This window comes from Nocardioides sp. J9 (genome assembly GCF_007829375.1).
Lineage (GTDB): Bacteria > Actinomycetota > Actinomycetes > Propionibacteriales > Nocardioidaceae > Nocardioides.
Map to the genome: position 1 here is coordinate 59,176 of NZ_VLJQ01000121.1, position 48,170 is coordinate 107,345.

At 70.5% G+C, this 48,170-nt stretch carries 47 protein-coding genes; 26 read left to right on the forward strand and 21 right to left on the reverse strand.

Going from position 1 to position 48,170, the window contains the following annotated elements; all coding sequences use genetic code 11:
* The first annotated feature begins 95 nt into the window (after positions 1-95).
* From L615_RS20525 to L615_RS20545, 5 genes are all read left to right on the forward strand, one after another.
* The gene (locus tag L615_RS20525) at positions 96-1,517 is read left to right on the forward strand and encodes an NAD(P)/FAD-dependent oxidoreductase (RefSeq protein WP_028655472.1); all 1,422 of its coding nucleotides are present in this window, start codon (positions 96-98) and stop codon (positions 1,515-1,517) included.
* Between the two features lie 188 nt (positions 1,518-1,705).
* Positions 1,706-1,897: a hypothetical protein gene (locus L615_RS20530; protein ID WP_145726315.1), complete on the forward strand. Its 192-nt coding sequence runs from the start codon at positions 1,706-1,708 to the stop codon at positions 1,895-1,897.
* 215 nt (positions 1,898-2,112) lie between these two features.
* Positions 2,113-2,433 carry a 2Fe-2S iron-sulfur cluster-binding protein gene (locus L615_RS20535; protein ID WP_028655470.1) on the forward strand — a complete coding sequence of 107 codons (321 nt, stop codon included), beginning with the start codon at positions 2,113-2,115 and terminating at the stop codon, positions 2,431-2,433.
* A gap of 115 nt (positions 2,434-2,548) precedes the next feature.
* Positions 2,549-3,949, forward strand: a complete 1,401-nt coding sequence (locus L615_RS20540; protein WP_145726316.1) for a cytochrome P450 — start codon at positions 2,549-2,551, stop codon at positions 3,947-3,949.
* A gap of 43 nt (positions 3,950-3,992) precedes the next feature.
* Positions 3,993-5,231 (forward strand): NAD(P)/FAD-dependent oxidoreductase, encoded by a 1,239-nt coding sequence (locus L615_RS20545; RefSeq protein ID WP_145726317.1) that lies wholly within the window; start codon positions 3,993-3,995, stop codon positions 5,229-5,231.
* Positions 5,232-5,259: 28 nt separating this feature from the next.
* Here L615_RS20545 and L615_RS20550 read toward each other — a convergent pair whose 3' ends face one another.
* Entirely contained in the window at positions 5,260-6,495 is a 1,236-nt protein-coding gene (locus tag L615_RS20550; protein WP_145726318.1) for a CdaR family transcriptional regulator, read from the reverse strand.
* Between the two features lie 354 nt (positions 6,496-6,849).
* Between L615_RS20550 and L615_RS20555 the strand changes: the two genes are divergently transcribed.
* From L615_RS20555 to L615_RS20605, 11 genes are all read left to right on the forward strand, one after another.
* Positions 6,850-7,593 (forward strand): ABC transporter permease, encoded by a 744-nt coding sequence (locus L615_RS20555; protein WP_315897797.1) that lies wholly within the window; start codon positions 6,850-6,852, stop codon positions 7,591-7,593.
* Between the two features lies 1 nt (position 7,594).
* Positions 7,595-8,446, forward strand: a complete 852-nt coding sequence (locus tag L615_RS20560) for an ABC transporter permease (protein ID WP_028655466.1) — start codon at positions 7,595-7,597, stop codon at positions 8,444-8,446.
* 7 nt (positions 8,447-8,453) lie between these two features.
* Positions 8,454-9,638: an MCE family protein gene (locus L615_RS20565; protein ID WP_145726319.1), complete on the forward strand. Its 1,185-nt coding sequence runs from the start codon at positions 8,454-8,456 to the stop codon at positions 9,636-9,638.
* Between the two features lie 14 nt (positions 9,639-9,652).
* On the forward strand, positions 9,653-10,693 hold the full coding sequence (locus L615_RS20570; protein ID WP_051485711.1) for an MCE family protein: 1,041 nt from the start codon (positions 9,653-9,655) through the stop codon (positions 10,691-10,693).
* The gene (locus tag L615_RS20575) at positions 10,690-11,694 is read left to right on the forward strand and encodes an MCE family protein (RefSeq protein ID WP_145726320.1); all 1,005 of its coding nucleotides are present in this window, start codon (positions 10,690-10,692) and stop codon (positions 11,692-11,694) included. Before L615_RS20570 ends, L615_RS20575 begins: the two co-directional genes overlap by 4 nt.
* Positions 11,695-11,702: 8 nt before the next feature.
* Positions 11,703-12,806 carry an MCE family protein gene (locus L615_RS20580; RefSeq protein ID WP_145726321.1) on the forward strand — a complete coding sequence of 368 codons (1,104 nt, stop codon included), beginning with the start codon at positions 11,703-11,705 and terminating at the stop codon, positions 12,804-12,806.
* A complete protein-coding gene (locus L615_RS20585; RefSeq protein ID WP_145726322.1) occupies positions 12,803-14,128 on the forward strand; it encodes an MlaD family protein in 1,326 nt (441 codons plus the stop codon). Before L615_RS20580 ends, L615_RS20585 begins: the two co-directional genes overlap by 4 nt.
* Complete coding sequence (locus L615_RS20590; RefSeq protein WP_145726323.1) at positions 14,128-15,468, forward strand: MCE family protein; 1,341 nt, start codon at positions 14,128-14,130, stop codon at positions 15,466-15,468. Before L615_RS20585 ends, L615_RS20590 begins: the two co-directional genes overlap by 1 nt.
* The gene (locus tag L615_RS20595; protein WP_028655464.1) at positions 15,465-15,968 is read left to right on the forward strand and encodes a hypothetical protein; all 504 of its coding nucleotides are present in this window, start codon (positions 15,465-15,467) and stop codon (positions 15,966-15,968) included. Before L615_RS20590 ends, L615_RS20595 begins: the two co-directional genes overlap by 4 nt.
* Positions 15,965-16,540 (forward strand): hypothetical protein, encoded by a 576-nt coding sequence (locus tag L615_RS20600; RefSeq protein WP_051485703.1) that lies wholly within the window; start codon positions 15,965-15,967, stop codon positions 16,538-16,540. The genes L615_RS20595 and L615_RS20600 overlap by 4 nt, the downstream gene beginning before the upstream one ends.
* Positions 16,541-16,701: 161 nt before the next feature.
* A complete protein-coding gene (locus L615_RS20605) occupies positions 16,702-18,453 on the forward strand; it encodes an FAD-dependent oxidoreductase (RefSeq protein ID WP_028655462.1) in 1,752 nt (583 codons plus the stop codon).
* Between the two features lie 206 nt (positions 18,454-18,659).
* Here L615_RS20605 and L615_RS20610 read toward each other — a convergent pair whose 3' ends face one another.
* Positions 18,660-20,198, reverse strand: a complete 1,539-nt coding sequence (locus L615_RS20610) for an aldehyde dehydrogenase family protein (protein ID WP_145726324.1) — start codon at positions 20,196-20,198, stop codon at positions 18,660-18,662.
* Positions 20,195-21,667, reverse strand: coding sequence for a long-chain fatty acid--CoA ligase (locus L615_RS20615; protein ID WP_145726325.1), 1,473 nt, complete (start codon positions 21,665-21,667; stop codon positions 20,195-20,197). Before L615_RS20615 ends, L615_RS20610 begins: the two co-directional genes overlap by 4 nt.
* A gap of 240 nt (positions 21,668-21,907) precedes the next feature.
* On the opposite strand from L615_RS20615, the gene L615_RS20620 reads away from it, so the two are divergent.
* Positions 21,908-23,905 carry a fatty acid desaturase gene (locus L615_RS20620; protein ID WP_145726326.1) on the forward strand — a complete coding sequence of 666 codons (1,998 nt, stop codon included), beginning with the start codon at positions 21,908-21,910 and terminating at the stop codon, positions 23,903-23,905.
* A 292-nt stretch (positions 23,906-24,197) separates the two neighbouring features.
* Here the strand turns inward: L615_RS20620 and L615_RS20625 are convergent, their stop codons facing one another.
* The 5 genes from L615_RS20625 to L615_RS20645 all read right to left on the reverse strand — a co-directional run bounded on the left by L615_RS20625 (position 24,198) and on the right by L615_RS20645 (position 28,078).
* The gene (locus L615_RS20625) at positions 24,198-24,563 is read right to left on the reverse strand and encodes a DUF1330 domain-containing protein (RefSeq protein WP_028655458.1); all 366 of its coding nucleotides are present in this window, start codon (positions 24,561-24,563) and stop codon (positions 24,198-24,200) included.
* A gap of 85 nt (positions 24,564-24,648) precedes the next feature.
* Positions 24,649-25,722 carry an NADH:flavin oxidoreductase gene (locus tag L615_RS20630; protein WP_145726327.1) on the reverse strand — a complete coding sequence of 358 codons (1,074 nt, stop codon included), beginning with the start codon at positions 25,720-25,722 and terminating at the stop codon, positions 24,649-24,651.
* Between the two features lie 48 nt (positions 25,723-25,770).
* On the reverse strand, positions 25,771-26,505 hold the full coding sequence (locus L615_RS20635; RefSeq protein ID WP_222430643.1) for an alpha/beta fold hydrolase: 735 nt from the start codon (positions 26,503-26,505) through the stop codon (positions 25,771-25,773).
* A 92-nt stretch (positions 26,506-26,597) separates the two neighbouring features.
* Positions 26,598-27,167, reverse strand: coding sequence for a DJ-1/PfpI family protein (locus L615_RS20640; protein WP_028655455.1), 570 nt, complete (start codon positions 27,165-27,167; stop codon positions 26,598-26,600).
* Between the two features lie 131 nt (positions 27,168-27,298).
* Positions 27,299-28,078 carry a GntR family transcriptional regulator gene (locus tag L615_RS20645; RefSeq protein ID WP_084255046.1) on the reverse strand — a complete coding sequence of 260 codons (780 nt, stop codon included), beginning with the start codon at positions 28,076-28,078 and terminating at the stop codon, positions 27,299-27,301.
* 182 nt (positions 28,079-28,260) lie between these two features.
* On the opposite strand from L615_RS20645, the gene L615_RS20650 reads away from it, so the two are divergent.
* From L615_RS20650 to L615_RS20680, 7 genes are all read left to right on the forward strand, one after another.
* Positions 28,261-29,538: an iron-containing alcohol dehydrogenase gene (locus tag L615_RS20650; RefSeq protein WP_261376797.1), complete on the forward strand. Its 1,278-nt coding sequence runs from the start codon at positions 28,261-28,263 to the stop codon at positions 29,536-29,538.
* Positions 29,535-31,013 carry an NAD-dependent succinate-semialdehyde dehydrogenase gene (locus L615_RS20655; RefSeq protein ID WP_145726330.1) on the forward strand — a complete coding sequence of 493 codons (1,479 nt, stop codon included), beginning with the start codon at positions 29,535-29,537 and terminating at the stop codon, positions 31,011-31,013. The genes L615_RS20650 and L615_RS20655 overlap by 4 nt, the downstream gene beginning before the upstream one ends.
* A gap of 101 nt (positions 31,014-31,114) precedes the next feature.
* Positions 31,115-32,521, forward strand: coding sequence for an extracellular solute-binding protein (locus tag L615_RS20660; protein ID WP_145726331.1), 1,407 nt, complete (start codon positions 31,115-31,117; stop codon positions 32,519-32,521).
* A gap of 6 nt (positions 32,522-32,527) precedes the next feature.
* Positions 32,528-33,466 (forward strand): carbohydrate ABC transporter permease, encoded by a 939-nt coding sequence (locus tag L615_RS20665; RefSeq protein ID WP_028655452.1) that lies wholly within the window; start codon positions 32,528-32,530, stop codon positions 33,464-33,466.
* A 57-nt stretch (positions 33,467-33,523) separates the two neighbouring features.
* Positions 33,524-34,345, forward strand: coding sequence for a carbohydrate ABC transporter permease (locus L615_RS20670; RefSeq protein ID WP_222430644.1), 822 nt, complete (start codon positions 33,524-33,526; stop codon positions 34,343-34,345).
* Positions 34,345-35,412: an ABC transporter ATP-binding protein gene (locus tag L615_RS20675; RefSeq protein WP_145726332.1), complete on the forward strand. Its 1,068-nt coding sequence runs from the start codon at positions 34,345-34,347 to the stop codon at positions 35,410-35,412. The genes L615_RS20670 and L615_RS20675 overlap by 1 nt, the downstream gene beginning before the upstream one ends.
* Positions 35,412-36,488, forward strand: coding sequence for an ABC transporter ATP-binding protein (locus L615_RS20680; RefSeq protein ID WP_145726333.1), 1,077 nt, complete (start codon positions 35,412-35,414; stop codon positions 36,486-36,488). The genes L615_RS20675 and L615_RS20680 overlap by 1 nt, the downstream gene beginning before the upstream one ends.
* A gap of 19 nt (positions 36,489-36,507) precedes the next feature.
* On the opposite strand, the gene L615_RS20685 is transcribed toward L615_RS20680, so the two are convergent.
* Positions 36,508-37,227 carry a hypothetical protein gene (locus tag L615_RS20685; RefSeq protein ID WP_145726334.1) on the reverse strand — a complete coding sequence of 240 codons (720 nt, stop codon included), beginning with the start codon at positions 37,225-37,227 and terminating at the stop codon, positions 36,508-36,510.
* 378 nt (positions 37,228-37,605) lie between these two features.
* Between L615_RS20685 and L615_RS20690 the strand changes: the two genes are divergently transcribed.
* On the forward strand, positions 37,606-38,436 hold the full coding sequence (locus L615_RS20690) for a mechanosensitive ion channel family protein (RefSeq protein WP_145726335.1): 831 nt from the start codon (positions 37,606-37,608) through the stop codon (positions 38,434-38,436).
* A 91-nt stretch (positions 38,437-38,527) separates the two neighbouring features.
* Here the strand turns inward: L615_RS20690 and L615_RS20695 are convergent, their stop codons facing one another.
* The 7 genes from L615_RS20695 to L615_RS20725 form a co-directional block, all read right to left on the reverse strand.
* A complete protein-coding gene (locus L615_RS20695; protein ID WP_028655445.1) occupies positions 38,528-38,713 on the reverse strand; it encodes a hypothetical protein in 186 nt (61 codons plus the stop codon).
* Positions 38,714-39,504: 791 nt separating this feature from the next.
* Positions 39,505-40,743 carry a site-specific integrase gene (locus L615_RS20700; protein ID WP_084255024.1) on the reverse strand — a complete coding sequence of 413 codons (1,239 nt, stop codon included), beginning with the start codon at positions 40,741-40,743 and terminating at the stop codon, positions 39,505-39,507.
* Positions 40,730-40,918, reverse strand: coding sequence for an AlpA family transcriptional regulator (locus L615_RS20705; RefSeq protein WP_028655352.1), 189 nt, complete (start codon positions 40,916-40,918; stop codon positions 40,730-40,732). The genes L615_RS20700 and L615_RS20705 overlap by 14 nt, the downstream gene beginning before the upstream one ends.
* Positions 40,919-40,952: 34 nt before the next feature.
* Entirely contained in the window at positions 40,953-42,263 is a 1,311-nt protein-coding gene (locus L615_RS20710) for a hypothetical protein (RefSeq protein ID WP_145726336.1), read from the reverse strand.
* A complete protein-coding gene (locus tag L615_RS20715; protein ID WP_028655354.1) occupies positions 42,263-42,562 on the reverse strand; it encodes a hypothetical protein in 300 nt (99 codons plus the stop codon). Before L615_RS20715 ends, L615_RS20710 begins: the two co-directional genes overlap by 1 nt.
* Positions 42,563-42,678: 116 nt before the next feature.
* Positions 42,679-43,215, reverse strand: coding sequence for a hypothetical protein (locus L615_RS20720; RefSeq protein ID WP_145726337.1), 537 nt, complete (start codon positions 43,213-43,215; stop codon positions 42,679-42,681).
* Positions 43,216-43,226: 11 nt separating this feature from the next.
* Positions 43,227-43,640: a single-stranded DNA-binding protein gene (locus L615_RS20725; protein ID WP_028655356.1), complete on the reverse strand. Its 414-nt coding sequence runs from the start codon at positions 43,638-43,640 to the stop codon at positions 43,227-43,229.
* Positions 43,641-43,859: 219 nt separating this feature from the next.
* On the opposite strand from L615_RS20725, the gene L615_RS20730 reads away from it, so the two are divergent.
* A complete protein-coding gene (locus tag L615_RS20730; RefSeq protein ID WP_183097481.1) occupies positions 43,860-44,189 on the forward strand; it encodes a hypothetical protein in 330 nt (109 codons plus the stop codon).
* Here L615_RS20730 and L615_RS20735 read toward each other — a convergent pair.
* The 5 genes from L615_RS20735 to L615_RS20755 form a co-directional block, all read right to left on the reverse strand.
* A complete protein-coding gene (locus L615_RS20735; protein WP_145726339.1) occupies positions 44,175-45,932 on the reverse strand; it encodes a TraM recognition domain-containing protein in 1,758 nt (585 codons plus the stop codon). The two genes, L615_RS20730 and L615_RS20735, sit on opposite strands and share 15 nt — an antisense overlap.
* Positions 45,929-46,393 (reverse strand): hypothetical protein, encoded by a 465-nt coding sequence (locus tag L615_RS20740; protein WP_028655357.1) that lies wholly within the window; start codon positions 46,391-46,393, stop codon positions 45,929-45,931. The genes L615_RS20735 and L615_RS20740 overlap by 4 nt, the downstream gene beginning before the upstream one ends.
* Complete coding sequence (locus L615_RS20745) at positions 46,390-46,830, reverse strand: hypothetical protein (protein ID WP_261376796.1); 441 nt, start codon at positions 46,828-46,830, stop codon at positions 46,390-46,392. Before L615_RS20745 ends, L615_RS20740 begins: the two co-directional genes overlap by 4 nt.
* Positions 46,831-47,033: 203 nt before the next feature.
* On the reverse strand, positions 47,034-47,654 hold the full coding sequence (locus L615_RS20750; protein ID WP_145724280.1) for a hypothetical protein: 621 nt from the start codon (positions 47,652-47,654) through the stop codon (positions 47,034-47,036).
* 23 nt (positions 47,655-47,677) lie between these two features.
* Positions 47,678-48,170 (reverse strand): hypothetical protein (locus L615_RS20755; RefSeq protein WP_222430443.1); only part of this gene is annotated, 493 nt, incomplete at its 5' end.

Consider the following 48,170-nt stretch of genomic DNA (forward strand, 5'->3'; position numbering starts at 1 on the left):
CCGTGGCTGCCGAACGGCCCGGTCCCGCTGCAGGTGCAGTGGCGCGCGGACGGTGACCCGGCGGCACCGCGGACCGGCGTCGACAGCCCCGTGGCATGAGCAGTGCGGTCGTGGTCGGCAGCGGCCCCAACGGGCTGGCCGCTGCCGCCGCGCTGAGTCGTCGCGGTGTGTCCGTCACGGTGCTGGAGGCGTCCGACGAGATCGGGGGAGGGACCCGGACCAGCGAGGGCATCCTCCCGGGGCTCCTGCACGACCACTGTGCCGCGATCCACCCCATGGCGGCCGGCTCGAAGTTCCTCCGCGACCTCGGCCTGGAGGAGCACGGCTTGGTCTGGAGGTTGCCGGAGGTCGACTGCGCGCACCCGCTGGACGGCGGCGGTGCCGGGGTGCTCCACCGCTCCGTCGAGGAGACGGCGCGAGGGCTGGGACCCGACGGGGAGGCGTGGCGACGGTTGTTCCGCCGTCCGGCGTCCTGGTACGACGAGCTGTCGGACGACATCCTCGGTCCGCTGGTCCGGGTGCCGCGGCACCCTGTGCGGCTGGCCCGCTTCGGGGCACCGACCCTCCTGCCGGCCACCGTGCTCGCGCGCCTCTTCCGGACGGAGGAGGGCCGGGCACTCTTCGCCGGGGTGGCGGCGCACGCGTTCCACCCGCTCGGCAGGCCGCTGAGCTCGGCGATCGGGATGGGGATCCTCACCGCCGGTCACGCCAACGGCTGGGCCGTGGCGGAGGGTGGCTCGCAGGCGATCACCCGGGCGATGGCTGCGGTGGTCCGGGCCAACGGCGGTCGGATCGAGACCGGTGTGCGCGTCACGTCGGCCGCCGAGCTCCCGGCGAGCGACGTCGTGCTCTACGACCTCGCCCCGGCAGCGGTCGCGGACATCCTCGGCAACCGGCTGCCTGCCCGGGTCGCGCGGGCCTACCGGAGGTTCCGCCACGGTCCGGCTGCCTTCAAGGTCGACTTCGCCGTGGAGGGCGGGGTGCCGTGGACCGCGGAGGCCGCGCGGAGGGCCGGCACCCTCCACCTCGGTGGGCCCCTGGCGGAGGTCGTGGCGAACGAGCGGGCCGTGCACCGGGGGCGCATGCCCGAGCGCCCCTTCGTCCTGGTCGGCCAGCAGTACCTCGCCGACCCCACCCGGTCGGTGGGCGACGTGCACCCGCTCTACACCTACGCACACGTCCCGCACGGCTACACCGGTGATGCGACGGAGGCCATCGTGCGACAGGTCGAGCGCTTCGCGCCGGGCTTCAGGGACCGGGTCGTCGGCCTGCAGGTGCGCTCGGCTGCGGCCTTCGCCGAGGACAACCCCAACTACGTCGGTGGTGACATCCTCACCGGCGCCAAGGACGTGCGCCAGCTCCTGCTGGGACCGCGCCCCGGCGTCCAGCCGTACGACGTCGGGGTGCCCGGGCACTTCATCTGCTCTGCCGCGACGCCCCCCGGCCCCGGCGCCCACGGCATGTGCGGCGCCCACGCCGCGGCCAGGGCACTCCGCTGGCTCGGCACGGAGGCCTGACCCGCGGGGTTGTCCCAGGGCACAACTCCCGCGCTGAATGCTGTGCGGCCGGCACAGGCCACGCGTCCAGCGTCCGACCTACCGTCCCGTGTGGCGACGGTCACACCGCTGAAGGCCTGGCCGTGTGACGGGGTCGACGGTCGCCGCACCCGGAACGTCCACCGAGACAGCCGAAGGGAAGCGAGCCGATGAAGGAAGCGCTCGAGGCACTTCTGCCGATGTACCTGTTCATGCTGCTGCCGATCTGGATCCCGCTGATCGCGGTGACGTTCGGCGCCGTCCTCGACGTCGTACGGCCGCGGCGGTCGGCGCCCCCCGGCCGGCGCGTCGCGGGCAAGCGGGCCCGGACCGCGTCCTACGGCCTCGCCACCGCGGAGTAGGTGGTCCGGTGCGGGGCCGGGGTGGCCAGGTGGGCCCCGTCGTTGTGACGGATGCCCGAGCGCACCGCGAACCCTTGTCCGCTCGCCCAAGAAGGCGGGCGTCCTCCCTTGTCACGCTGGGAGCACCCGGTGAGCAGGGTCACTGCCACCGGAAGGCACCGGCAGATCAACGGTGGCGGAGCAGCACMCCTGCCGCCGCGGTTAGGGGAGAGAAGATGGCAACGGTCACCTTTGTCGAGCACGACGGCACCTCGCACGACGTGGACATCGTCGAGGGCGAGTCGCTCATGGAGCTCGCGACCAGCAGTGCGGTCCCCGGCATCGAGGGGGACTGCGGCGGCGAGGCCGCCTGCGGCACGTGCCACATCATCGTCAGCGACGAGTGGGTCGGCACGACGGGCCTCCGCACGGACCGGGAGAGCCAGATGCTCGAGATGTCGCCCGAGTGCGTGACGAGCTCCCGGCTGGCCTGCCAGGTCGTCGCGTCCGGGGCCCTGGACGGGTTGCGCGTCCGCCTGCCCGAGTTCCAGATGTAGGTCCGCGCCACCGCAGTCCGGGCACCGCGGTCCCGGCCACCGATTGCACCGACGTCACCGACGTCACCGACACCAGCGAACGACCACCCGAACGACACCGAGGCGGCACACAGACATGACCACCACCGAGAGCGTGCTCGAGCGCGCGAAGGCCACCGTCCAGCGCAAGGTCCAGGCGACCGTGCCCGTCGACCGGCAGGTCCAGGCGGCGTACCTCGTCGACAAGGCCAAGCGCCTCGTCGGGATGGGCGACCAGGTCGTCTTCACCGAGCGCCCTGTCCCGGACGCTGCCGACGTGCCGCTGACCGAGCTCGACGTCAGCAACCCGTTCCTGTTCCGCCAGGGCAAGTGGCACTCGTACTTCAGGCGACTGCGCGACGAGGCCCCGGTGCACTACCTGGCCGACAGCCCCTTCGGCCCGTTCTGGTCGATCACCCGGTACGAGGACATCCGCGCCGTCGACCTGGACCCGGACACGTTCTCCGCGGAGCCCTTCATCATCCTCGGGCACGCCCCGATCAACGTCGAGATGTTCATCGCGATGGACCCGCCGAAGCACGACGTCCAGCGCAAGGCCGTCCAGGGCGTCGTGGCACCGCGCAACCTCAAGGAGATGGAGTCGCTCATCCGCGAGCGCGTCCAGGACGTGCTGGACAACCTCCCCACGGATCGTCCGTTCGACTGGGTGGAGCGGGTCTCCAAGGAGATCACCGCGCGGATGCTTGCGACGCTGCTCGACTTCCCCTACGAGGAGCGCCACAAGCTGCCGTACTGGTCGGACACGATGAGCGGCACCGCCGAGGCGACCGGCGGGACCACTGACCAGGACACCTTCTACGAGGCCGTCGGCGACATGGCCCGGAGCTTCATCGCGCTGTGGCACGACAAGGCCGCCCGCCGGGAGAAGGGGGAGACGGGCTTCGACCTGATCAGCCTGATGCAGTCCTCGGAGGACACCAAGGACCTCATCCACCGGCCGATGGAGTTCCTCGGCAACCTGACGCTGCTGATCGTCGGCGGCAACGACACCACCCGCAACTCGATGTCCGGCAGCGTCCTGGCCCTGCACCAGAATCCCGACCAGTTCGAGAAGCTCAAGGCGGACCCGTCGCTGATCCCCAACATGGTCTCGGAGACCATCCGCTGGCAGACGCCGCTCGCCTACATGCGCCGGGTCGCGAAGAAGGACGTCCACTTCGGTGGCCAGTTCATCCGCAAGGGCGACAAGGTCGTGATGTGGTACTGCTCGGGCAACCGCGACGAGCGCCAGTTCGAGAAGCCGGACGACTTCATCATCGACCGGCCGAACGCGCGCAACCACATGTCCTTCGGCTTCGGCGTCCACCGGTGCATGGGCAACCGGCTCGCGGAGATGCAGCTGCGCATCCTGTGGGAGGAGATCCTCGCCCGCTTCGACCGGATCGAGGTCCTCGACGAGCCCACCTACGTGCAGTCCAACTTCGTGAAGGGCTACGAGTCGATGAAGGTCCGGCTCACGCCGAAGGCGGCGAGCTGAACCACACCACCCAGCCCAGCCAGCAGCGGCGAGGAGAGGCACCATGACCAGCCCACGAGTGATCATCGTCGGGGCCAGCCACGCGAGCGCCCAGCTGTGCGCGAGCCTGCGGCAGGAGGGGTGGACGGGGGAGGTGCTCCTCGTCGGGGACGAGCCCTCCCTGCCGTACCAGCGACCACCGCTGTCCAAGACCTACCTCGCGGGCAGGACGAGCCTGGACGAGCTGTTGATCCGCAAGCCGGACTTCTACGACAAGCAGCAGGTCGACGTCCGGCACGGGCGGGTCACCAGCATCGACCCCGGCGCCCGGCAGGTCACGCTGGACGGTGGCGAGGCGCTCGCCTACGACAAGCTCGTCCTCTGCCTCGGGGCACGCCCGCGCCGGCTCGACCTCCCCGGTGCCGACCTCGCCGGCGTGCGCCACCTCCGCACGGCGGAGGACATCGAGGGCATCCGGGCGGACCTGCCCACCACGCGGCACGCCGTCATCATCGGGGCCGGCTACATCGGACTCGAGACTGCGGCCTCCCTCAGGCAGCTGGGCATCCCCGTGACGGTCGTCGAGGCAGCCGACCGGGTCCTGCAGCGGGTCACCGCCCCGGAGGTGTCCGCGTTCTACGACCGGGTCCACCGCGAGGAGGGCGTCGACCTCCGGGTGGGCACGGGCGTCGCCGCCCTGGAGGGCGAGGGCCGGGTCACCGGGGTCAGGCTGGCCGACGGCGAGCTCGTCGTCGCCGACCTCGTGGTCGTCGGCATCGGCGTCGTCCCGAACGTCGAGCTCGCGGCCGAGGCCGGGCTGCACGTCGACAACGGCATCGCCGTCGACGCCTGCGGGCGGACCAGCGCGCCCGACGTCTTCGCCGCTGGCGACTGCGCGAGCTTCCCCGACCGGCGCTACGGTCGTCGGCTCCGCCTCGAGTCGGTCCCCAACGCCGTCGAGCACGCCAAGAGCGTCGCCGCCGCCATCTGCGGCAGGGAGAAGGAGATCGCCGCACTGCCCTGGTTCTGGTCGGACCAGTACGACCTCAAGCTCCAGATCGCCGGCCTCAGCACGGGGCACGACGAGGTGGTGCTCCGCGGTGACCCGACGACGGCCCGCGACTTCGCCTGCTTCTACCTCTCCCGGGGTCGGATCATCGCCGCGGACTGCGTCAACCGGCCGCAGGAGTTCATGTTCAGCAAGCGGGCGATAGCAGACGGGCTCGCGCCCCAGCGGGAGCTGCTCGCCGATCCCCGGACGGACCTGAAGGCACTCCTGGCCCGGCCCGTCGCAGTCGGCTGACGCCGGCCGGGGGAGGAGCCCCCGCGACCTAGCTGCGGGGGGCCCTCTGGTGGAAGAGCACGTGGTGCCGCAGCGCCACCGCGAGGTCGGGGCTGACCTTCGTGACCGGCCGCCCGAGCAGCTCCTCGGCCTGGCCCAGGCGGTAGCGCACCGTGTTGCGGTGCACCACCAGCGTGCGCGCGGCCTCCTCGGCGCTGCCGCCGCAGGCGAGGAAGGCGACCACCGTCTCGCGGATGCGCTCGGTGGACTCGTCGTCGCCGAGCAGCGGGCCGAGCTGGCGCTCCATGAACCGGTCGACCTCGGGGCTGCAGCCGAGCAGCACCGGCAGCTCCACGTCGACGTACGTCGCGAGCCAGTTCCGGTCCGACGAGGTCACCTCCAGGGCTCCCATCGCCTCGGCGTGGCTCGAGGCGAAGCCCCGCAGGCCCTGCTCGGGGGAGCCGACACCGACCCGGATGCCGTCGTGGGCGGAGCCCGACGCGGCGTCGGCGAGGTCCGCCAGGTCGAGGGCGTCCCGCGTCGCCACCCACAACCACAGCTGGCGGCCACCGGGCTTGACCAGGAGCGGCTTGTTGCCGCCGACCACCCGGACCAGCTCGCTGGCCAGCGACTCGAGGCTGCCGGCGCGCTCGGGGTCGTCGACGGACAGGACGAAGGCGGTGTGGAAGACGGAGATGGGGTAGCCGCCGAGGGCGGCGGAGGCGGCGCGCGGGTCGGTCACCTCGCCGGAGAGGATCGCCTTGACCGACTCGTAGCGCTGTGCGGCGGCGCCGGCCAGCACCCGGTTCCGCTCGGCGTGGTAGATCTCGATCGACGCCCCGATCGACTTGTCCAGCCAGACCCCCGCGCGGTTCCAGAAGTAGACGAGCAGCTCGGCTCGGTCGACCTCGTCGGTGCTCAGCTTCGTCGTCACCTCGCGCACGTAGACCCAGACCTCCTGCTGGGCGACGCGGTAGAACTGGATCAGCGTCTCCGCCGGGATCTGCTGCTGGGCGACGATGCGCGCCAGCTCGGCGGCCGTGTCGACGAGGTGGAAGTGCTGCTCCGGCTGGGCGAAGTCGGCGAGGAAGGCCACCCAGTGGTCCCGCACGGCGGTCTGCAGGAGGTCCACGACGCCGTCGAAGCGGCGCGCGTCCGGCATCTCCCGGAGGATGCCCGCGGTCACCTGGTCGGACCACTCCTCGACCCGGGCGGGCTGGGCCTGCTCGGCGACGTAGGCCAGCAGCCAGGGCTCGATGCCGGAGGGCAGCACGTCGTTGCTCATGATCCTCACGGTAACCAATGCCGGCGCGTGTGGTTCGGGTGACCAAACCCGCGGCGAATTGTTGGACGAACGACCGAGAGTGTGACGGTCGCAACGAACTTAGATGGCCTGACGACGGCGTCGCGCGGACAGCGGTGCCCGATCCCAGCGTGATGCCAGGAGGCCTTCTGCGATGACTGCCGAGCACCGTGCGGCACAGCGCCGTGGTCGCCGGACACCGGACCTCGGCGGTGGCGCCGCGTGACGACCACCCAGGACCGGCCCGTCGAGGAGCGGCCGGCGCCGGCCGGCATGTCCGAGGAGTCGCGCCAGCTGGCCCGGGACGCCGTGCGCAGCACCCTGCCGTTCAAGGTGATGGGGACCTTCGGCGACTTCTACGGCTTCGTCGGGACCGTCTTCAAGCAGATGTTCACCCGCAAGTTCCACTTCCGGGAGTTCATCTCGCAGGCGTGGTTCATCACGACCGTGTCGTTCTGGCCGGCGATGCTGGTCTCGATCCCGTTCTGCGTCGTGATCATCTTCCAGGTCAACCAGCTGCTCATCCAGATCGGCGCGGTCGACCTCGCCGGTGCCGGCGCGGCCGTCGCGGTGGTCCGTGAGATCGGGCCCATCGTCAGCGTGCTGGTGGTCGCCGGTGCGGGCGCGACCGCGGTCTGCGCGGACCTGGGCTCCCGGAAGATCCGGGAGGAGATCGACGCCATGGTCACCCTGGGCATCGATCCGATCGAGCGCCTCGTGGTGCCGAGGGTGGTGGCGTCGATGCTGGTGGGGCTCGCGCTCAACGGCATGGTCACGATGGTCGGCCTGACGGGCGGCTACTTCTTCTCCGTGGTGCTGCAGGGTGCCACCCCCGGCCTCTACCTCTCCGACCTCACGCTCTTGGTGGGCCTGCCCGACTTCCTCGCCTCCGAGGCGAAGGCCCTCGTCTTCGGACTGCTCGCCGGGCTCACGGCCTGCTACCTGGGCCTCAACGCGAAGGGCGGGCCCAAGGGCGTGGGCGACGCGGTGAACCAGACCGTCGTCTTCTCCTTCATGCTGCTCTTCGCCGCGAACAGCGTGATCAGTGCCCTGTTCCTCCAGATCAAGCTGGGAGCCTGACGTGGCCAGTGACGCACCCGCCCGTGAGCCCGGCGCGCTCGCGCGCCAGGTGGCGAAGCCGGTCTCCTCGCTGCGGCGGCTCGGGGACCAGCTCAGCTTCCACGGCAACGCCTACGCGCACATGCCGCGCACGATCAAGCACTACCCGAAGGAGGTCGTGCGGCTGCTCGCGGAGGTCTCCCTCGGCTCCGGTGCGCTGGCCCTCATCGGCGGCACGGTGCTCGTCATCGGCTTCCTCACCACCGCGGCCGGGATCGAGGTCGGGCTCCAGGCCTACACGTCGTTCGACAACATCGGCGTCTCGACCCTCTCCGGGTTCTTCTCCGCCTACTTCAACACCCGCGAGGTCGCGCCGATCATCGCCGGCATCGCGCTGACCGCGACCGTCGGGGCCGGCTTCACCGCGCAGATCGGCGCGATGCGGGTCAGCGAGGAGATCGACGCCCTCGAGGTCATGGCCGTCCACCCGGTGCCCTTCCTCGTCACGACCCGGATCATCGCCGGGCTGATCGCCGTCGTCCCGCTCTTCGCGATCGCCCTGATGATGTGCTGGCTCGCGACGTACGTCGTGGTGACCGTCGGCTACGACCAGGCGCCGGGCACCTACCAGCACTACTTCGACACCTTCCTGATCCCGGAGGACCTCTTCCTCGCGATCGTCAAGGTCGTGCTGATGGCCCTCGCGATCGTCTCGATCTGTTGCTACCACGGCTTCCGCGCGGCCGGCGGCCCCGCGGGCGTCGGCAAGGCGGTCGGCTCGGCAGTTCGCTCCGCCCTCATCGTCACGATGTTCATCGACCTGATCTTCGCGATTGCCATCTGGGGCGGTCCGTCGGTCCACATCGCGGGGTGATCACCACATGACCGCCAAGCACGCACACCACGTCGACCGCCAGGTCGTCTACGGCTTCCTGTTCGTCGGGCTCGTCCTGGCCGTCATCGCCGGCACCATCGCGACCTACCGCGGGGCCTTCGACGACAACATCGCGGTGACGGTCGAGACCGACCGCGCCGGGCTCACGCTCGCCGCCGGCGCGCCCGTCAAGCTCCGCGGCGTCGAGGTCGGCTCCGTGGGGCAGATCGAGGGGGAGGGCGACCGGGTCCGCGTCGAGCTGCTCCTCGACACCGACGAGGCCGACCGCGTCCGGGCGGACGTCACCGCCCAGATCGTTCCCCCGACCGCGTTCGGCGCGAAGTACGTCCAGCTCACCGAGCCAGCCAGCAGCACGGCCGGACCCATCCGCGCAGGCGCAGTGCTCCGCGGCGACCGGGTGACGGTCGAGATCGACGAGGCGTTCGAGAACCTCACCGCCGTCCTCGAGGTCGCCCGCCCGGCGGAGGTCAACTCCGCGCTGACCGCGGTCGCGGGGGCCCTCGACGAGCGCGGCGAGCTGATCGGCGAGCTGATCTCGCAGACCGACGACTACCTGCGGTCCTTCAACCCCGCCCTGCGCACCCTCAGCCAGGACCTGGCGGTCGCCGACGACGTCGCCGACGTGTACGCCGCGGCCCGGCCCGACCTCGTCGCCTCGCTCACCCAGGCGGGGACCATCTCGGAGACCGCGGTCCGGCAGCAGGCGTCGCTGCGCGCGCTGAGCCGCAGCCTGACCGGCTTCAGCAACGAGGCCGACGTCCTGCTGCGCAGCTCTCGCGAGGGCCTGGTCACCAGCCTGACCCTGCTGCGGCCGGTCACGGGTGTGCTGGAGCGCTACTCGCCGGAGCTGCCGTGCCTGCTGCTGGGCCTCGCCAACGCCAACAAGCTCGCGGAGGCCGCCGTCGGCGGCACGAACCCCGGCGTCACGACCATCACCCGGCTGGTGCCGGGGCGCAAGGCCTACACCTACGAGGAGAACCTGCCGGTGCAGACCGACGACCGGGGCCCCGTGTGCCACGGCCTGCCCTACGTCGACGCCGAGGAGGCCCAGGTGCCGCCGCCGGCGTTCGGCACCGGCGCCAACCCGCACCACGGTCCCCAGCCCACCCCGGACGAGGCAGCGCTCACCACGCTCCTGGGGCTGCTCAAGGGTGCGGTGAACCTGCCATGAGCGAGAGGAGATCCGTGAGTCCCGAACGACGCCGCCAGCGCAACGACCTGCTGAAGTTCACGGCGTTCCTCGCCATGGCCGCCGTGTTCACGTTCTGGATCGCCGCTATCACCGGCGAGTACCGGGGCGGGGAGAAGGCGCTCTACCGCGCCAGCTTCGACGACGTGTCCGGCCTCTCCGTCGGTGACAAGGTCCGCATCGCCGGGGTCGACGTCGGGAAGGTCAAGGAGATCGACGTCCAGCCCGACAACACCGTGCTCGTCGGGTTCGACGTCACGGAGGGGCAGCAGCTCACCTCCGCCACCCGGGCCACGATCCAGTACCGCAACCTGATCGGCGACCGGATCCTGCAGCTCACCAGGGGCGCCGGTGCGAGGAAGGCAGAACCGCTGGCTCCCGGGGACACGATCCCCGCCAACCAGACGGCCTCGGCCCTCGACCTCGACACCCTGCTCAACGGCTTCAAGCCGCTCTTCGCGGGGCTCAACCCCACCCAGGTCAACGAGCTGTCCAATCAGCTGGTCCGTGTGCTGCAGGGCCAGCAGTCGTCCGTCGCCACCCTCGTGCGGCAGGTCGGGTCCTTCACCACCACCATCGGCAACCGCGAGCAGCTCATCGGCGAGGTCATCGGGAACCTCAACAGCGTGCTCGGCACCGTCGACGCGCGCCGGGACACCGTCGGGCTGCTGCTCGACCGCCTCGACGTGCTGCTGACCTCGCTCGACAAGCAGGACACGCAGGTCCTCGACGCCGCGGCGCGGATCGACCGGTTCGCCCGCACGACGTCGAACCTGGTGGCTGACGCCCGGTCGGACGTGCGTACGGACCTGCGCGCGCTCGCTGTCGCCGCCAGGGGAGTCAACAGCGAGAAGGAGACCCTGGAGGCGGTCCTGCAGAAGCTGCCCACCCACTACCGGACGCTGGCCAACACGTCGTCGTACGGCAACTTCTTCAACTTCTTCCTCTGCGGGGTGCGGGTCCAGACCGGCATCGGCAGCGGGCCCGGCGTCCTCACGCCGTGGATCTACAGCGACGCGCCGAGGTGTGACCGATGAGCCACCGTCGGCGCAGGGACGCCAGCCCCGAGCGGCTCGCGGTGCGCGGCCTCGCGGGCACGCTGACCATCGCGCTCGTCGTCCTGGCTGCACTGAACATCAACCGGCTGCCGCTGGTCGGCAACAACGAGGTCCTGCACGTCGAGTTCGCCGAGGCCGGCGGCCTCCGGGGCGGCGACGACGTGCAGGTGTCCGGGGCGTCGGTGGGCAAGGTGCGCGACGTCCGGATCGACGGCGACAAGGTCGTCGCCGACGTCGTGATCACCGACGAGGACATCAGCCTGGGTGACCTCACCGAGGCGCGGATCATCACCATCACGCTGCTCGGCAGGGCCGCGCTCGAGCTGGAGCCGCGCGGCACGGGTGCGCTCGGCGCGGGTGACTCGATCCCGGTCGAGCGGACGTCCGCGCCGTACAACCTGACCGCCACCCTGAACGAGCTGACCGAGACCAGCGCCGAGATCGACAAGGCGCAGCTCGCGGAGGCGCTCGATCAGGCATCGGCGACCCTCAAGGCCTCGAATCCCGACCTGCGTCCGGCGCTCGACGGCATCACCGCCCTGTCGCGCGCCATCTCGGCCAACGACGACGAGCTGCTCTCGCTCGTCGACCGGGCGGACCGGGTCACCGGTGTGCTGGCCAGCCGGGACCGGCAGATCGCCTCGCTGCTCGGGTCCGGACGCTCCCTGCTGGCGGAGCTCGACAAGCGCCAGGCCGTGGTGGTCAGCCTGCTCGAGGGCGCCCGCGAGCTGGCCACCGAGCTGCGCGCGCTGCTGACCACGACCGACGACGTGATCGGGCCGGCGCTCGACCAGCTCGACGGCGTCGTCGACGTCCTCAACGCCAACAAGGTCGACCTGCAAGCCGCGATCGACGGGCTCCAGGGCTACGCCACCGGCTTCGGCGAGGCGCTCGCCACCGGGCCGTGGTTCGACGCCTACATCCAGAACCTGACGTCACCCTCGACGCTGGTTCCGATCCTCTCCGGGGTGCTCCAGTGACGTCGCTGATGCGTTTCCTTCCGCGTGGCCGCACCCTGGTGGCCCTGCTGCTCGTCGCAGCCCTCGGCGCAGCTGCCCTGGCCTGGACCCGGGACGCCAGCAGCACCGAGCTCACGGCGCGCTTCACGAGCGCCGAGGGGCTCTACGTGGGCGACGACGTGAAGGTGCTCGGCGTCCGGGTCGGTGAGATCACCGGTGTCGAGAACGATGGCGACGGCGTGCTGGTGCGCATGAAGGTCGACGCCGGCCAGTCGATCCCGGCGGACGCCCGCGCAGCGATCGTCTCGCCCAGCCTGGTCAGCGGCCGGTTCGTGCAGCTCTCGCCTGTCTTCACCGGCGGGGACCGGCTCCGGGACGGCGACACGATCGATGTCGAGCGGACCGCGGTCCCGGTGACCTTCGACGACGTCAAGCAGGAGCTGATCGACCTGTCGACGACCCTGGGCCCGGGCCGGGGGAGGAAGGACGGGCCGCTCGCCGAGGCGATCCGGGCCATGGACGCCAGCTTGCGCACGGGCAACGCCGACCAGCTGCGCACGTCGATCCGCGAGCTGAGGGCTGCTGCCACCGCGCTCGCGGACGGTCGGTCGGACCTGTTCAGCACGATCAGCAACCTCAACGACTTCACCCGTAACCTCGCGCTCAACGACGCGGCGGTGCGTGGCTTCACCTCCGAGCTCGACGCGGTCTCCGGGGTGCTGTCGGCGAACCGGACCAGCCTGAGTGGCGCCATCCGCGACCTCGCCGTGGTCCTCGACGAGACCGAGACCTACTTCGAGAAGCACCGGGGTCGTCTCACTGAGGCCACCACCGACCTCAACGCCCTGGCGGCCACCCTGGCTGACAAGTCCAACGAGCTCGCCGGCGTGCTGCACGTCGCGCCCCACTCGCTGATCGGCCTGCACAACACCGTCGAGGACCAGGCCCTCACCGGCCGTGCCAGCCTCACCGGCTTCGACAACCTGGCGATGCTGCTGTGCGGCGCACTCCTTGGCGCCGGCGGCACGGAGGAGGCCTGCACCAGCGCGCTGCAGCCGCTGATCGGGCTGCTCAACAAGGGCGACAACGGCGGCATCGGCCTGCTGCCGAACCYGCCGGGAGGGACCCGATGAACCACCAGCTGCGCCGGCTCGCGGTGCCGGGGCTGCTCGCTGCGGCCCTCGTCGCCACCGGGTGCGAGATCCAGCCCAACGACAACACCCTGCCCGGCCAGGCCGGTGTGGGTGACGACGGCTACAGCGTCACCGTGCACTTCGACCAGATCGAGAACCTCGTCCCGAACTCCACCGTCCAGAAGGACAACGTGGTGATCGGCACGGTCGCGAAGATCGATGTCGAGGACTGGGAGGCCGTCGTCGAGCTGCGCCTCCTGGACGACGTGGCACTGCCGAAGGACTCGGTGTTCTCGATCGGCCAGAAGACGCTGCTCGGGGCCCAGTACGTCGAGGTCACGACGACCGACGACACCGTCGAGGGCGACGGGAGCACGGGGGAGGGAGCCGTGCTGCCGGCGTCCGCGACGGCCGGGACCGATGGCCTGCTGGCCGACGGCGACGTGGTCGGTGTCGAGCAGACCGGCACCTACCCGGCCACCGAGCAGGTCCTGGGCGCGGTCGCCCTGTTGCTCAACAACGGCGGCCTCTCCCAGATCAGCACCATCACCGGCGAGCTGTCGACGGCCCTGCGGGACCGGGTGCCGGACACCCGGAGCCTGGTCCGTCGTACCAACCGCCTGCTCGCGGTGCTCGACGCCAACAGGGGCGAGATCGTGGCGGCGCTGGAGTCGCTGAACGACCTCGCCGCTGGCCTGCGCAAGGACGAGAAGGGCATCGCGAAGGCGATCGACCAGATCACCCCGGGGCTCGAGGCGCTGGAGGAGGAGCGAGCCGCCCTGGTCAGGGCGGTCACGGAGACCGGCCGGACCGGCAACCGGGCCGTGAAGGTGGTGCGCGCCAGCCAGAGCGCGCTCCTCGCCAACCTGGACTCGCTCGGCCCGATCCTGACGAACCTCGGCAAGGCCAGCAACAAGCTGCCCGAGGCCCTGAAGATCGGCGCCACGATCCCGTTCCCGGCGATGACCACGACCGAGGCCGTGAGGGGTGACTTCGCCAACCTCTTCGCCACCATCGACCTGCGCACCGACGGCCTCGTCGACGCGTGGCTCGGCGGCCTGACGCCCTCGATGCAGGCCGGCGACCCCGTGCAGGGGCCGCTCACGACGCCCGGGACCGCACCGAAGGGCAAGGAGGGGACCAAGCCCGAGGGGAAGCCGGCGGACGAGACGGCGGACGAGGGCGACGCACGGGCCCCGAGCCTCCTCGAGGACCTGCTGTCGCCCAAGTCCGGCAAGTCCGGCAAGTCCGGGCAGTCGGGGAAGAACGACGAGCAGGAGCAGGCCAGGGGTTGCCTGCTCCGGATCCTGGGGCTGTGCTGATGCTGCTGACTCCTCTCATCAAGCGCCAGCTGCGCATCTTCGCGGTGCTCGCGGTGGTCGCCCTGGGGATGGCGTTCTTCAACTACGCCCGGGTGCCGGCCATGCTCGGCATCGGCGTGTACGACGTGAGCGTCGAGTTCGCCGACGCGAGCGGGCTCTACCCGAAGGCGTCGGTGACCTACCGCGGGGTCAAGGTCGGCATCGTCTCCGACCTCGAGGTCAGCGACGCAGGTGCCGTCGCCACGCTGCGCATCGACAACGGGACCGACATCCCCGCGGACGTGCGCGCCGAGCTGCACAGCACCTCCGCCATCGGGGAGCAGTACGTCGACCTCGTCCACGAGGGTGACGTGACGGGCGACCTCCTCGCCCAGGGCGCGAGCATCCCGCGCGAGCGCGCCACCGACCTTCCCCAGATCGCACCCGTGCTCGACTCGCTCAACCGGCTCCTCGAGTCGGTCCCCAGGGAGGAGACGCGGGCGGTGCTGGCGCAGGTCGACGACGGCCTGGGCGGCACCGGCCCGGAGCTCAACGAGCTGGTCCAGTCGTCCGCGACCCTCCTCGCCGAGGCGCAGACCAACGTCCGCGCCACGCGGGAGCTGATCTCGGCGCTGCAACCCGTCCTGGAGACGCAGCGCGACCTGGGGCCGTCGACGCGCTCGTGGGCGGACTCGCTCGACGACGTGACCGCCGAGCTGGCCCGGGACGACAGTGCCGACCTGCGTGCGCTGCTGGCCGACGGCCCCGGCGGGCTGGACGCGGCCACCGGCGCGATCTCCGACCAGCAGGAGGTGCTGCCGATGCTGCTGGCCAACCTGACCACGAACGCCGAGGTGCTCAACACCTACCTGCCCGAGCTGCGGCAGACGCTGGTGGTCTACCCGGCGACGGTCGCCAGGGTGCAGAGCGCGGTCAACCCGCGCGCCGAGTTCGGCGACGTCCAGCTCGACCTGCGCGGGACGCTCAACGACCCGCCGACCTGCATCACGGGCTACGTGCGTCCGGACCAGCGTCGCAGCCCCTCGCGGCTGACCACCCGCGACGTGGACCACCTCGCCCACTGCAAGATCGCGCCCGACAACCCCGCAGCCGTCCGGGGCGCCCGCAACCTGCCGTGTCCCGAGGGTGACCTCCGCGGACCGCTCCCGGCCTCGTGCGGGCTGGAGTTCGGCACCGGGGTCTGGCCCGAGACCAGCGGGAAGGTCGCCTACGACCTCGCGGTCGGCAAGGGCGGCGACGACTCGTCCGGCTCGATCACCGTCGACGACGAGACCACCTCGGCGGACGACCTGTGGACCCTCCTGGTCCTGGGCCCCCTGACCGTGGGAGGACGTCGATGAGCGCCGTGCGCGGCTGGATCACCGGTGCCAGCCGACGCAGCCTGGTCCTGCTGGCGGCGACGCTGGTGCTGCTGGGGCTGTCCGTCGAGCGGGGCCTGGCGTGGTCCGACGAGCGCCAGCGCGCGTCCGACGCGGAGGAGGTCGTCGCGGCGGCGAGCGCCGAGGTCGCCGGGCTGGTCGACATCAGCTCCTCGACCTCCGAGGCCGACCTGGACGCACTGCTCGACGGCGCCACGGCCGGGTTCCGGACCGAGCTCGAGGCGCAGGCCGAGCAGCTCAGGAAGGCCCTCGTGGACAACAAGGTGACCGCCACCGGTGAGGTCGTCTCCGCCGGTGTGGTGGAGCTGGGCGAGGACCGGGCGACGGTGATCGTCGCCGCCGCCGGGTCGGTGAGGAACAAGTCGACGAAGAAGGCCGAACCGCGCAACTACCGCCTGCGGGTCGAGCTCAGCGAGGTGGACGAGAAGTGGCTGGTCTCGGGACTGGAGTTCGTGTCGTGAGCGCACTGGACGCAGACACCGGGAAGGACACCGGGAAGGACACCGGGAACGACGCCGGGCAGGACGTGGAGCAGGACGCCGGCGACGGCGCACGTCGTACGGCCGCAGTGCGCCGCCTCGCTCCCGTCGTCGCCCTGGTCCTCGCCGCTGCCCTGGCGGGCACCGCGGCGTTCGGCGCCCACCGCGCCGCCGGCCTGACCACGGCCAGGGCGGACGCACTGGCCGCGGCGACTGCCCGCGTGCCCGACCTGCTCAGCTACCGGGCCGCGTCGCTCGAGGAGGACCTCGACCGCGCGCTGGCCCAGACCACGGGAGACTTCACCGCCGACTACCAGCGCATCCTGGAGGACGCCGTCGAGCCGACGGCGAGGAAGCGGAAGATCAGCACGGCGGCCGTCGTCAGTGCGGCCGGCGTCGTCTCGGCGGACCGCGACCGGGTCGTCGTCCTCGTCTTCCTGACCCAGACCACCACCGCCGGGAAGTCCGTGCCCGCCGTCACCGGCAGTCGGGTCGAGGTCACCATGGTCGAGGTCGACGGCGAGTGGCTCATCGCCGGCCTCGACCCGGTCTGACGGACCCGTCCGAGGCGCCCAGGTGCCCTCCCCGACCGGGTTGTCCGGCTGCCCAAACCGGTTGATCGGCATTGGCGCGCGGAACGAGAACCGGCTGCGCCGGGCGCGGTGGGATGAGGTTGCGGACGTGACGAGGGTCATGCCGGTCAGGAGGTAGTGGGATGAAGGGCAACCAGGCCAACGACTACGACGTCGTCGTCGTCGGTTCCGGGTTCGGCGGATCGGTCACCGCGCTGCGGCTGACGGAGAAGGGGTACCGCGTCTGCGTGCTGGAGGCGGGCCGCCGCTTCGAGGACGACGAGTTCGCCAGGACGTCGTGGGACGTGCGGCGCTTCCTCTTCGCACCGCGCCTGGGCTGCTTCGGCATCCAGCGGATCCGCCTGCTGCGCGACGTCGTCGTGCTGGCCGGCGCCGGTGTCGGCGGTGGTTCCCTCAACTACGCCAACACCCTGTACGAGCCGAAGTCGCCGGCCTTCTACGAGGACGCGCAGTGGGCGCACATCACCGACTGGAAGTCGGAGCTCGCGCCCTACTACGACCAGGCCAAGCGGATGCTCGGCGTCGTCGAGAACCCCACGGTCACCCCGTCGGACGACATCATGAAGCAGGTCGCCGAGGACATGGGCGTCGGCCACACCTACCGGCCCACGCCGATCGGGGTCTGCTTCGGTGCGGACGGCACCAAGCAGCCCGGCCAGGCGGTGCCGGACCCGTACTTCGGCGGCGCCGGTCCGGAGCGCCGCGGCTGCCTGGAGTGCGGCGAGTGCATGACGGGCTGTCGCCACAACGCGAAGAACACGCTGCTCAAGAACTACCTCTACCTGGCTGAGCGGGCCGGGGCGGAGGTGCGCGAGCGCACCACGGTCCGCGCGGTCCGCCAGCGCCCGGACGGCGGCTACGACGTGGTGACGCACCGGACGGGACGATCCGCGAGTCGTACGACGACGATCACCGCGGGCCAGGTCGTGCTCGCCGCCGGGACGTGGGGGACGCAGGAGCTCCTGCACGGCATGCGGCGCTCCGGAGACCTGCCGAACCTCTCGGACCGGCTGGGCTACCTGACCCGGACCAACTCCGAGGCGCTGTGCGCGTCCAGCACGAAGATGCGCAACAAGGACAAGTACGACTTCCACCACGGAGTCGCGATCACGTCGTCGATCCACCCCGACGACGTCACCCACGTCGAGCCGGTCCGCTACGGCAAGGGGTCGGGCCTCATGGGCCTGCTGCTGACGCTGATGACCGACGGTGGTGGTCGCGTGCCGCGCTGGGTCAGGTGGATCGGCCAGGCGGTGCGCCACCCCGGCCTGCTGGCCTCCACCGTGCTGGGACTGGGCAGCTGGCCGGAGCGGACCATCATCGCCCTGGTCATGCAGACCAGCGACAACTCGATCACCGTGTTCCCGAAGAAGGGGCGCAAGGGCAAGCGTGCCCGGCTCACCTCCCGGCAGGGGCACGGCGCGCCGAACCCGACGTGGCTGCCGGTGGCCAACGACGTCGTGCGCCGGATCAGCGCCAGGATCGACGGTGGCTCCTACTCGACCACGGGCGAGATCTTCAACATCCCCATGACCGCGCACTTCCTCGGCGGCTGCCCCATCGGCGACTCCGCTCGGACGGGCGTCATCGACCCGTACCACCGGGTCTACGGGCACCCCGGGCTGCACGTCGTCGACGGGGCCGCGATCTCGGCGAACCTGGGGGTCAACCCGAGCCTCACGATCACCGCCCAGGCCGAGCGCGCCATGTCGCTGTGGCCCAACAAGGGAGAGGCAGACCAGCGGCCGGCCCTCGGCTCGTCGTACGAGCGCCTCGCCCCGGTGGCCCCGGCCCGCCCGGTGGTGCCGCCGACCGCACCGGCCGCGCTGCGGCTCCCGCTCTTCGTGGTGGGCGGCAAGGACGCGAAGGCGTAGCCCGACCCGCCCTCGAGCAGGGGCATCGTCCGGCGGCAGGGGGGACGCCGGACGGTGCCCCTTTCGGCGTGCCCGCAGCTGCTGGCTGCGGCGGCAAGCGGCTGCAGCGGTTGCAGCAGCGTGCAACGACGAGGACGCCGCAGGGCCCCACCGACGTGGGGTCCTGCGGCGTCCTGCTGTCGTCGGCTCAGCCGCGGCGGTGCCGGCTAGTCCTTCGCACCCCGGTTGAGGACGGCCAGGAGCCGCGCCAGCACGCGGGTGCGGCTCGCCCGGTAGGGGTAGGTGTGCAGGTCGCGGCGCAGGTGCCAGCGGGAGACGAGCACCGACTGCTGACGGCAGTACTTGGTGATGCCCTCCTTGCCGTGGCGGCGCCCGATCCCGGACGCCGGCTTGGCGCCACCCATCGGCAGCTCCAGCGCGGTGTAGTTCACCAGGGCGTCGTTGACCGTGACCGCCCCGACCTCGAGCCGACGTGCGACGGCCTCGGCACGCTCGAGGTCACGGCCGAACACCGACCCGCACAGCCCGTACTCGCTGTCGTTGGCCAGCCGCACAGCCTCCTCGGCGTCGGCGACCTTCATGACGGGCAGGGTCGGGCCGAAGGTCTCCTCGCGCATGATGGTCATGTCGTGGTCCACGTCCACCAGGACGGTGGGCGGGAACCAGAGGCCCTCACGGTCGGGCCGCTGCCCGCCGGTCAGCGCCCGCGCGCCGGCAGCGACGGCGTCACGGACGTGGCGCTCGACGATGTCCACCTGCGCGGGCGAGGTGAGCGAGCCGACGTCCACGCTCCCCGGGCCGCCCGGGACACCCTGGCGCAGCGCCGTGACCTTCTTCGTGACCAGGTCGACGAACTCGTCGTACACGGGTGCCTCGACGTAGCAGCGCTCGATGGAGATGCAGGTCTGCCCGCAGTTGAACATCGAGTAGTACGCCGCGTGCGTGGCCGCCCGCTCGAGGTCGGCGTCGGCCAGCACGATCATCGGGTCCTTGCCCCCGAGCTCCAGCGACACCGGGACGAGCCGCTGCGCCGCCTGGGCCGCGACCTTGCGCCCGGTCGCGGTGGAGCCGGTGAACATCACCATGTCGACCTCGTCGACGAGCGCCGACCCGGTCGCGCCGGTGCCGGTCACGACGTTGAACACGCCGTCCGGCAGCCCGCTCGCAGCCAGGCCCTCGGCCAGCAGCAGCGAGGTCAGGGGCGTCAGCTCGGACGGCTTGAGCAGCACGGCGTTGCCGGCGGCCAGCGCCGGGATGCAGTCACCGAAGGAGTTGGTCAGCGGGTAGTTCCACGGGCCGATGACGCCGACGAGGCCCATCGGGCGGTAGCGCTGGACCAGCTTCTTCCCGGCGACCAGCGGCTGCGCGGAGCGCACCCGGGTCTCGGCGAGGTACGACGGGGCCTGCTTCGCCCAGAAGCCGAACGCTGCCGCCCCGTAGTTGATCTCGGCGAGCAGCGCGTCCTCGTAGGCCTTGCCCGTCTCGGAGCAGATCGTGCGCGCGACCTCGTCGGCGTGGTCGACGACCCAGCGCTGCATCCGACGCAGCACGGCGGCCCGGCCCTCGAAGCCGAGCTGCTCCCAGCCCGGCTGTGCCGCCCTGGCCCGCGCGGCGACCTCGGCCACCTCGGCCGCGGTCAGGTTCGGCACGTGGGTGAGGACCTCGCCCGTGGCGGGGTTGTCGACCCGGATCTGCACCGGCTGGGCCGCTGTGGTGCGCTTGCTGGCCTTCGTCGCGGTCGTCACGCCGGGACCACCTGGATGTCGCGCTTCAGGATCTTGCCCGTGGGCCCCTTCGGCAGCTCGTCGCGGACGAACACCTTGCGGGGGTACTTGTAGGCAGCGACCCGGTCCTGGACGAAGCGCTGGACCTCGCCGGGGTCGGCCTCCGCACCCGGGCGGAAGGCGATCACCGCGACGACCTCCTCACCGAGCTCGGCGTCCGGGATGCCGACGACCGCCGCCTCGGCGATCGCCGGGTGCTCGTAGAGGACCTCCTCGACCTCGCGCGGGTAGACGTTGTAGCCGCCGCGGATGATCATGTCCTTCGAGCGGTCGACGATGAAGAAGTAGCCGTCCTCGTCGACCCGGGCGAGGTCGCCGGTGCGGAACCACCCGTCGGCGTCGATCGCCTCGGCGGTCGCGTCGGGGCGGTTCCAGTAGCCGCGCATCACGTTGGCGCCGCGGATCGCGATCTCGCCGACGCCGTCGTCGCGGACGTCGACGAGCTTCATCTCGACCCCGGCGATCGGGGTGCCGATCGACCCGGCCTTGCGCTCGCGGTCGGGGTGGTTGAACGACGCCACGGGCGAGGTCTCGGACAGGCCGTAGCCCTCGAGGACCATGCAGCCGAACGCCTCCTCGAAGCCGCGCATGACCTCGACCGGCATGGCCGCGCCGCCCGAGACGCACAGGCGCAGGGAGCCGTGCGTGGGGCGCCCGGGCGTGTGCAGCATGGCGGAGAACATGGTCGGCACGCCCTCGAAGATCGTGACGTCGTCGCGGTCCAGCATCTCCACGGCCTTGGCGGGGTCGAAGCGCGGGATCACGCTCAGGCACGCGCCGGAGGCGATGGCGGCGTTGAGGCCGGCGGTCTGGCCGAAGGAGTGGAACAAGGGGAGCGCGCCCAGGATCACGTCCTCCGGGGTCAGCTCGAGCATCGCGACGACCGTCTCGACGTTGCTGCGGAGGTTGGCGTGGGTGAGCTCGGCACCCTTGGGCTTGCCGGTGGTGCCGGAGGTGTAGAGGATCACGGCCGTGTCGCTGTCGTCGCGGTCGACGACCTCGGGGGCCGGCGTGGCGGCGGCCAGCAGCTTCTCGAGCTCGCCGGGCACGACGGACAGGCACTCGGCACCGGCCTCGGCGGCGCCCGCCTGGGCGGCCGGCAGGAAGTCGTGCCACGCGACGACGAGCTTCGCGCCCGAGTCGCTGAGGTAGAAGCCGGTCTCGCGCTCCTTGAGCAGCACGTTCATCGGCACCACGACGCCGCCGGCGCGGAGCACGGCGTAGTAGACGACGGGGAAGTACGGCACGTTGGGCAGCATCACGCCGACGCGGTCGCCCGGGCGGACCCCCGCGGCGACCAGGTGGCCGGCCATGCGGGCGCTCGCGGCGTCCAGCGCGCTGTAGGACAGCACGGCGTCGTCCATGCGGATGGCGGCGCGCTCGGGGTGGGCCGCGGCGGTCGTGGTGAGCAGTGCGCCCAGGTTCGTCATCGAAGCTCCTTCTCGGGATGGTGACGACGAGTGTCGGCAACGCCACACCGGGGCGATACGTGCGCAGGGCCAAATCTGCAGCGGGGCGTTGGTCGCCCGCCCAATGCCCACCCGGGCGGCGGCGTCGGGGAGGCCGACGACAGCGCGGGCGCTCCCGGCTCGGTGGCCCGTCCAAGCGCTCCGCCCAGCGTTGTACTTCTGCACAGGCCACGCCCCGGCGGCGCGCCCTACGGTGGCGCCATGGACACGTCAACCGGACTCCGTGAAGACACCGCCCGGCCGCAGCTGCGCCAGCCGGTCACCGGGCTGCCGGATCCCGGCGAGCGCGTGCCGCGGATGGCCTGGCCCACGCTGGCCCTGTACGTCGGCACGCTGGCGCTCTTCGGGATCGAGCTGGCCGGCGCCCTGGCCTGGGGCTGGTCGCCGTGGGTGACGGTGCCCATGGGGGCCGCGGTCACGTTCCTGATGTTCAGCGTGCTGCACGAGGCGACCCACCACGCCATCAGCACCAACACCCGCGTCAACGACGCGCTGGGTCACCTGTCCGTGCCGCTGGTGGTGCCGTGGGCGACCTTCCCGCTGGTGAAGTTCATCCACATCGAGCACCACCGCAACACCAACGAGCCGAAGTCGATCGACCCGGACAAGTGGTGCGACGAGGGTCCGGCCTGGCAGTACCCGTTCCGGTGGGCGACCATCGACATCTGGTACATCGTCTACTACCTGCGCCGGATCAACGACCGGCCGCGGCGCGAGGTGGTCTCGGTCCTGCTGGTGTTCACGGTCGTCGCCGGTGCCTTCGCCGCTGTCGCCGCCGCGGGCTACGGCCACGAGCTGCTGTGGGCGTGGTTCATCCCGCAGCGGATCGGGATCATGATCCTCGCATGGTGGTTCGACTACCTGCCGCACCACGGCCTGACCCGGACGCAGCGCGAGGACAAGTACCAGGCAACCCGCGTCCGTGTCGGCGGCGAGGCGCTGCTCACGCCGCTGTTCGTCTACCAGAACTACCACCTGGTGCACCACCTGCACCCGAGCATCCCGTTCTACCGCTACGTCCGCGCCTGGCGGCGCAACGAGCAGGCCTACCTCGACCGCAACGCGGCGATCTCGACCTGGTTCGGCCGGTCGCTGACGGCCAGCGAGTACCGGACGTGGCGCCGCCTCACCGATGAGCTCGCCCCGAGCGCCGGCGACGGCACCACCCGCCGGCCGGTCTTCCACCCGCTGCGGGTCTCCGCGGTGGAGCGACTGACCGACGACAGCACGGTGGTCACCTTCGACGTCCCGGCCGACCTGGCGGCGGAGTACCGCTACACACAGGGCCAGCACATCACCCTGCGGGCCGTGGTCGGCGGCGTCGAGGTGCGGCGCAGCTACTCGCTCGTCGAGCCGGTCGAGGCCAACACCCTGCGCGTCGCCGTCAAGCAGATCGAGGGCGGCGTGTTCTCGACCTACGTCAACCAGGATCTCGCCGTCGACGAGCTCCTCGACGTGATGACGCCGACCGGATCCTTCAACGTGCCGCTCGACGCCGGGCAGGCGCGCCACCACGTCGCGGTGGTCGCCGGCTCGGGCATCACGCCGATGATGTCGACGATCCCCACCACGCTCGACTGCGAGCCGCGGAGCCGGTTCACCCTCGTCTACGGCAACCGCACCGCCGACTCGACCATGTTCGACGCCGAGATCCGCGCATGGGAGGAGCGGTACGGCGAGCGCCTCGTCGTCCACCGCGTCCTGTCCCGCGAGCCCGGGGCCGCGCTGGCGGGCCGCATCTCGCCGGCGCTGGTCACGAGCCTCGTGCCCGACGCGGCCGACGTCGACGCCTGGTTCCTCTGCGGACCGCAGGAGATGGTCGACGACGTGCGGGGTGCCCTCGCACCCACCGCCCGGGGGCAGGTCCTCTCGGAGGTCTTCCACCTCGCCGAGGCCGAGTCGGCCGTCGACGTGGAGATCACCAGCCAGGTCATCGTGTCCGTGGGTGGGGTCGAATCGACCTTCGAGCTCGCGTCGACCGGCGAGTCGATCCTCGACGCCGCGCTGCAGGCCGGCATCGACCCGCCGTACTCCTGCGCAGGCGGCGCCTGCGGCACCTGCCGCGCCAAGGTCCTCCTCGGCAAGGCCGTCATGGACCAGAACCACGCCCTCGACGACGCCGAGGTGGCGGACGGCTACGTGCTGACCTGCCAGGCGCACCCGGTCAGCGAGGAGGTCCGCGTGGACTACGACGCCTGACGGCGTCGCGGAGGGGAGCGCGGACCGGGGTGGCTGGGTGCGAGGGAGCACCTGGCCGCCCGTCCGCTCGTCGAGACCCTCCTCGCAGACCCCCTCCGCCGGCGCGCCCCGGTCGCGCGCCCCACGCAGGATGCCAGCCCACGCGGCGTCCGCCCGCACCGACGCGTCGGCGGAGGGCCACCGGCAGGCGCCGACGTGTGGTGTGTCCCAAGCGTGCTGGCTGACGCTCGGCGCTGCCGCTGTCGCGCTGCTGATCGGCCTGGCCGCGACCTCCTGACTCGCCCGGTTACCGCTACGCCCAGGCGGAGGTGGGCTGGAGCACGGCCTCGGCGAGCGCCCGGGTCCGCAGCTGCGTGACCTGCTGGTACTCCGGGTCGGCGACCATCTGGCAGAACGCCGCCCGCGACGGGTAGCGGACCAGCAGCACGGCGTCCCACGCCTGGCCGTCCTCGGCCACGAGCGCGGTCGAGCCACTGCCGGCGTAGACGACCTTGCCGCCGTACCGCGGGAGGAAGGTCGTGGTGACGGCCTCGGCGTACTGGTCGTAGAGCTCGCGCCCGCCCTCGGCGAACCGCAGCAGGTTGAGCATCACCACCGGTCCGTCCGGGTCCTCCTCGAGGAAGCGCTTCACGTCCTTGCCGCTGGGATCGATCGCCATGGCCGGGAGTCTCGCACGGAGCATCGGTCGCCGGCGGGACCCGGCCCACCCGGCCCACCTGCCGCCGCGCCGTGCCCACGAGAGGTCAGGCGACGAGGTCGTCCCAGCCCGCCGCGAGGTAGTCGACGAAGGCGGGGCCGACGTGCTCCGCGGCCAGGACCTCGGCGGGCACGGGACGCGCGCGCACCTCGAACCCGGGGTCCGCGATGGCCCGGGCGGCGAAGTCGTGGTGCAGGATCGCGCCGATGCCGACCGAGACGACGTCGGCGCCCTTGTCCAGGCACCACCGGGCGTCGGCGGCCGAGGTGACCTTGCCGGCGACGCTCAGCAGCGCCCCGTGCCGGGGCAGGTCGGTGAAGTGGTCGATCAGCAGGCCGTCGTACGACGTGTCGCGGGGGCGCATCCGCACGTCCCACAGCGAGATGTCGAGGTAGTCCAGCACGCCGGTCGCGAGCAGGGTACGCGCGGTCTCGCGGCCCTCCGCGACCGTGATGCCGTAGCCCTCCGGGCTGAGCCGGAGGCCGAGCTGGAAATCGGGTCCGGTGGCGGCACGGATCCCGGTGACCACCTCGAGCAGGGCCCGCATCCGGTGCTCCAGCGGGCCACCGTAGCCGTCGGCGCGGTGGTTGGAGCGGCCGTCGAGGAACTGGCCCAGCAGGTAGCCGTGGGCGCCGTGGACCTGCACGCCGTCGAACCCGGCCTGCTCCGCCCGCACGGCGGCGTCGACGAAGTCGGTGACGACCCGGTCCACGCCCTCGGTGGTCAGGGCGACGGCGTCCTTGCGCGGCTCGTCCCAGGGCGCCACGTTGGCCGTCCCGTTGAGGCCGGCGTCGGCGCGCATCCCGGCGTGGTGCAGCTGCACCGCCGAGCGGGTGCCGGTGGCCCGCAGCCCCGCGGCGAGTCGGGTGAGGCCGGGGAGGTGGTCGTCGCTCGCGATGCCGAGCTGGCCACGCCACGCCCGGCCCTCGGGGGAGACGTACGCAGCGCAGGTCACGGTCAGCCCGAAGCCCCCGCGTCCCCGGGCCACCAGCCAGTCGAGCTCGTCGTCGGACAGGGTGCCGTCGTCGTTGCTCTGGGTGTTGGTCAGCGGCGCGAGCGCCAACCGGTTGCGCCAGGCGGGGCCGTGGGCGGGACGAAGGCTGTCGGAGAGTGCGGACACCCCGGAATGGTCTCAGTGCGAGCCAACCTCGTGAGCAGCGGTGCGCCCTCAGGCCAGGAAGTCCAGCAGCAGCCGGTGGAACTCCCCGGGGTGCTCGACGGCGGGCACGTGGCCGCACCGCCCGAAGACGTGGAGGCGCACGTCGGGGACGTGGTCGAGGAGGGGGAGTGCCGACTCGCCGAGCGGGGTGACGCGGTCCCGGGCGCCGTGGACCAGGAGGACCGGCGCGCGGATGGCCGCGAGGGTGGTCGGGGAGAGGGCGAGGTCGTCGACCCAGCGCTTCCGCGGCGGCGGGAAGAGCGCGGCGAAGGCGTCCTTGCCGGCCTCCATGGCCTCGGCCCGGGCGGCGACGGCGGCGTCGGTGACGAGGGCGGGGTCGTGGAGGAGCCGACCCAGCATGTCCCGGGCGCCGTGCGGTCCCGGGGGAGCGCCCCACAAGGCGTCGAGGTCGGGGGAGAGGGGAGCGCCGGGCGCCCCCATCGTGGAGACGGCGACGGCGCGGGTGACCCTCTCGGGGAGCGCGGCGGCGAGGGCGAGGGCGACCGCGCCGCCCATCGAGTGGCCCACGACCGAGTACGACGACGCGCCGAGCTCGTCCATCAGCGCGGCGGCGCGCTCGGTCCACACCTGCAGGCCGCCGCGGGACCCGTGCGGGAGCGGCGAGTGGCCGAAGCCGGCCTGGTCGGGCGCGATGCAGCGGACCCGGCCCGCGAGCGCCGTGGCCGTCGCCGACCAGGCTCCGGCCCCGGTGGTGCCGGGGCCGGAGCCGTGCAGGAGGAGCACGAACGGACCGTCGCCTACGTCGAGGAGCGAGACCGGAAGGCCCCCGACGACGACCGTGCGCCCCCCTGCCGTGAGCGCAGGAGTCCCGGCGCTCACGCGGTCGCGGAGCTGACGGACTTGTCGAAGACCTCCATCAGCACCCGGCCGAACTGCGGCATGTCGGGCCACCCGCGGCACGAGACCAGGTTGCCGTCGACCACGTCGGGTGCGTCGACGACGGTGGCGCCGGCGTTCTCCATGTCACCGGTGATCGGCGGGAAGCAGGCGGTCTGGCGGCCCTTCAGCAAGCCGTAGACGGCCGGCACCTGGGCGCCGTGGCAGATCAGCGCGATCGGCAGGTCGCGGGCGAAGAAGTGCTCGGTGATCCGGCGTACGTCGGCGTCGTCGCGGATCCACTCCGGGGCGCGACCGCCCGGGATGATCAGCGCGTCGTACGCCTCGACGTCGACCTCGGACCACAAGACGTCGACGGGCAGCTTGCGGCCGTCCTTCTCGACGTAGGCGTCGCACTCGGGGTCGAACTCGTGGATGACGAGCTGGATGGGCCGCATCGAGCGGTTGGCGACGTCGACCTGCCAGCCGCCCTCCTGGACGCGGTAGTAGGGGTACATGGTGTCGAGCTCTTCGGCGGCGTCGCCGGCCAGGAGCAGCGCTCTGGGCACGTCTCTCTCCTCGGGAGGTGGGCTGGTATCAAATCCGATCCGATCGAACCCGGATTGGGCTAAGAATCCCGCTCCACCTACGCGGCGTCAACCCCCAGATCCGGGTTGTGTGCGGGCGCCGCCCCGGTGTCTCAGGTCTCGTCGGCCGATGCCGCGGACGCCTCGGCGCGGTCGAGGAGGACCTGGAAGCGGTCGCGGGAGAGCAGGATGTGCTGCCGCATCGAGTACGCCGCCGCGTCGGGGTCGCGCGCGGCGATCGCCTTGAGGATCTCCTCGTGCTCGCCCATCGCCAGGAAGGTGACCTGGGTGTCGTAGACGAGCCGGAACAGGTGGACGTGGGCGTGCAGGCGGGCGAGCGCTTCCCGGACCAGCTCGTTGCCGGCCGCCTGGGCCACCAGGTCGTGGAGCGCGGCGTCGCGCAGGCCGAAGTCTCCGTAGGCCACCTGGCCGCCGCCCTCGACCAGCTCGGCCATCTCGTCGATCATCCTCCGCAGCTCGTTGACCTGCGCTTTCGTGGCTCGTTCGGCCGCGCGGCGGGCCGCTGCGGGCTCGAGCAGGAGGCGTACCTCGACCATGTCCTCGAACCGGTCGCGGGTGATCTGCGGGGGGATGCGGTAGCCCGCGTTGGGCACGCGGACGACCAGGCCGTCCGCCTCCATGCGGTTCAGTGCGTCGCGGATCGGGGTCTGCGAGACGCCCAGCTCGCGGGCCAGCGTGTCGATGGTGAGGCGGGCGCCCGGGACGATCCGCAGCGACATCAGCTCGCGCATCAAGGTCGCGTGCACCTCGTCCGCCATCCGGCCGCGGGTCTTCCCGTGGCGGGGCGAGCTGCTGCCGAGCCGGGTCGGCTCGGGGTCGTTCGCCTCGGTCGCGGAGTCGGGATCGGTCCGGACCAGTCGGTCGCCAGCCATGCGCGTTCCTTCCATGGAATCTTCCCCCGAGTCTGTTGACACGGCCTTCCAGTTCATGCATTGTTCACGAAATCGGATCGTATAGGAAATCGCCTGCTTCCAGAAGTAGCCGTTCCTCCGAACCGGTTCCCACGACCGATGGTCCCACCATCCCGAACCACGCAAGGGAGTCCCCCGTGAGCATGCTCGGCGTTCTGCGCGGTCCGCGTCAGGTCCTCTTCGGAGCAGGGCAGCGGCGCGCGCTCGGGACGATGACTGCGGGCCTGGGCCGACGTGCCCTGGTGTGCACCGACGCCCGGTTCGGCGCGACCCCCGAGTTCGCCGAGCTGGTCCAGGTCCTCGAGGAGGCCGGGGTCGGCGTGACGACGTACACCGAGGTGCTGCCCGACGTCCCGGTCCACCAGGTCGCCCAGTGTGCCGAGCTGGCCGCCGGCATCGGGCCCGATGTCATCGTCGGGATGGGGGGCGGCAGCTGCCTGGACCTCGCCAAGGCCGTCGCCGTCGTCCTGACCCACGGCGGTGACCCTGCCGACTACTACGGCGAGCTCCGCGTCCCCGGCCCCGTTGTGCCGGTCGTCGCACTCCCGACCACCGCCGGCACCGGGTCGGAGGTCACGCCGGTCGCGGTCCTGACGGATCCCGAGCGGGTCAGCAAGGTGGGCATCTCGAGCCCGCACCTGATCCCGCACACCGCGATCTGCGACCCGGAGCTCACCGTCGGCTGCCCGCCCGGCCTCACGGCGGCGGCCGGCGCCGACGCGCTCTGCCACGCGATCGAGGCCTTCACCGCCGTGCGACGTCCGGTGGTCGCGGAGGTCGGCACCGAGCGGGTCTTCGTGGGCAAGAACGAGCTGACCGACGTCTTCGCGCTGCTCGGCGTCCGCGTCATCACGGCCCACCTGCAGCGAGCGTGGTCCACGCCGGACGACCTCGTCGCCCGCGAGGCGATGATGCTCGGCGCGACGGCCGGCGGCTTCGCGCTCGGCAGCGCCGGCACCGCGGTGGCGCACGCCATCCAGTACCCCGTCGGGGCCCTGACCCACACCGCGCACGGCCTCGGGGTGGGCGCACTGCTGCCCTATGCGATGGAGTTCAACCGTCCGGCCCGGATCCCCGAGCTCGCCGCGATCGCCCTGGCGATGGGCGCCTCGCCCGACGCCTCCGCCGAGGACCTCGCCACCGAGGCGATCGACCGGGTCGCCGCGCTGCTGGACGCGGTCGGCATCCCTTCCTCCCTCGCCGACCTCGGGCTGCCGGCCGACCAGCTGCGCTGGACCGCCGAGCAGGCGATGGGGGCCCAGCGGCTGGTGGCCAACAACCCCCGGCCGCTCGACGTGGACACCGTCGAGCAGATCGTCCGGGCGGCGTACGCCGGCGACCGCGCCGCGCTCCGCGACTCCTCCGCGGCCGTGCACGACCTGGACGAGCCCGACCTCACCGCAGCAGGAGGTGCGCGATGACCGCGTTCGCACAGCCCGCCCAGCCTGCCGTCGTGCCGGGCCTGGCCCAGCCGACCGACCTCCTCATCGGCGGTGCCTGGCGCGGCTCGGCCACCGGGCGCCGCCTCGACGTGAGCGACCCGGCGACCGGGACAGTGCTCACCTCCGTCGCCGACGCCGACCCGCAGGACGGGGTCGCCGCGGTCGACGCCGCAGCCGCGGCCGCGGCCGGGTGGGCGGCGACGTCCCCGCGGCACCGGGCCGGCGTCCTGATGCGCGCCTTCGACCTCATGCAGGAGCGCAGCGAGGCGCTCGCCCGGCTGATCAGCCTCGAGAACGGCAAGGCGCTCGGCGACGCCCGCGCCGAGGTGTCGTACGCCGCCGAGTTCTTCCGGTGGTACGCCGAGGAGGGGGTGCGGCTGCGCGGCCAGCTCGGCACGGCACCCTCGGGCGCCAACCGGCTGCTCGTGTCCTACCAGCCGGTGGGCGTCAGCGTGCTCGTCACGCCCTGGAACTTCCCGGCGGCCATGGCGACCCGGAAGATCGCGCCGGCGGTGGCCGCGGGCTGCACGACCGTCCTCAAGCCGGCCGCGGAGACCCCGCTCACCGCACTGGCGGTCGCCGCGCTGCTCGAGGAGGCCGGCCTTCCCGCCGGCGTCGTCAACGTCGTCACCACCTCCTCGCCCGGCCCCGTCGTCGAGGCGATGCTGACGCACCAGCGCACCCGGATGGTGTCGTTCACCGGGTCCACCGAGGTCGGCCGGGTGCTGCTGGGGATCGCCGCCGGCCGCGTCCTCAAGACCGCGATGGAGCTCGGCGGCAACGCGCCGTTCGTCGTCCTCGACGACGCCGACCTCGACGCCGCGCTCGACGGCGCGATGGTGGCCAAGATGCGCAACGGCGGCCAGGCCTGCACGGCGGCCAACCGCTTCTACGTCCAGGGCGGGATCCACGACGCGTTCGTCGACGGTCTCGTCGAGCGGATGGGTGCGCTCACCGTCGGCCCCGGCACCGACGACGCCACCGACTGCGGACCTCTGGTCAACGCAGAGGCGGTGCGCAAGGTGGACGAGCTGGTGTCCGACGCCGTCAGCCGGGGCGCCCGCGTCCTGCTCGGCGGCAGCCCGGGCGAGGGCCCCGGCTGCTTCTACCCGCCCACCGTCCTGGTCGACGTACCCGCAGACGCCCGCCTGCTGCGCGAGGAGATCTTCGGGCCCGTGGCGCCGGTCGTCCGGTTCGACGACGTGGAGGCCGTGCTCGGCTCCGTCAACGACACCGAGTACGGCCTCGTCAGCTACCTGTACTCGGCCGACCTCGCCCGTGGCCTCCGCCTGGCGGAGCGCCTCGAGAGCGGGATGGTCGGCCTCAACCGAGGCCTCGTCTCGGACCCTGCCGCCCCCTTCGGCGGCACCAAGCAGAGCGGACTCGGCCGCGAGGGGAGCACCGAAGGGCTCCTCGAGTTCCTGGAGGCCCAGTACGTCGCGACGTCCTGGTGATCCACGAACGAGAACAGCACCACCCACAACCACCACCACCCGCAAGAACCTGAGGAACCACGAGCCGAACCACCCGCTCGCGAAGGAACGAGGAGACAACAATGCGATTCGCCAACCGATCCCGAGGGCCGGCCCGTCGCGCCCGGCTGGCGGGGGCCACCGCCGTCGCGATGCTGGTGAGCCTCGGGCTCGCCGCGTGCGGGGACGACTCCGAGCCCGCCAGCAAGGAGGCGCCGTCCGAGCTCGACGACCTGACCGACGACCCGGTCACCCTCAACTTCATCTGGTTCGAGTGGCCGCCGGCGCAGGCGCTCGAGGACTTCGCGAACGCGGAGTACACCAAGGAGCGCCCCAACGTGACCATCAAGGTCGACACGGTGCCCAACGCCAACTGGCACGACGCCATGTTCACCCAGTTCGCCGCGCGCCAGACCGACTTCGACATCGCGGTCCTGGACTCGCAGCACATCGGTGAGGCCGTGACGAACGACAACATCCTCGACATCACCGAGTTCGTCGAGGAGAACATCGACACCGATGCCTACGACCCCTACCTCCTGGCGGCGTACGGCCAGTACCCCCAGGCCGAGACCGGTCAGCGCGACGAGGACGCGAGCCTCTACGGCCTGCCGTTGCTCGGCGACACGTGGACGATGATCTACCGCAAGGACCTCATCGGCGAGGAGCCGCCGAAGACCTGGGACGAGATGATCGCCGCGGCCAAGACCTGCCAGGACGAGAACCCCGGTGTCAGCGGGCTCGCGTTCCACCAGTCCAACGGCTCCGACGCAGCAGCCGTCACCTACAACACGGTGAACGGCGTGTACGGCGGCAACCTCTGGGAGTCCAAGGACCGGAAGATCGAGGGCGTCATCAACGACGAGGCCGGGCACAAGGCCATGGACGTCCTCGTCAACCAGATGAAGCCGCTCACCGCGAAGGGCTCGGGCAACTGGTTCATCGACGAGGTCAACGCCGCCGTCGCCCAGGGCAAGGCGTGCATCGCCTTCCAGTGGATCGCCGCGAGCGGCGGTCTGCTCGACCCGGCCCAGTCGACGCTCGGCAAGACCCGCGAGGAGATCCTCGACAAGCTCGGCTTCGCGACCCTGCCGTCCCAGGACGCCGACGTCGTGCCGCTGGGCGGCATGGGGATGCACGTCTCGGCGTACACCTCCGAGGCCGAGCAGCTCGAGGCGCTGAACTTCATGCGCTGGTTCCAGCAGCCGGAGGTCCAGAAGAAGTGGGCTGCCGCGGGTGGCGTGCCCTCGCGCACCGACGCGCTGCAGTCGCCGGAGTTCCTCGACGCCGCACCGTTCAACGTGGTGTACGCCGAGTCGGTCCCGCGCCTGCGCGACATGTGGAACGTGCCCGAGTACGCCCGCCTGATCGACATCGAGAACACCAACGTGAACGCCGCGCTCAACGGCGCCAAGGACCCGCGTGAGGCTCTCGACGAGATCGCCCGGCAGCAGCAGTCCGTGCTGGAGTCCAGCGGCGGGCTGGACTGACGGCCGATGACCTCGACGCTCGAGACCCCGGAGCAGGAGGCGACCGTGTCGCCTCCTGCTCCAGGGCGGCTCTCCCGCCTCGGCGACCGATGGCTCGCGATCGGGTTCATCTCGCCGGCCATGCTGCTGCTGCTGGCGATGTCGGTCTTCCCGTTGCTGTGGGCGCTCTACCTGTCGTTCACCGACTACTCGGCAGCGCGGGACGTGCCGGCCAGCTTCGTGGGCTTCGACAACTACGCGGAGGTCCTGACCTCCTCGCAGGTGCGTCAGCGGGCGTTGACGACCTTGATCTACGTCGTGGGGGCGGTCGGCCTGCAGACCGTCCTGGGTTTCAGCATCGCCTACCTGATCTCGCGGCGGACCCGCGGCCGGGGCGCCCTCACCACGATGTTCCTGGTGCCGATGATGCTCTCACCGATCGTCGTCGGTCTGTTCTGGCGGTTCATGCTCGACACCCAGTTCGGCGTCGTCAACAGCCTCCTCGGGTCGCTGGGCCTCGGCCAGGTCGAGTGGCTGACCCAGCAGCGGACCGCGATGCTGTCCCTGGTCGTGGTCGACACCTGGCAGTGGACGCCGTTCATCATGCTCATCGCACTGGCCGGCCTGACCGCCGTCCCGAAGTACCTCTACGAGGCGGCGGCGATCGACCGGGCGTCGGAGTGGTTCCGCTTCCGCTACATCACGCTGCCGCTGGTCTGGCCGCTGCTGCTCATCGCCGTGATGTTCCGCGCGATCGAGGCCTTCCGCCAGTTCGACACCGTCTACATCCTGACCAACGGCGGTCCGGGGGTGTCGACCGAGACGCTGTCCTTCCACGTCTACAAGGTCGCGTTCCTCGGCTTCGACACCGGCACCGCATCGGCGTACGGGATCTTGATGGTCCTCGTCGTCATCGTCCTGGCGCAGTTCTACCTGCGCTACCTCAACAAGCTGAAGGAGGGGTGATGGCGCTCTCCGTCGACGAGGCCGTCCCCGGTCCGGCTTCCGAGCCGGGCCCGCGCGGTGATCGAGGGCGGGCTGCTGCTCCTGCTGGCGGTGGCCATGCTGTTCCCCGTCCTGTGGATGGTTGAGACCTCCATCAAGGACGGCCGCGACGTCTACGCCGTACCCGCGCAGTTCATCGGGTTCGACGCGACGCTGGACCACTACCGCGACGTCTTCGTGAAGCCCGGCGGTGGCCGCTCCGACCTCTCGGTCGCGTTCCTCAACTCCGTCATCGTCGCGGGTGCCTCGACGGCGCTGGCGACGCTGCTCGGGGTGCCGGCCGCCTGGGCCTACTCGCGCTTCACGCTGAAGGCGAAGAAGGACCAGCTGTTCTTCATCCTCTCGACCCGGTTCATGCCGCCCGTGGTCGTCGTGATCCCGATCTTCCTCATGTACCGCGACCTCGGGCTCATCAACACCAAGCTCGGCCTCGTCCTGATCTACACGGCGTTCAACGTGCCGTTCACGATCTGGATGATGAAGGGCTTCATCGACGAGGTCCCCGCGGAGTACGAGGACGCCGCGATGCTGGACGGCTACTCGCGGTTCCAGGCGTTCTACAAGGTCACCCTCCCGCTGCTCGTCCCGGGCATCGCAGCGACGGCGGTGTTCGCGCTGATCTTCTCGTGGAACGAGTTCGTCTTCGCGATCTTCCTCACCTCCAGCTCGGACGTGCGGACCGCACCACCGGCGATCGCCGGCCTGATCGGCGGCACGACCGTCGACTGGGGCCTGGTGGCTGCGTCCGCCGTGGTGTTCGCGCTGCCGGTGCTGGTGTTCACCTACCTCGTCCGCAAGCACCTGGTGGCGGGCGTGACCCTCGGGGCGGTGCGTCGCTGATGGCCGGCATCGAGGTGAGCGCCCTGCACAAGCGCTATCCCGACGGGACCGTCGCGGTCGACCGCGTGGACCTGTCCATCGGCGACGGTGAGCTCTTCGTCATGCTCGGCCCGTCGGGCTGCGGCAAGACCACCACGCTGCGCGCGATCGCCGGCCTGGAGCGGCAGACGTCGGGCGACATCCACATCGGGGACACGTTGCTCAACGACCTGGAGCCCGCCGAGCGGGACATCGCGATGGTCTTCCAGTTCTACGCGCTGTACCCGCATCTGCGCACCCGGGACAACCTGGCCTTCCCGTTGCGGGCCGAGGGACTGCCCGCGGCCGAGGTCCGGGAGCGGGTCGACGAGGCCGCGCGGATGATGAAGCTCGAGAAGCTCCTCGACCGGCGCCCCAACCGGCTCTCGGGCGGCGAGCAGCAGCGCGTCGCGCTGGCGCGTGCACTCGTACGACGACCGCGGGCGTTCCTCATGGACGAGCCGCTGACCAACCTCGACGCGGAGCTGCGTGCCGACATGCGCACCGAGATCAAGCACCTCCAGGCCGAGCTCGGGACCACGATGGTCTACGTCACCCACGACCAGGTCGAGGCCATGTCGCTGGGTCACCGGATCGCGATCCTCAACCAGGGCCGGGTCGAGCAGGTCGGTACCCCGCTCGAGGTCTACCAGCGGCCGGCGAGCCTCTTCTGCGCAGGGTTCATCGGGTCACCGCCGATGAACCTGCTCGAGGTCGAGGTGGCCGACGGCGCGCTGCGGGCGCCGGGCGGGCTCACGCTCACCCCGCCGCCCGGTCTCCCGCGCGMCCGSCAGCTGGTCGCCGGCGTACGGCCCGAGGCGCTGGAGGTCACCCAGCCCGGGGCAGAGGGCGCGGTCCCCGCCCGGATCGTGTCCGCGGAGGCGCTGGGCGACGAGATCATCTACGTGGTCGACCACGGCGGCGAGCGCGACGTACGGGTGCGGATGCCACCCACCGTGCGGTTCGGCGAGGACGCCCCGGTCGGCCTGCGGCACGCGGGCGGCACCCCGCCCGTCTACGACACGACCACGGAAGAGCTGGTGGCCTGATGGGAACCGTGAGCGCGCAGGGGCTGCGCAAGTCCTTCGGAGACGTGCAGGCGCTGAACGACGTGACGCTGGAGGTGCCCGACGGGTCCTTCTTCGTCGTGCTCGGTCCGTCCGGGGCGGGCAAGACGACGACGCTGCGGGCGCTGGCCGGGCTGGAGCGGCTCGACGCCGGGACCGTCCACCTCGACGGGCGCGACGCCACCCACGACCCGCCGGCCGCCCGCGACCTGGCCATGGTGTTCCAGAGCTACGCGCTCTACCCCCGGCAGACCGCGTTCGAGAACATCGCCTCGCCGTTGCGCGCCCGCAAGGCGCCGGCGGACGAGATCCGGGCCGCGGTCGCGCAGGTCGCCGAGCTCCTGCACATCGAGCGGCTGCTGGACCGGCGACCGGCGCAGATGTCCGGTGGCGAGATGCAGCGGGTCGCGCTGGCGCGTGCGCTCGTACGACGGCCACGGGCGTTCCTGATGGACGAGCCGCTGACCAACCTCGACCTCAAGCTCCGGGTCGAGATGCGCACCGAGCTCACCCGCATCCACCGCAGCCTCGGCGGCACGTTCGTCTACGTCACCAACGACCAGGTCGAGGCCCTCTCGATGGCCGACCACCTCGCCGTCCTGCGTGACGGCACGGTGCAGCAGGTCGGCACACCGACAGAGGTGTACGAGCGCCCGGCGAACAAGTGGGTCGCCGGCTTCGTCGGCAGCCCCCGCATCAGCCTGCTCGCCTGCCACGCCGAGGGCGACCAGCTCATCGGCGCCGAGGGGTGGAAGCTGCCGCGGCCGCAGTGGGCGACGGCCGAGGACGGCCGCCCCCTCCTGCTGGGCCTGCGGGCCGAGGACCTGTCGGTCGAGCGCCGCAGCGACGTGGCCCTGGACGGCGAGCTCTACGGCCTCGAGCCGCTGGGGGACCGGACGCTGGTCGACGTCAAGATCGGCGACGCGATGGTCAAGGTGAAGGCCCGCCCCACCGTCACCGGGACCCGCGGCGAGCGGATGTCGGTCGTCGTCGACCTCGACCGCGCCCACCTCTTCGACGCCGACACCGGCCTGGCACTGGCCGGGACGGGGCGGTGAGCCCGGCGGGCGGGTCCGCTCAGCGGCAGCCGATCTGGCGCGTGGTCTCCTCGAGGCCGTCGTCGTCCAGGGCCTTCAGCAGGACGACCCCGCGTCGGGGCGCGATCCAGGACGTGCGGTTGAAGGACTTCAGCGTCGGACGGAACTCCGACTTGAAGGCCGCGACGTACCGCTTCTTCACGTTGCTGATAGTCATCGACGCGAAGGCCAGCTTCATGCCCACGGCGCGCACCTGGGTGCGGTCGTCGTCCGCAAGCGGGATCTGGCGCTGCCCGAGTCCCTTGATGCGGAAGGTCGCCTTGGTCGTCATGGTCCGCCCGCTCTTGAGGAGCACCCGCGCTTCGCGGGCCGGGAGCGTCATGGAGAGGGTGAGCGTCCCCTTCTCGGCCAGTCCTCGACGCATCCCGCTCGGCGACGGGTAGGTCATGCGCATGACCATGCGGTAGGAGTAGCCGTCCTCGCGGTCGGACGTCGTCTCGCGGAGGCCGACCTTGCCGCCCCGCAGCAGCGTGTACCGGCTCGGGCCCTCGCTGCTCCGGATGACGATCCGCCTGCTCGTCTTCTCCGCGACCCTGCTCCACTCCGTGTCGACCTCGTCGCCGATGAAGTCCCGCACCTCGTAGGTGCACTTGACGCCCACGGCGGGGTAGTAGCCGAGCCACGGGTGCCTCGCTGCTGCGCGCTCCGCACTCGGCTCGGGGTGGGCCGGCGTCCCCGGCGCCACGAGGGCGAGGGACATCAAGGCAACGGCAAGGAGACGAAGAGGGTTGCGCACCGCCCGATCTTAGGTGCGGACTGGCCGGCGCACGTCGGTTACGCCAGATCTGGCCGGTGACGGGGACGTGATCCTCGGCCTGTCGGCTGGTTGCGGTCGTGCGAACGCCCGAGCGAGCGGAATGTGCCGCCACGCTCGGCGGACCGCCTACGTGCGAGCCCACGGCGGCGCGCCCAGCGGGAGACAGACGGGGTTTGCTCGGGCTCCGGCGCGGCTGCCGACGTACCGAGAGGACCCACGCGTGGGCCGTACGCACGACGCCGCCCCGTGTGAGGGTGGTCGCGGGAGGTACTGCTCCTGCACGTCGTGGGGAGTCCCGCGACCTTCGGGGGGAGAGAACAAATGGATATCGAGAACAGCCTGCAGAATGCCCTGGACAGGTTCATCGGCTTCCTGCCGAACCTGATCGGCTTCCTGGTCCTGCTGGTCATCGGGTGGATCGTGGCGAGACTCGTCCGCACCGCGGTGCGCAAGGGCCTGGCCATGACTGGCATCGACGACCACATGCAGCGGTCCCGTGCGCACGGTTACGTCGAGCGGGCACTGCCCGGTGCCAGCGTGTCGCACGCGGTCGCGCTGGTCGCCTTCTGGTTCGTGCTGGTGTTCTTCGCGGTGGCTGCGGTGACCGCCCTGGACATCCCGGAGCTCACCAGGTTCATGAACGACGTTCTGGCCTACCTGCCGAACGTCCTCGTGGCGATCGCCATCTTCGTCGTCGCGGCCCTCGTCTCCGGCGGTATCGCCGCTGCTGTCTCCCGGACGATGGGTGACACGCCCACGGGGCGGATCGTCGCGACGGTGGCTCCTGCCGTCGTGATGGTCATTGCGCTGTTCATGATCCTCGAGCAGCTCCAGATCGCACCTGAGATCGTCCGCATCGCGTTCGCGGCCACCATGGGGGCGCTCGCGCTGGGTCTGGCGCTCGCCTTCGGGCTCGGGGGACGCCCGGTGGCCCAGTCGATGCTCGAGGACGCTTATCGGAAGGGCCGTGAGGAGGCCGAGCGCACTCGTTCGCGACGTCACGCCGGGCAGGCGAGCACGAGCGCCGCACCTCCCGCGCGCCAGACGCCGCCGCCGACGCCGCCTCCGGGCGTCACCGATCCCAGCACCAGTACGCAACAGTTCGACCCGACGACCACCTGGTCGACAGAAGGCCGCGGCGAGCGTCCCTGACGCCCGAGTGCCGGCAGGGGCTTCGGACCCCTGCCGGCGACGGTCGCGTCCTGGGAACCGTGTCCTCGACCTGCACCACAGGGGCCACGCCTCATCCTGGGTGGCGGTCCCGGACGCTCCGATGGCAGATGTCGTCGAGGGCGCTGACCGTGGCCTCGAGCGCTTCGACACGTTCGGCGAGGGCCTGGTGCCTCTCGGCGAGGTACGTGAGGGCGTCCGCGAGGCGTTCGACGCTGTAGGTGAGCGTCCTGATCGACTCGGCGTGGTCGTCTACCACGGCGATCCCCTTCGGTGACTGCGAGGGGATCGTGGCGAGCTGCCTGCGTGGTGCCGGCACGAAACCGTCGCAAGCAGCTGGGTCCAGCTACTGCTGTCTGCCGGTGCGGCAGGCCCTTCCGCCAGCGCCGCTGGCGACGGCACCGGGAGCGTCCCTTGGTCGTGGTCCCACACGCGACCGGCCGTGCCTGGCGACGCCGGCGGAAGGAGTCATGGTGCGCACCGCGGGAGCTCATGGCCTCCTGCCCTCCCCGGGTGCGCCGCCCGATCTCGGCGCACGTTGTCAGACAACCTGTGCCTCGAGGATCGGCCGCCATACGGGTCCGCGCTGGTGATGCGGCCTATCGGTTCCGCTGGTGTCGGCCACAAACTCCGGAGATCCTGCCGGGCTGTGCCGTCGGCGCCTTGGCGTGGCCCCGACGAGGCGCTCTCCGCCGACAGGTCTGGTCGGTCCGCTCCCCAGACCGTCGCGGTCCCAGGTCGCAACCAGAGTGCCCACCGGGCGGCTTCTCCCCGGGCCGGGCAAGCGCGAACCCCCGCCGGCGCTCCTGGGGAACACGCCGACGGGGGGTTCGGTGATCGCGGTCAGGGGCGGGTTCCGCCCACTGGATCAGATGTCGTAGTTCTGACGCCGGGTGGCCCCTGACCTGCTCAAACGCTCGATTTCAGGGCTCGTGGGCCGCGCCGTGGCCGCACGTCACCGAGTCGCGACACGCGCCGGCGACGGCAGTTCGATCCCAGTTTGACCCTTTCACGGCTCTGGCCACGGTCATGAAGCCAAACCCCGCGTGCTCAGACATCATCGTCGTCGCCCTCGTCTGGCTCATCGTCCTCCGTGAGGCCTTCGTCTGGTTCTGCGTTGTCTGCGTCGTCTGGGTCGGGCTCCGGCGTCTGGTGCCCGAACACGGCGTCGACGGCGCGCTTGGTGCGCTCGGCACTGTCCTCGACGAGGTGGGTGTAGGTGCGCAGGGTGAAGCCTGGGTCGGCGTGACCGAGGTATTCACTCAGGGCCTTGATCGACTCACCTTCATGGAGCGCTGTGCTGGCGTAGAAATGCCGGAGAGCGTGGCTGCCGTTCTCGCGTGTCATGGGCACCCCCGCTCGCTTCAGCGCCGGCTTCCAGATGAACGTGTTGATGTAGTTCCGGCCCAGCGCCTTCTTCTCGCGGCTGTACAGGAGTAACGAGAAGGTCGTGGGCTTCCCATCCGTCCTGTCCCACGGGAGCGTTACCTCGATAGGTGGGTAGGCGGTCATGTGCGCGTTGATCGCCTCCAGGACCGCGTCGGGCAGCGGAATGTCTCGGACCTTCCGTCCCTTCGGCAGGCCGAACATCTGCTTGTTGCCGACCAGCTTGACCTGGCGCCGAACGTGCACCTCACCACGGTCGATGTCGATGTCCTCGGGGGAGAGTCCGAAGATCTCGCCCTGCCGCATGCCGAGTCCGGCACCGAGCCAGACCATGAGTTGGTAGCGCGGCGGCAACTCGTCGCGGACGGCGAGCACTCGATCCCGGGTCCAGGGCACGACCTTGTGGTGCCCGCGCTTCGGGCGGCGGACGGACCGCGCTCGACACGGGTTCGCGACGATCAGGGCGTCGTCGACCGCCGCCGTGAAGACCGTCGACACGTTCGCGAAGATGATCAGTCGATAGGACGGCGCGAGATCCGTGAGCGTGCGAAGCCAGCCCTGGATCGTCGATGGCTGGATGTCGTTCAGATTCCGTTTCCCGAGCACCGGAAACGCGTGCAGGCGGAACCTGAGCTCGACGGCGACGTGGGTGCCTTCATCGAAGGTTTGGGCCGCGAGCCACTTCCGGGCGTAGGTCTCGAAGAGGATCTTGCCCGCGTCAGGGTCGACGTACTGACCGCGCACGAGATCGGCTGAAATCGTGGCCGCGAAGCGGTCTGCGTCGACCTTGCGTTTGAAGCTCTTGTTGCGCTCCTTGCCGTCCGGACCGCGCCAGCGGACGCGGTAGGACCTCAGGACCTGGCCGTTTTTCCCGCGGCGCTCGCGCCGTTCAACGTGGGCCATGGCGATCCGCCAGATGTTCGTCCAGCCATGCGCGCACAGCGGCCGGCTCGTACCGGAGGTGCCGGCCGACGCGATAGGCCTCAGGGCCGGCGCCCTTGTGTCGCCACTGGTAGAGGGTCGCCACCGGAATGCCGAGGAACTCGGCAACCTCGTCCACCGAGAGCAGACTCTCCATCTTCTGCCTTTGCCGGGGAACGGACGCCTTCGCGCTAGAAACCTGGGACATCGGGCTGCGCTCCCTTCTCGAGCGGACGGTGAATCAGGGCGGCATGGAGATCGATCCGGCTCGCGCCTGGCGAAGCCGCGACGGGCTTTGCCGGCGGCCGCAGGTGCTCACGCGCGGTTCTGATGACCTCGAGGTCGGCCGCACGGGCGACTGGCACGAAGCGCTCGCGAACGGGGTGGACCAGCCGTCCCTCGCCGCTCACCAGCCGCGGGACAGTCACGCGCTGGACGAATGCCCCGCGCTCGACACCGGCTTCGAGGACATCGCTGATGCGCTCGTCGATGCGGCGGAAGAGTGTCTGGAAACCACCGAGCATCCGCGGCTCGATCACGGTGTCGGCTGGCAACGCCTTCATTCGGCTGACCGCGTTCGCTGCCTCTGTCGTGGCGCCGGCCCCATTGCCGAGTCGTCCTCCGACGTTGCGGAGCTCGCGCTGCATCCGCGTGTACGTCGCGGTGCGGGCTCGCCATTGCTCGGCCAGCTCGGGATCGACGCGTTCGGCGTACGGAACTAGTTGCGAGCTGAGGAGGCGCTGGGAGTCGACGATCAGACGCAGGTTCATGGCGTTCGGGAACGACTTCAGTCGGACCAGGAGGTTGTGCTCGGCCTGGAGCACTCCGAGGATCCCCGGCTTGGCCGGTCCGCGGATCGGCTTGGTCCGCGGGCGCCATCCGGTTTGGTCGACGCTGTAGTCGGGCTGCCCGAGACTGACGTCGAGCGCCGTAGCGAGTGCGGCCCACCCGAGGCGATCGCAGCCAGGGAGCGACTCCCAGTCAGGTGTGTTCCGATAGCGACGATCAAGCACGACCAGTGCTTGGCTGATCGCCGCGACGTCGCCTGCGATGGTTCGGGCCTGGGCTGCCGTGAGGTGGACCGCCAGGTCGGGCGCGGTGTCGTGCTCCGCGAGTGCCGCGGCCCGGGCCGCCAAGCGCCAGTGTTCGACGACGTCGTTCGAGCTTGGCGTCGCGAGCTCAGTACTGGACGCGGCGGGCGCAGTTGCCTGGTCGCGAGCGAGTTCGAGGGCCCGCGCCAGCTCGCTGATTGCCGCGCCGTGCTCGGTCGTCGCGCGGAACGGGTCCGCCGGCTTCGGCGGGATGTTCGGGAACGTGAGCGGCTGTGCCACACGGATGGCTTGCGCGCACCAGACGATGAGCGCGTGCCTGAAGCGAAGGATCTGCTGCCCGACCTCAGTCCGCTCGGCGGGCGAGTCAGCGGGGAGGCGGTGCATTACCCGGTGCTGGCGCAGGAGCGCAGCCAACTCCGTGCGCATTTGGGCACCGTTCTCGCCATACATCAGCCGATGTCCAGATCGTGTGCGTCGACGAGCATTGCCAGGATGAGCTCGACCGACAGGGGGTCGACGCCGTAGTTCTCGAGCTCCTCAACCGCGTTGCTCGCGACGGCGAGCAGGATGTCGCGGTCGTCCGTGAGGTCCTCGGTGTTGAGCGCCGGGCAGTCGTCGGCGTGGACGCGGTCGAGTTCCAGGAGCACCCGCTCGTAAGCGGACGACGCCTCGAGGGTCAGAGCCTGGTCGGCGAGGGCGGCGACGTACGACCTGGCTTGGGCGAGGGTCTGTGTGTGGTGGAGAAGCATGTTCCCTCCTTCAGGGGTCGGGAATCGACCGTGCGCCGGTGATCGCTCTCAGTCGTCTTGCGGCGCGAATGCTGTGGACGAATGTGGGCGCGACTCGGCCATGGCACGTATCCGGCTCACCCAATGAGTTCCTGATTCGCGATTGCCTCGATCCGGCGACGACGCAGAACGTCTTCGCGGATGAACTCGACGAAGTCCTTGTTGCGGTCGCGGATCTCGATCTCGCCGCCTTCATCAGCGGGGAGATCACCGGGCCAGGTGGTCTGCCTAGTCGGGCGGTCGCGGTCGAGCCGAGTGCCGCAGATCGAGACCCAGTCCCGAAGTCGGCTGCGAGCTTCGGCGAAGTCCCGCATCCAGCTGATCGGAGCCGACGGCGATGCCGACTCGTGGTAGCAGCTGAGCCAGTGGCAGTGCAGCGCCGACAGTTCCCAGACAAGCTCGTCGTGGCGATGCCAGTACGGCGGCACGATGTTCGGCGGGAGACCGAACGTGTTCTTGAGCCACTTGACCCACTGGTCCAGGTCGTGCCACTCGATCTCGGCCTGCTCCGCGTCCAGCAGGTTCCAGTTGATCGGAACCGGCGGTCGCTCCAGGAGATCGGCCACGCTGCGGTAGCCGTCAGGGTCGTTGGGCTCGTCCGGGTACGGACTCATGGCGAGCCCGATCAGAGGCCAACGGCGGGCGGCTGGGGCACGGATGTCAGGGACCGGTCAGCAGCGTGCCGGCCGCGCTGGACGACGTAGTCAGTCTTGTTGACGTTGTGGCCGATCTTGCGGGCGACGAACTCCTCCTTGATGACGCTGCCCTCGCGGCCGTCCACCTCGTACTCGTGGACGTAGCCGCTGGCCACGAAGGAGTCGCCCTTGCGGAAGCGGGCGTAGGTCTCGCGGGCCGTGCTCTCGAAGGCGACCATGTCGTGGAAGGTCGGGTCGAGCTTCGTGAAGCTCCCGTCGACCTCCTTGCGCCACTGCTCGATGCCGACGCGCATGCGGCAGCACTCGGCGCCGGCCTTGGTGAAGTGAAGTTCGGGTGCTGAGGCGATGAAGCCGACCAGGCTCATCTGGGTGGGGATGGACATGCTGCCTCCTGATATCGAGCGGACTCCGGTTTAGCTCCGCGTTCAGTCATCAGGTGCGTTGGCCCTCCCAGCAGATGCCTGTTCCTTGACGGGAGCAGGCGCGTCGCTCGGTTCGGCAATGTGGAGCGCAGAAGGCCCCGCAGAGTGGATCATGTGGTCCATGACCGCTCCGCTCGAACTTCGACTCGCAGGCGGTGATCCATCGGTGGCAGTGATTTTGTGTTCCGCGCTTCCGCGGATTACGCCGACGACTTGACCACAACGCTTCAACGCGCGGGCTTCCATGCAGAGGTTCCGCTCTCGCATGCAGCCCACGGCCAGCAGGCGATTGAGATTCTCGTGAGCCTCGGGAAGGCAGCGGCAGGAATCGATGCCCTCGCGAAGGTTCTCGCTGCTGTTCTGGCAAGGCACGACAAGAAACGCGTTGTGCTTCCTGACGGGACCACCCTGGACGGCTACGGCGCAGCCGGCGTTAGCAAGGTTCTCAATGCGCTTCACGGCAACGGTTCCGGGTCAGCCCCGGATCCGGGTCCGTCAAGCGGGATGTGACCGCCGGGCGTCAGCACCGCCCGATCCTTGACGCATGATCCAAGGTCGGAGGTCCGCAACGAGTGGCGGAGCGCTACGCAAGAGCACGAGCCCGGTACCGAACGGGAGGGTGCGGATCCGCTCGGGCGGCATCACTGGCGCCCGTCGGGTCGACCGCTGTAGAGAGCGGGCGCCGTAGTCGCTGATCGTCACTGTGTCGGAGCGCTCGTCGCGGTCGCCGATGAGTACAGAAAGTTCCTGGAGGTCCTTGGAAGCCGACGCTCCGCCGAGGATGACTTTGACGATCGAGGCGTCCCAGATCGTGCTGGCGGCGTGGTCACCCCATTTGTTGCGCGCCTGTGAGAGCGACTGGAGGACGGGCATCGTCGTGATGCCGGTCCCGCCGCCCTCCGCCATGAGGACTGGAAGGGAGGGGAGCGGGGCGAGGTTGCCGATCTCGTCGAGCGCCAGAAGAAGCGGGGGATCAAGCCGTGCGCCGGTGGAGCCGGCCGCGAGGTGCCGGGCGACTTCGGTGAGGTCCTCAATGAAGGCCGCCACGAGTGGCCAGGAAGCGCCAGCGCCGGCGCCGGTCCCCAGTAAGTACAGCGTCCCGTTCTGCAGAAGGAAGTCGCGCGGATCGAAGGCGTCGTCTGGGTCGGGACTCACGGCGTCGAGCACAGCCGGATCGGCCAGGCACGCGAGGGCTTGGCTCACCGCCATCCAGATCGAGTCTCGGGTGCGCGGGTCGGCGTTGATCATCCCGTCGAGAGCATCCGACCAACCTGGCGCGGCTTCGGGTCGGCTGGCGAGGATGCCGACCGCATCGAGCGCAGCCGAGGGCGACAGCGACCACTCGAAGAGTGCGCGGGTGGGTAGACGCTCGATCGCAGCCGCGTGGAGCAGGGATTGGAGTGCTGATCTCGCCTTCCCCTCCCAGAAGCCACCGGACTCGACTCCGCCGGACGACAGACCGGTCGTCGATGCGAGACCGGCAGCTCGGATCATCGCGGTTAGTGGCTGCTCGCAGCCGCGGATGGGGGACCAGCGGACTCCGGTCCCGTCGACGATAGGGAGTCCTGCAGTGAGGTGCTGCGGGTCGAAGACCGCCACCGGTCCGCGTTTCTTACGGGCCGCAATGGTGGCGACGATGTTGTCGGGGCGGGTGGACGTCGTGACGACGGCACCGGGCGCGTCGAGGATCGCGTTGATGACGAGGTGCAGGCCCTTGCCGGACCGGGGCGGTCCGATGACCAGGATCGAGTCCTCGACCGAGGCCCAGATCTCTCGGCCGCAGCTGCGCCCGAGCAGGTAGCCGACATCCTCCGGCCGCGGCCGGCCGATCGAGGGGCGGAGGGTCTCGCCTCTGCGTACGAGTGCTCGCTTTGACGCCACCAGGTCGATGTCGCGGCGGGTGGCGATGCCCTCGATCTTGTGAGGATCCTGCTTGGTGCGGTGGCGCAGTTGCGCGATGACGGTCCAGACGAGCCACGCAGCGATGGCGACCAGCGTCAGCATGGCTGCGACGACGAGCCAGTACGCCGCGGCGGACAGGCCGGGTGTGCCGAGCGCCGTTCCGGGGTGCCCTGGGTCAGTGAGGACACGAAGCCCGCTGGCCATACCTCCGCGGGGCCCCGGCGCACCGGCCAGGAACGCTGCGACCTCTCCGGCGACTCCGAGGGCGAGCCCAAAGCCGAAGAGGGCGGTGAGACCCATCAGAGCAAGGTTGACGAGCTCGTCATTCGCGCTGCGAGCATTCGGATTCATGCCTGCGCCTCGACTGGCGCGACCGTCAGCGAGGTCAGACCGAGGAGAACCAGCCCTTGGCGTGTTCCGGTCAACAGCGCCGGTGGGAGGTTGATTGCGGCATTGCCGTTGGCATCGGCTTCCTGGCGTGCCACGACGTAGGCGAGGGCGACCTGTTCGCCTGGGCGGAAGCCGGCGCCGGCAAGTGCCGCTGTGGCTGTCTCCGGCTCGGGCTCCATGGCATTCGGAGCCGTGCTCTCCGCGGGAGTCTCGATGTCCGAGTACGTCGTGCCGTCAGCCTCGTGGACTTCGACACGCACAGCAGTGCCGAGCCTCGCAGTGATCTCGTCGAGGACCGATCGGAGGTCGCTGCGAGACAACCTTCGATCGTCGGCGTGTGGCTGCCCGTCGACGCTGACCTCSAGCCGGCCGGCGTTGTCGATGTCGAAGCGGACGGTGGTGAGGACGACTGGGACCTTCATAGCCCGATAACCGATCCGTCGCGACGCGTGCCGGTGATGGCAGGCGCCATCCCAGCTCGGTGGCTGAGTGGCTCTCGATCGAGACCGGGCGGGGTGCCGTCGCCGACCTTCTGGGTGTCGAGCTTGTCGAGCACGCTGAGCGCCGTGTTCCTGACCCGCTCGGCCGTCGACTGGACGACCTCGACCGGCGTCTTGCCGGGGACGCTCGCTGCCCACGTCGAGACGTAAGGGACGGTGTACGACGAGGTGTCGAGCCCGTGCGCTGCGCCGACCATCAGCGCGATCGACTCCGCTTCGACCTCCGCGATCCCACGGTGCAGGGTCGCGTCGGCGGCGAGGTCTGTGGAGATGACGTTCTCCTGAGGAGGGTGGAGAAGGACATGTCCGAGCTCTTTTCTGCACCAAAGCGAACCGGCTGGCTCATCGCGGCCTATCACGTCACTCAGGTGTGCCGGGCGGCCCCGAACGTGCTAACCCGCACTGGATGGTTGGATCTCGCATCGAGATCCTATCTCGGGCTGGGCGTCTCTTGTCCGACCGATCGCAGCGTGCGTCCTGCTGCAAATTCCGCACGCGGGGGTCCATCCGCACTACGCCTAATAACTCCCATCTCGCATGTCGACGCAGCAGTTCCCAGACACTATTGAATCGAGGCGGCAAGATCCTTAATCGTCTTGATCTCTGGCCAGCCGTCGTCGCCGGGGGCGTACACGTTCGCCAACCCGGCGTCGGTCTCGATGAACAGACCCTGAGGTGCCGGTTCAAGGATGGGCTGGCCAGGATCGCCTTCTATGAACTGAACATCGGACGTGTATCCGAAGATCGCGACGTTATGGCCAACGGGAAGTCCTGCGCGGAAGGGTTCGACCCCGACGTTCTTTGCGCGGCGTACCACGAAGTACGTCAACTCGGCCGGCTCGCCTTTGGGTTCCTTCCAAACCTCTAGAGGTCGGACTCCTACAACAACTCCGCCTTGGCCGTCGAACTCGTTTCTGATCATCGCGAGCTCTACGGAGACCACCTCACCCATGATCGCGACGTCAGCGTCAGAAAGCATGTCCTTCGGTGTTTCGAACGGCTCGTACCGAGCCGAGGACGTGTCGCGTAGATGCGCGACCAGAGCAGCAGAAGGACCTGCGCGTTCCGAGTCCGCCACCGGCGAGTTCGCCTGTGAAGTGGCTTGAGTCTTCTCGTTCGAGCATGCCCCTACCCCGAAGAGCACGGCAATACTCAGCGTCGCGGCGAACCATCGCTTTGCCATGTCAACCGTCCCTTCTCGTTAGATCAGAACCACGGGTTGATGTGGTCATCGATGTGGTGAGCGCTATAGCGACGCCACTTGAGCGCGTTTGGTGGATTGGAGGTTGACACGTTCTCCATGCAGTCGTCCTGGGTCGAACCGTGCGACAGGCCTGCGGTGTGCCCGAACTCATGGCACGTTGTTATGGTCTGATCGATCTCGTCGTCCACCCCTTGATTGACCGTTGCCAAGTCGACGCGGACGTAATTCTGGTCGCACTGATTTGTCGGAGGGTCGCTTTCGTAGTCGTCGCAGTCGGTCCACGCGAGTGCCCCAGATGCGATATTCCCCTGAGTCCACACCACATCCGTCTCGCCCGCGCCCGTCAACTGGCAGGKCGAACTGGAATTGACGTTAACCTGCGTGGGATCAAGTGCGTTCCATGCTGCGGCGTCGATGTTCTCCTCGAGGTCAGCAGACACGGAACTCCCCAGACAATACGAGTGCGGATCCTCATCGGGGTGCGCACCAGTGTTG

Bases quoted from the DNA above. Each gene is read 5' to 3' on its own strand.
- L615_RS20620 (WP_145726326.1), top strand. From the start codon at position 21,908: ATGGACACGTCAACCGGACTCCGTGAAGACACCGCCCGGCCGCAGCTG.
- L615_RS20705 (WP_028655352.1), bottom strand. From the start codon at position 40,918: ATGGAGAGTCTGCTCTCGGTGGACGAGGTTGCCGAGTTCCTCGGCATT.
- L615_RS20660 (WP_145726331.1), top strand. From the start codon at position 31,115: ATGCGATTCGCCAACCGATCCCGAGGGCCGGCCCGTCGCGCCCGGCTG.
- L615_RS20575 (WP_145726320.1), top strand. From the start codon at position 10,690: ATGAGCCACCGTCGGCGCAGGGACGCCAGCCCCGAGCGGCTCGCGGTG.
- L615_RS20645 (WP_084255046.1), bottom strand. From the start codon at position 28,078: ATGGCTGGCGACCGACTGGTCCGGACCGATCCCGACTCCGCGACCGAG.
- L615_RS20725 (WP_028655356.1), bottom strand. From the start codon at position 43,640: ATGTCCATCCCCACCCAGATGAGCCTGGTCGGCTTCATCGCCTCAGCA.
- L615_RS20680 (WP_145726333.1), top strand. From the start codon at position 35,412: ATGGGAACCGTGAGCGCGCAGGGGCTGCGCAAGTCCTTCGGAGACGTG.
- L615_RS20545 (WP_145726317.1), top strand. From the start codon at position 3,993: ATGACCAGCCCACGAGTGATCATCGTCGGGGCCAGCCACGCGAGCGCC.
- L615_RS20615 (WP_145726325.1), bottom strand. From the start codon at position 21,667: ATGACGAACCTGGGCGCACTGCTCACCACGACCGCCGCGGCCCACCCC.
- L615_RS20590 (WP_145726323.1), top strand. From the start codon at position 14,128: ATGCTGCTGACTCCTCTCATCAAGCGCCAGCTGCGCATCTTCGCGGTG.
- L615_RS20555 (WP_315897797.1), top strand. From the start codon at position 6,850: ATGGGGACCTTCGGCGACTTCTACGGCTTCGTCGGGACCGTCTTCAAG.
- L615_RS20525 (WP_028655472.1), top strand. From the start codon at position 96: ATGAGCAGTGCGGTCGTGGTCGGCAGCGGCCCCAACGGGCTGGCCGCT.
- L615_RS20715 (WP_028655354.1), bottom strand. From the start codon at position 42,562: ATGCTTCTCCACCACACACAGACCCTCGCCCAAGCCAGGTCGTACGTC.
- L615_RS20585 (WP_145726322.1), top strand. From the start codon at position 12,803: ATGAACCACCAGCTGCGCCGGCTCGCGGTGCCGGGGCTGCTCGCTGCG.
- L615_RS20735 (WP_145726339.1), bottom strand. From the start codon at position 45,932: ATGAATCCGAATGCTCGCAGCGCGAATGACGAGCTCGTCAACCTTGCT.
- L615_RS20750 (WP_145724280.1), bottom strand. From the start codon at position 47,654: ATGGCAAAGCGATGGTTCGCCGCGACGCTGAGTATTGCCGTGCTCTTC.
- L615_RS20605 (WP_028655462.1), top strand. From the start codon at position 16,702: ATGAAGGGCAACCAGGCCAACGACTACGACGTCGTCGTCGTCGGTTCC.
- L615_RS20535 (WP_028655470.1), top strand. From the start codon at position 2,113: ATGGCAACGGTCACCTTTGTCGAGCACGACGGCACCTCGCACGACGTG.
- L615_RS20650 (WP_261376797.1), top strand. From the start codon at position 28,261: ATGCTCGGCGTTCTGCGCGGTCCGCGTCAGGTCCTCTTCGGAGCAGGG.
- L615_RS20550 (WP_145726318.1), bottom strand. From the start codon at position 6,495: ATGAGCAACGACGTGCTGCCCTCCGGCATCGAGCCCTGGCTGCTGGCC.
- L615_RS20665 (WP_028655452.1), top strand. From the start codon at position 32,528: ATGACCTCGACGCTCGAGACCCCGGAGCAGGAGGCGACCGTGTCGCCT.
- L615_RS20710 (WP_145726336.1), bottom strand. From the start codon at position 42,263: ATGTATGGCGAGAACGGTGCCCAAATGCGCACGGAGTTGGCTGCGCTC.
- L615_RS20625 (WP_028655458.1), bottom strand. From the start codon at position 24,563: ATGGCGATCGATCCCAGCGGCAAGGACGTGAAGCGCTTCCTCGAGGAG.
- L615_RS20595 (WP_028655464.1), top strand. From the start codon at position 15,465: ATGAGCGCCGTGCGCGGCTGGATCACCGGTGCCAGCCGACGCAGCCTG.
- L615_RS20720 (WP_145726337.1), bottom strand. From the start codon at position 43,215: ATGAGTCCGTACCCGGACGAGCCCAACGACCCTGACGGCTACCGCAGC.
- L615_RS20690 (WP_145726335.1), top strand. From the start codon at position 37,606: ATGGATATCGAGAACAGCCTGCAGAATGCCCTGGACAGGTTCATCGGC.
- L615_RS20530 (WP_145726315.1), top strand. From the start codon at position 1,706: ATGAAGGAAGCGCTCGAGGCACTTCTGCCGATGTACCTGTTCATGCTG.
- L615_RS20540 (WP_145726316.1), top strand. From the start codon at position 2,549: ATGACCACCACCGAGAGCGTGCTCGAGCGCGCGAAGGCCACCGTCCAG.
- L615_RS20685 (WP_145726334.1), bottom strand. From the start codon at position 37,227: ATGTCCCTCGCCCTCGTGGCGCCGGGGACGCCGGCCCACCCCGAGCCG.
- L615_RS20565 (WP_145726319.1), top strand. From the start codon at position 8,454: ATGACCGCCAAGCACGCACACCACGTCGACCGCCAGGTCGTCTACGGC.
- L615_RS20655 (WP_145726330.1), top strand. From the start codon at position 29,535: ATGACCGCGTTCGCACAGCCCGCCCAGCCTGCCGTCGTGCCGGGCCTG.
- L615_RS20700 (WP_084255024.1), bottom strand. From the start codon at position 40,743: ATGGCCCACGTTGAACGGCGCGAGCGCCGCGGGAAAAACGGCCAGGTC.